58 protein-coding genes, 1 pseudogene and 1 riboswitch (1 of these 60 running past the window's edge) are annotated in these 55,500 nt (G+C 73.5%); of the genes and pseudogenes, 22 read left to right on the plus strand and 37 right to left on the minus strand.

What is annotated here, in order from left to right:
* Positions 1–876: 876 nt before the first annotated feature.
* Positions 877–2,163: a tyrosine--tRNA ligase gene (gene tyrS / locus ACN267_RS13160; protein ID WP_204961471.1), complete on the minus strand. Its 1,287-nt coding sequence runs from the start codon at positions 2,161–2,163 to the stop codon at positions 877–879.
* 116 nt (positions 2,164–2,279) lie between these two features.
* Here tyrS and ACN267_RS13165 point away from each other — a divergent pair, with 116 nt between their 5' ends.
* The 4 genes from ACN267_RS13165 (at position 2,280) to ACN267_RS13180 (ending at position 4,702) form a co-directional block, all read left to right on the plus strand.
* Positions 2,280–2,654 (plus strand): PaaI family thioesterase, encoded by a 375-nt coding sequence (locus ACN267_RS13165; RefSeq protein WP_204961470.1) that lies wholly within the window; start codon positions 2,280–2,282, stop codon positions 2,652–2,654.
* Positions 2,655–2,797: 143 nt separating this feature from the next.
* A complete protein-coding gene (locus ACN267_RS13170; RefSeq protein ID WP_204961437.1) occupies positions 2,798–4,024 on the plus strand; it encodes an NRAMP family divalent metal transporter in 1,227 nt (408 codons plus the stop codon).
* A complete protein-coding gene (locus ACN267_RS13175; protein ID WP_204961436.1) occupies positions 4,021–4,398 on the plus strand; it encodes a hypothetical protein in 378 nt (125 codons plus the stop codon). The genes ACN267_RS13170 and ACN267_RS13175 overlap by 4 nt, the downstream gene beginning before the upstream one ends.
* Positions 4,385–4,702: a PRC-barrel domain containing protein gene (locus ACN267_RS13180; protein ID WP_204961435.1), complete on the plus strand. Its 318-nt coding sequence runs from the start codon at positions 4,385–4,387 to the stop codon at positions 4,700–4,702. The genes ACN267_RS13175 and ACN267_RS13180 overlap by 14 nt, the downstream gene beginning before the upstream one ends.
* A 12-nt stretch (positions 4,703–4,714) precedes the next feature.
* Here the strand turns inward: ACN267_RS13180 and ACN267_RS13185 are convergent, their stop codons facing one another.
* The 3 genes from ACN267_RS13185 to ACN267_RS13195 all read right to left on the minus strand — a co-directional run bounded on the left by ACN267_RS13185 (position 4,715) and on the right by ACN267_RS13195 (position 7,398).
* Positions 4,715–6,037, minus strand: coding sequence for a hemolysin family protein (locus ACN267_RS13185; RefSeq protein WP_204961434.1), 1,323 nt, complete (start codon positions 6,035–6,037; stop codon positions 4,715–4,717).
* Between the two features lie 209 nt (positions 6,038–6,246).
* A complete protein-coding gene (locus ACN267_RS13190; protein WP_204961433.1) occupies positions 6,247–6,885 on the minus strand; it encodes a hypothetical protein in 639 nt (212 codons plus the stop codon).
* Positions 6,886–6,894: 9 nt separating this feature from the next.
* On the minus strand, positions 6,895–7,398 hold the full coding sequence (locus ACN267_RS13195) for a GNAT family N-acetyltransferase (protein WP_421488801.1): 504 nt from the start codon (positions 7,396–7,398) through the stop codon (positions 6,895–6,897).
* A 135-nt stretch (positions 7,399–7,533) separates the two neighbouring features.
* Between ACN267_RS13195 and ACN267_RS13200 the strand changes: the two genes are divergently transcribed.
* The 3 genes from ACN267_RS13200 (at position 7,534) to pflA (ending at position 11,155) form a co-directional block, all read left to right on the plus strand.
* On the plus strand, positions 7,534–7,986 hold the full coding sequence (locus ACN267_RS13200) for a hypothetical protein (RefSeq protein ID WP_421488802.1): 453 nt from the start codon (positions 7,534–7,536) through the stop codon (positions 7,984–7,986).
* Positions 7,987–8,129: 143 nt separating this feature from the next.
* Positions 8,130–10,373: a formate C-acetyltransferase gene (pflB, locus tag ACN267_RS13205; RefSeq protein WP_421488803.1), complete on the plus strand. Its 2,244-nt coding sequence runs from the start codon at positions 8,130–8,132 to the stop codon at positions 10,371–10,373.
* Complete coding sequence (pflA, locus tag ACN267_RS13210; protein WP_421488804.1) at positions 10,370–11,155, plus strand: pyruvate formate-lyase-activating protein; 786 nt, start codon at positions 10,370–10,372, stop codon at positions 11,153–11,155. The genes pflB and pflA overlap by 4 nt, the downstream gene beginning before the upstream one ends.
* Positions 11,156–11,183: 28 nt before the next feature.
* Here the strand turns inward: pflA and ACN267_RS13215 are convergent, their stop codons facing one another.
* Positions 11,184–11,405, minus strand: a complete 222-nt coding sequence (locus ACN267_RS13215) for a helix-turn-helix transcriptional regulator (protein WP_204927708.1) — start codon at positions 11,403–11,405, stop codon at positions 11,184–11,186.
* A 228-nt stretch (positions 11,406–11,633) separates the two neighbouring features.
* On the opposite strand from ACN267_RS13215, the gene ACN267_RS13220 reads away from it, so the two are divergent.
* Together ACN267_RS13220 and ACN267_RS13225 are read left to right on the plus strand one after the other, a co-directional pair.
* Positions 11,634–11,810, plus strand: coding sequence for a hypothetical protein (locus tag ACN267_RS13220; protein ID WP_204927549.1), 177 nt, complete (start codon positions 11,634–11,636; stop codon positions 11,808–11,810).
* Between the two features lie 8 nt (positions 11,811–11,818).
* Positions 11,819–12,112 (plus strand): annotated as a pseudogene (locus ACN267_RS13225) (hypothetical protein); the annotation flags it as partial.
* Here ACN267_RS13225 and ACN267_RS13230 read toward each other — a convergent pair.
* The gene (locus tag ACN267_RS13230) at positions 12,111–12,581 is read right to left on the minus strand and encodes a cyclic nucleotide-binding domain-containing protein (RefSeq protein ID WP_281898801.1); all 471 of its coding nucleotides are present in this window, start codon (positions 12,579–12,581) and stop codon (positions 12,111–12,113) included. The pseudogene ACN267_RS13225 and the gene ACN267_RS13230 sit on opposite strands and share 2 nt — an antisense overlap.
* 202 nt (positions 12,582–12,783) lie before the next feature.
* On the opposite strand from ACN267_RS13230, the gene ACN267_RS13235 reads away from it, so the two are divergent.
* From ACN267_RS13235 to ACN267_RS13245, 3 genes are all read left to right on the plus strand, one after another.
* Complete coding sequence (locus tag ACN267_RS13235; RefSeq protein ID WP_421488805.1) at positions 12,784–15,501, plus strand: cation-translocating P-type ATPase; 2,718 nt, start codon at positions 12,784–12,786, stop codon at positions 15,499–15,501.
* Between the two features lie 49 nt (positions 15,502–15,550).
* Entirely contained in the window at positions 15,551–16,435 is an 885-nt protein-coding gene (locus ACN267_RS13240) for a universal stress protein (protein ID WP_421488806.1), read from the plus strand.
* Positions 16,436–16,543: 108 nt separating this feature from the next.
* Entirely contained in the window at positions 16,544–17,413 is an 870-nt protein-coding gene (locus ACN267_RS13245) for a universal stress protein (RefSeq protein WP_421488807.1), read from the plus strand.
* A gap of 38 nt (positions 17,414–17,451) precedes the next feature.
* On the opposite strand, the gene ACN267_RS13250 is transcribed toward ACN267_RS13245, so the two are convergent.
* The 3 genes from ACN267_RS13250 to ACN267_RS13260 form a co-directional block, all read right to left on the minus strand.
* Positions 17,452–18,078 (minus strand): FMN reductase, encoded by a 627-nt coding sequence (locus ACN267_RS13250; RefSeq protein ID WP_204961425.1) that lies wholly within the window; start codon positions 18,076–18,078, stop codon positions 17,452–17,454.
* A complete protein-coding gene (locus tag ACN267_RS13255; RefSeq protein ID WP_421488808.1) occupies positions 18,075–19,220 on the minus strand; it encodes an LLM class flavin-dependent oxidoreductase in 1,146 nt (381 codons plus the stop codon). The genes ACN267_RS13250 and ACN267_RS13255 overlap by 4 nt, the downstream gene beginning before the upstream one ends.
* 113 nt (positions 19,221–19,333) lie before the next feature.
* Positions 19,334–19,666, minus strand: coding sequence for a hypothetical protein (locus ACN267_RS13260; protein ID WP_421488809.1), 333 nt, complete (start codon positions 19,664–19,666; stop codon positions 19,334–19,336).
* Positions 19,667–19,846: 180 nt separating this feature from the next.
* On the opposite strand from ACN267_RS13260, the gene ACN267_RS13265 reads away from it, so the two are divergent.
* Positions 19,847–20,059 (plus strand): type II toxin-antitoxin system HicB family antitoxin, encoded by a 213-nt coding sequence (locus ACN267_RS13265; RefSeq protein ID WP_421488810.1) that lies wholly within the window; start codon positions 19,847–19,849, stop codon positions 20,057–20,059.
* Entirely contained in the window at positions 20,056–20,280 is a 225-nt protein-coding gene (locus ACN267_RS13270; RefSeq protein WP_204961421.1) for a type II toxin-antitoxin system HicA family toxin, read from the plus strand. Before ACN267_RS13265 ends, ACN267_RS13270 begins: the two co-directional genes overlap by 4 nt.
* A 91-nt stretch (positions 20,281–20,371) precedes the next feature.
* Here the strand turns inward: ACN267_RS13270 and ACN267_RS13275 are convergent, their stop codons facing one another.
* Positions 20,372–20,977 carry a DNA-3-methyladenine glycosylase gene (locus tag ACN267_RS13275; protein ID WP_421488811.1) on the minus strand — a complete coding sequence of 202 codons (606 nt, stop codon included), beginning with the start codon at positions 20,975–20,977 and terminating at the stop codon, positions 20,372–20,374.
* Between the two features lie 96 nt (positions 20,978–21,073).
* Here ACN267_RS13275 and ACN267_RS13280 point away from each other — a divergent pair, with 96 nt between their 5' ends.
* The gene (locus ACN267_RS13280; protein WP_281898816.1) at positions 21,074–21,481 is read left to right on the plus strand and encodes a DNA-binding protein; all 408 of its coding nucleotides are present in this window, start codon (positions 21,074–21,076) and stop codon (positions 21,479–21,481) included.
* A gap of 396 nt (positions 21,482–21,877) precedes the next feature.
* Positions 21,878–22,228: an MmcQ/YjbR family DNA-binding protein gene (locus tag ACN267_RS13285; protein ID WP_204961419.1), complete on the plus strand. Its 351-nt coding sequence runs from the start codon at positions 21,878–21,880 to the stop codon at positions 22,226–22,228.
* Between the two features lie 59 nt (positions 22,229–22,287).
* On the opposite strand, the gene argH is transcribed toward ACN267_RS13285, so the two are convergent.
* The 7 genes from argH to argC form a co-directional block, all read right to left on the minus strand.
* Complete coding sequence (argH, locus tag ACN267_RS13290; protein ID WP_204961467.1) at positions 22,288–23,751, minus strand: argininosuccinate lyase; 1,464 nt, start codon at positions 23,749–23,751, stop codon at positions 22,288–22,290.
* A 91-nt stretch (positions 23,752–23,842) separates the two neighbouring features.
* A complete protein-coding gene (locus ACN267_RS13295) occupies positions 23,843–24,352 on the minus strand; it encodes an arginine repressor (protein ID WP_421488812.1) in 510 nt (169 codons plus the stop codon).
* Positions 24,349–25,278, minus strand: a complete 930-nt coding sequence (gene argF, locus ACN267_RS13300) for an ornithine carbamoyltransferase (protein WP_204961418.1) — start codon at positions 25,276–25,278, stop codon at positions 24,349–24,351. Before argF ends, ACN267_RS13295 begins: the two co-directional genes overlap by 4 nt.
* On the minus strand, positions 25,275–26,477 hold the full coding sequence (locus ACN267_RS13305; RefSeq protein WP_204961417.1) for an acetylornithine transaminase: 1,203 nt from the start codon (positions 26,475–26,477) through the stop codon (positions 25,275–25,277). The genes argF and ACN267_RS13305 overlap by 4 nt, the downstream gene beginning before the upstream one ends.
* A complete protein-coding gene (argB, locus tag ACN267_RS13310; protein WP_281898822.1) occupies positions 26,474–27,403 on the minus strand; it encodes an acetylglutamate kinase in 930 nt (309 codons plus the stop codon). Before argB ends, ACN267_RS13305 begins: the two co-directional genes overlap by 4 nt.
* The gene (gene argJ, locus ACN267_RS13315) at positions 27,400–28,572 is read right to left on the minus strand and encodes a bifunctional glutamate N-acetyltransferase/amino-acid acetyltransferase ArgJ (protein ID WP_281898823.1); all 1,173 of its coding nucleotides are present in this window, start codon (positions 28,570–28,572) and stop codon (positions 27,400–27,402) included. Before argJ ends, argB begins: the two co-directional genes overlap by 4 nt.
* Positions 28,573–28,627: 55 nt before the next feature.
* Entirely contained in the window at positions 28,628–29,629 is a 1,002-nt protein-coding gene (gene argC / locus ACN267_RS13320) for an N-acetyl-gamma-glutamyl-phosphate reductase (RefSeq protein WP_421488813.1), read from the minus strand.
* A gap of 217 nt (positions 29,630–29,846) precedes the next feature.
* Here argC and ACN267_RS13325 point away from each other — a divergent pair, with 217 nt between their 5' ends.
* Positions 29,847–31,580 (plus strand): beta-1,3-glucanase family protein, encoded by a 1,734-nt coding sequence (locus ACN267_RS13325; RefSeq protein ID WP_421488814.1) that lies wholly within the window; start codon positions 29,847–29,849, stop codon positions 31,578–31,580.
* Between the two features lie 49 nt (positions 31,581–31,629).
* On the opposite strand, the gene ACN267_RS13330 is transcribed toward ACN267_RS13325, so the two are convergent.
* Genes ACN267_RS13330 through ACN267_RS13340 form a run of 3 tightly spaced genes read right to left on the minus strand, consistent with a single transcriptional unit; the run spans position 31,630 to position 35,533 of the window.
* Positions 31,630–32,451: a hypothetical protein gene (locus ACN267_RS13330; RefSeq protein WP_421488815.1), complete on the minus strand. Its 822-nt coding sequence runs from the start codon at positions 32,449–32,451 to the stop codon at positions 31,630–31,632.
* Complete coding sequence (locus ACN267_RS13335) at positions 32,448–34,655, minus strand: hypothetical protein (protein ID WP_421488816.1); 2,208 nt, start codon at positions 34,653–34,655, stop codon at positions 32,448–32,450. The genes ACN267_RS13330 and ACN267_RS13335 overlap by 4 nt, the downstream gene beginning before the upstream one ends.
* A 59-nt stretch (positions 34,656–34,714) precedes the next feature.
* Positions 34,715–35,533, minus strand: a complete 819-nt coding sequence (locus ACN267_RS13340) for a hypothetical protein (RefSeq protein WP_281898833.1) — start codon at positions 35,531–35,533, stop codon at positions 34,715–34,717.
* Positions 35,534–35,704: 171 nt separating this feature from the next.
* On the opposite strand from ACN267_RS13340, the gene ACN267_RS13345 reads away from it, so the two are divergent.
* On the plus strand, positions 35,705–36,583 hold the full coding sequence (locus ACN267_RS13345) for a Crp/Fnr family transcriptional regulator (RefSeq protein ID WP_281898835.1): 879 nt from the start codon (positions 35,705–35,707) through the stop codon (positions 36,581–36,583).
* A 55-nt stretch (positions 36,584–36,638) separates the two neighbouring features.
* Here ACN267_RS13345 and pheT read toward each other — a convergent pair whose 3' ends face one another.
* The 9 genes from pheT to ACN267_RS13390 all read right to left on the minus strand — a co-directional run bounded on the left by pheT (position 36,639) and on the right by ACN267_RS13390 (position 44,825).
* Positions 36,639–39,185: a phenylalanine--tRNA ligase subunit beta gene (gene pheT, locus ACN267_RS13350; RefSeq protein WP_421488817.1), complete on the minus strand. Its 2,547-nt coding sequence runs from the start codon at positions 39,183–39,185 to the stop codon at positions 36,639–36,641.
* 40 nt (positions 39,186–39,225) lie between these two features.
* Positions 39,226–40,305, minus strand: a complete 1,080-nt coding sequence (gene pheS, locus ACN267_RS13355) for a phenylalanine--tRNA ligase subunit alpha (RefSeq protein WP_421488818.1) — start codon at positions 40,303–40,305, stop codon at positions 39,226–39,228.
* 171 nt (positions 40,306–40,476) lie between these two features.
* The gene (locus ACN267_RS13360) at positions 40,477–41,358 is read right to left on the minus strand and encodes a TrmH family RNA methyltransferase (protein WP_421488819.1); all 882 of its coding nucleotides are present in this window, start codon (positions 41,356–41,358) and stop codon (positions 40,477–40,479) included.
* 31 nt (positions 41,359–41,389) lie between these two features.
* On the minus strand, positions 41,390–41,782 hold the full coding sequence (gene rplT, locus ACN267_RS13365; RefSeq protein WP_088645192.1) for a 50S ribosomal protein L20: 393 nt from the start codon (positions 41,780–41,782) through the stop codon (positions 41,390–41,392).
* Positions 41,783–41,814: 32 nt separating this feature from the next.
* Positions 41,815–42,009: a 50S ribosomal protein L35 gene (gene rpmI, locus ACN267_RS13370; protein WP_088645193.1), complete on the minus strand. Its 195-nt coding sequence runs from the start codon at positions 42,007–42,009 to the stop codon at positions 41,815–41,817.
* Positions 42,010–42,027: 18 nt separating this feature from the next.
* Positions 42,028–42,678, minus strand: a complete 651-nt coding sequence (gene infC / locus ACN267_RS13375) for a translation initiation factor IF-3 (protein ID WP_421488820.1) — start codon at positions 42,676–42,678, stop codon at positions 42,028–42,030.
* A gap of 409 nt (positions 42,679–43,087) precedes the next feature.
* Complete coding sequence (locus tag ACN267_RS13380) at positions 43,088–43,558, minus strand: PH domain-containing protein (protein WP_204961408.1); 471 nt, start codon at positions 43,556–43,558, stop codon at positions 43,088–43,090.
* Between the two features lie 93 nt (positions 43,559–43,651).
* Positions 43,652–44,497 (minus strand): ATP phosphoribosyltransferase, encoded by an 846-nt coding sequence (hisG, locus tag ACN267_RS13385; RefSeq protein WP_204961407.1) that lies wholly within the window; start codon positions 44,495–44,497, stop codon positions 43,652–43,654.
* A 46-nt stretch (positions 44,498–44,543) separates the two neighbouring features.
* Positions 44,544–44,825 (minus strand): phosphoribosyl-ATP diphosphatase, encoded by a 282-nt coding sequence (locus tag ACN267_RS13390; RefSeq protein ID WP_204927713.1) that lies wholly within the window; start codon positions 44,823–44,825, stop codon positions 44,544–44,546.
* 209 nt (positions 44,826–45,034) lie between these two features.
* Here ACN267_RS13390 and ACN267_RS13395 point away from each other — a divergent pair, with 209 nt between their 5' ends.
* Genes ACN267_RS13395 through ACN267_RS13405 form a run of 3 tightly spaced genes read left to right on the plus strand, consistent with a single transcriptional unit; the run spans position 45,035 to position 47,528 of the window.
* Positions 45,035–45,907: an ABC transporter substrate-binding protein gene (locus ACN267_RS13395; RefSeq protein ID WP_421488821.1), complete on the plus strand. Its 873-nt coding sequence runs from the start codon at positions 45,035–45,037 to the stop codon at positions 45,905–45,907.
* The gene (locus tag ACN267_RS13400; protein WP_421488822.1) at positions 45,904–46,782 is read left to right on the plus strand and encodes an amino acid ABC transporter permease; all 879 of its coding nucleotides are present in this window, start codon (positions 45,904–45,906) and stop codon (positions 46,780–46,782) included. Before ACN267_RS13395 ends, ACN267_RS13400 begins: the two co-directional genes overlap by 4 nt.
* 2 nt (positions 46,783–46,784) lie before the next feature.
* Positions 46,785–47,528, plus strand: coding sequence for an amino acid ABC transporter ATP-binding protein (locus ACN267_RS13405; protein WP_281898848.1), 744 nt, complete (start codon positions 46,785–46,787; stop codon positions 47,526–47,528).
* 120 nt (positions 47,529–47,648) lie between these two features.
* On the opposite strand, the gene ribH is transcribed toward ACN267_RS13405, so the two are convergent.
* From ribH to rpe, 7 genes are all read right to left on the minus strand, one after another.
* On the minus strand, positions 47,649–48,149 hold the full coding sequence (gene ribH / locus ACN267_RS13410; RefSeq protein WP_088645198.1) for a 6,7-dimethyl-8-ribityllumazine synthase: 501 nt from the start codon (positions 48,147–48,149) through the stop codon (positions 47,649–47,651).
* 2 nt (positions 48,150–48,151) lie between these two features.
* Positions 48,152–49,429, minus strand: coding sequence for a bifunctional 3,4-dihydroxy-2-butanone-4-phosphate synthase/GTP cyclohydrolase II (locus tag ACN267_RS13415; RefSeq protein ID WP_421488823.1), 1,278 nt, complete (start codon positions 49,427–49,429; stop codon positions 48,152–48,154).
* Positions 49,426–50,121, minus strand: a complete 696-nt coding sequence (pnuC, locus tag ACN267_RS13420) for a nicotinamide riboside transporter PnuC (protein WP_204961403.1) — start codon at positions 50,119–50,121, stop codon at positions 49,426–49,428. Before pnuC ends, ACN267_RS13415 begins: the two co-directional genes overlap by 4 nt.
* Positions 50,118–50,783: a riboflavin synthase gene (locus ACN267_RS13425; RefSeq protein ID WP_204961402.1), complete on the minus strand. Its 666-nt coding sequence runs from the start codon at positions 50,781–50,783 to the stop codon at positions 50,118–50,120. Before ACN267_RS13425 ends, pnuC begins: the two co-directional genes overlap by 4 nt.
* 1 nt (position 50,784) lies before the next feature.
* Positions 50,785–51,846, minus strand: coding sequence for a bifunctional diaminohydroxyphosphoribosylaminopyrimidine deaminase/5-amino-6-(5-phosphoribosylamino)uracil reductase RibD (gene ribD / locus ACN267_RS13430; RefSeq protein WP_088645202.1), 1,062 nt, complete (start codon positions 51,844–51,846; stop codon positions 50,785–50,787).
* A 127-nt stretch (positions 51,847–51,973) separates the two neighbouring features.
* Positions 51,974–52,144: riboswitch (FMN riboswitch) on the minus strand.
* Positions 52,145–52,206: 62 nt separating this feature from the next.
* The gene (locus tag ACN267_RS13435; protein WP_204961401.1) at positions 52,207–53,166 is read right to left on the minus strand and encodes a response regulator; all 960 of its coding nucleotides are present in this window, start codon (positions 53,164–53,166) and stop codon (positions 52,207–52,209) included.
* A gap of 1 nt (position 53,167) precedes the next feature.
* Complete coding sequence (gene rpe / locus ACN267_RS13440) at positions 53,168–53,848, minus strand: ribulose-phosphate 3-epimerase (RefSeq protein WP_204961400.1); 681 nt, start codon at positions 53,846–53,848, stop codon at positions 53,168–53,170.
* Positions 53,849–54,106: 258 nt separating this feature from the next.
* Between rpe and ACN267_RS13445 the strand changes: the two genes are divergently transcribed.
* A complete protein-coding gene (locus ACN267_RS13445) occupies positions 54,107–54,997 on the plus strand; it encodes a septum formation family protein (protein WP_204961399.1) in 891 nt (296 codons plus the stop codon).
* Between the two features lie 138 nt (positions 54,998–55,135).
* Here the strand turns inward: ACN267_RS13445 and ACN267_RS13450 are convergent, their stop codons facing one another.
* Positions 55,136–55,500, minus strand: partial view of an RsmB/NOP family class I SAM-dependent RNA methyltransferase gene (locus tag ACN267_RS13450; protein ID WP_421488824.1) — the 3' end only. It continues 1,147 nt past the right edge of the window; 365 of the gene's 1,512 nt are visible here — the last part of the coding sequence; its start codon lies off the right edge, out of view; the stop codon is at positions 55,136–55,138.

A 55,500-nucleotide genomic window follows, 5' to 3' on the forward strand; every position in this document is an offset into this window, starting at 1 on the left:
ATCCCAGCCAACCAAACCCGAAGATTCAGCCGACCCGGGGTATAAAACAATTGGCACTGGCTTTACAAGCACCCTGTTGAGTTCTCAAAGAACAACCACACACCAACCCAAACCACCGCACTAACGGTGACCCGACCGGGGTATCTCGTTCGACGCACCCCGCACTCCCGCGCTGGGCACTTTTACTACGTTACCCGATGGTATCCGCCGTGTCAAACCGCTCTGTAGCGATCCGCACCACTTCCACCACATTTCCCACACACCACGAACACACCCGGCTCACACCGGAAGCCCTCATGATTTGCGCCAGGCCGGCCGGTGCGGTCTCCCACACGCTCGCCCGGTTCCCTGCCGACGTCACACACTACCCGGTCGGTTTCGCCTCACCAAATCGACCCCCAGGCCGATCCGGGCACCGCCCGGTCCGTACTCCGCGAAGGACAACCCCGCGAAGCCGGTTCCACACGCCGCGCTCCGGCCTTCGAGGCATTCGCCCCGGTTCGTCCGTTCCGCGCTGGCAGAGAGAAAGTTACGCGTCCGCCGAGATGATCGTCAAATCCGACGGACGCGTCGCACGTCACACTGCCGCACACCGGCCCGCCCGACGTGCGGGACCACCCTTCGAGCGGGGCCATCCGTCGGAGGCCGCCCTCGCCGGGCCATCCACCGGGAGACGGACGGGACCGGCCGAGAACAGCGGGGACGGGGTCGCGCCGCCGGCCGACGCCGGTCGGCACAGCGGTCCGACGCCGACCGTCTCCCCGGGCGAGGGTCATCCGCCCAGAGATGGTCCTCGGTGGACGGCCCCGCCCGGGATGGTCGGCAACAGCGCCCGGACCGACGTGAAAAGCCCTCCACACGCCGGGGCCGACCGGGTCAGGGGCGCAGCTCGACCCCCGCGAAGGAGCGCTTCCCCCGGCGTAGCACCAGGTAGCGGCCGTGCAACAGGTCCGCCTGGTCGACGGTGGCGTCGACGTCGGTGACCCGCTGGTTGTTGACGTACGCGCCGCCCTCGGTGATCACCCGGCGGGCCTCCTTGAGCCCGCCGACCAGCCCCGAGTCGCGCAGCAGCCCGGCCACGTCGGGGAGTTCGCCGGCGAGCTGGACCAGGCCGGCCTCGGTCAGCGCGGCCCGCAGCGTCTCCGGGGCCAACTCGTCGAGCGAACCCCGGCCGAAGAGCGCCTGGCTGGCGGCGACGGCCTGCCGGGTCTCCTCCGCGCCGTGGACCAGGGTGGTGAGTTCCTCGGCGAGGGCACGTTGGGCGCTGCGGGCCGCCGGCCGTTCCACCGTCTCCTTCTCCAGGGCCTCCAGTTCCTCGCGGGAGCGGAAGCTGAAGTAGCGCAGGTAGCGGGTGACGTCCCGGTCGTCGGCGTTGACCCAGAACTGGTAGAAGGCGTACGGACTGGTCATCTCGGGGTCGAGCCAGACCGCGCCGCCCTCGGTCTTGCCGAACTTGGTGCCGTCGGACCGGGTGACCAGCGGGGTGGTGAAGGCCTGGACCGGGCCGGCCCCCCGACGACGCACGTAGTCGACGCCGGCGGTGATGTTGCCCCACTGGTCGGAGCCGCCGTACTGGAGCTGGCAGCCGTGCCGGCGGTGCAGCTCGAAGAAGTCGTTGGCCTGGAGCAGCTGGTAGCTGAACTCGGTGAAGCTGATGCCGGTCTCCAGCCGGGCCCGGACCACTTCGCGGGCCAGCATCTTGTTGACCGGGAAGTGCTTGCCGACGTCGCGGAGGAACTCGACCACCGACATCTCGCCGGTCCACTCCAGGTTGTTGACCAGTTGCGCCGCGTTCTGCCCGGTGTACGACACGAACGGTGCGAGCTGGTCGCGGATGCGCTGCACCCAGCCGGCCACCACCTCGGGCGGGTTGAGGGTGCGCTCGGCGCTCTCCTTCGGGTCGCCGATCTGGCCGGTGGCGCCGCCCACCAGCAGCAGCGGGCGGTGCCCGGCGAGTTGGAGCCGGCGGGCGGTGGTGACCTGCATCAGGTGGCCGACGTGCAGGCTGGGCGCGGTCGGGTCGAAGCCCACGTAGAAGGTGGCCGCCCCGCCGTCGAGCAGGTCGCGCAGCTCGTCGGGGCCGGTGGAGTCCTGGATCAGGCCGCGCCACCGCAGGTCGTCGGTCAGGGAGTCCCGCCCGTGCGGGAGGTTGCTGTCGGTCACGGTCACCGATTCTCCCCCATTGCCGACCCGGGGCCGTACCGGGTTTGCCGCCGGGCGGCGCGGCTAGGCTGGTCGGGCCGGTGCGACGAGGAGGAACAGCCGTGGAGATCCCGGAGATGACGGACGGCCTGGTCGGTCTGCTGGGGCTGAGTTTCGACGAGGCCAGCGGGGACCGGGTGGTCATCCGCTGGAAGGTGCGGCCCGAGCTGCACCAGCCGGCCGGCATCCTGCATGGCGGGGTCTACTGCGCGGTGGTGGAGACGGTGGGCAGTGTGGGCGGCACACTCTGGCTGGGCGAGCGGGGCAGCGTGGTCGGGGTCTCCAACCAGACGGACTTCCTGCGCGCTGTCCGCGAGGGCGAGCTGGTGGCCGTCGGCACTCCGGTGCACCGGGGGCGCAGCCAGCAACTCTGGCAGGTGGAGATCACCGACGCCGAGGGGCGGTTGGTGTCCCGCGGTCAGGTGCGGTTGCAGAACCTCAGCCGGGACTGACGGCCGCCCGACCCGGGACTGACGGCCGCCCGACCCGGGACTGACGGCGCGCGGCGGCACGTCCCGCCTGACCGGTTTGCCCGGTGCGGAGGTTGTTGCGCCGATATCGTCGCCTCGATGACCGCCGCCGATCCCGTCCCCCCGTGAGGAAGCTCCTCGCCGCCACGCTCGGGGTGCTCTCGGCCATCGGCGGCTTCGTCGACATCGGCGACCTGGTGGCGGCGAGCCAGGCGGGGGCCCGCTTCGGCATGGCCCACGCCTGGGTGCTGCTGCTCGGCGTGGTCGGCATCTGCGCGTACGCGGAAATGGCCGGCCGGATCGCGGCGGTCAGCGGACGGGCGGTGTTCGACCTGGTCCGGGAGCGGTTGGGTCCCCGGGTGGCGCTGCTCAACCTGGCGGCGTCCTACCTGGTCACGGTGTTGACCCTGGCCGCCGAGCTGGGCGGGGTGGCGCTGGCCCTGCAACTGGCCTCCCGGGTGAGTTACCTGCTGTGGGTGCCGGTCGCGGCGTTCGCGGTCTGGCTGGTGCTGTGGCGGATGCGGTTCCAGCTCATGGAGCGGGTGTTCGGGCTGGCCGGGCTGACCCTGCTGGTCTTCGCCGTGGCGCTGTTCTGGCTGCCGACCGACTGGGCGGCGCTCGGCCACGACGCCCTGCACCCGAACCCGGCCGGGCAGGGCGCGGGGGCGTACTGGTTCGTGGCGGTGGCGCTGTTCGCCTCCACGGTCAGCCCGTACGAGGTGTTCTTCTTCTCCTCCGGCGGGGTGGAGGAGAACTGGGGCGCCGCCGACCTGGCCGACGCGCGGTCGAGCGTGCTGATCGGTTTCCCGGTCGGCGGCCTGCTGGCGTTGTCGCTGGTCGCCACGGCCGCCGTGGTGTTCCACCCGGCCGGGGTGTCGCTGTCGACGCTCGACCAGGTCGCCGAGCCGGTGGTGCTGGCGTTCGGCGGGGTCGGGCTGGCGGTCGCCGCGCTGGCGTTCTTCGCGGTGACGTTCGGGGCCGCGTTGGAGACCGGGCTGTCGGCGGCGTACGCGGCGGCACAGTACTTCGGCTGGCAGTGGGGCAAGCGGGTCAGCCCCCGGGAGGCCGCCCGGTTCCACAGCGTGCTGCTGGCCAGTGTGCTGGCCGCGACGCTACTGCTGTGCACCACCGTCGACCCGATCCGGTTGACCGAGTACATGCTGGTCGCCAGCGCGGTGGTGCTGCCGTTGACGTACCTGCCGATCCTGGTCGTCGCCAACGACCGGACGTACCTGGGTGACGACGTGAACGGGCCGTGGCTGAACCTGCTCGGTGCGGTGTTCCTGCTGGTGATCGTGGCGGCGTCGGTGGCGGCGGTTCCGCTGGCGGTCGGGACGGGGATGGGGCGGTGAGGGTCCAGCTCGGCCGGCAGGTGCTCGACCGGCAGATCGTCGACGCCGACGGGCTGCTGCTGGGCAAGGTCGACGACGTCGAGTTCGCCGTCGACGAGCGGGGCGTGCCGTACGTGGCGTACCTGCTGACCGGGCAGGGCGCGCTGGGGCGGCGGATCGGTGGCCGGGTCGGGCGGCTGCTGGTGGCGCTCGCCGACCGGTTCACCGAGGAGGCGGCTGCCCCGCTGCGCATCCCGTTCGGTCAGGTGACCCGGATCGACAGCGCGGTCCGGCTGCGGGCCCGCGCCGACGAGTTGCCCCGCCCGCCGGTGGAGACATGGCTGCGGCGGCACCTGATCGACCGGATTCCGGGGGCCGGCCGTGCGAGCGGGTGAGTTGCTCGGGCGCACCGCGTACGACCTGCACGGCCGGCGGCTGGGGCGGGTGGTGGACGTGGTGGTGCGGGGGGACTTCCCGGACGGCCGGCTGCGGCTGACCGACGTGCTGGTGACCGGTCACTGGTGGAGCCGGGTGTGGGGCCGGTTGATCGGGGCGCAGCGGCATCCGTCGGGGCCGTGGATGATCCGGGTGACCGCGCGGGCGTTGAGCCGGGACACCCGGCAGGTCCCCGCCGACCAGGTGCAGTTGCGTCCGCCGGTGCCGGGTTTCCCGTTCGGTGACCCGATGCCCCCGGACTGACCCCGGGGCGGGTCAGGCGTGGGCCTCGTCGGGCACGGGTTCCGGTTCCTCGGCGGGGGTCGCGGTCGGGGCGTGGTGCAGCCGGATCTGGGTGATGGCGCGCTGGTCGACGTCGGTGACGGTGATCTCCCAGTCGTCGATGGTGACCTGCTCCCCGGCGACGGTGGGGATGTGCCCGAGGCAGGACAGCACCATCCCGGCGACGGTGGTGTAGTCACCGGCGGGCCGGTTGGGCACCTCGACGCCGATGTCGGTCAGGTCGTGCACGGGGAAGGTGCCGGGCAGCACCAGCGAACCGTCGTCCTCGGTGCGTACCGCGCGGACGTCCCGGTCCGTCTCGTCGTAGATCTCCCCGACGATCTCCTCCAGGATGTCCTCCAGGGTGACGATGCCGTCGACCGCGCCCCGTTCGTCGACGACCAGGGCGATGTGCTGCCGTTCGGCCTTGAACTGGCGCAGCGCGTCGACCACCGGCAGCGAGTCGGGCAGCAGCATCGGCGGGCGGGCGCAGTCGTCGACCGGCCGGTCGTCCGGCACCCCCACCAGGTCCCGCAGGTGGATCACGCCGACCGCGTCGTCGAGGCCGCCGTGGCGGACCACCGGGGCCCGGGAGTGGCCGGTGGCGGCCAGCAGCAGCCGGGCGGCCTCCGCGGTGGTGCCGCTGTCGAGCGTGAACACCTGCAACCGGGGTACGAGCACCGCGCGCAGCTGCCGGTCGGCGATCTCCACCGCACCGGCGATGATCGTCCGTTGTTCCTTGGTGAAGCCGTGGTTGCCGGCGACGATGTCGCGCAGCTCGTCGGGGCCAATCTCGTCGGGCTGGTGTTTCGGGTCGACCCCGGCGAGGCGGACCACCAGGTCGCTGGTCGCGCCGAGCAGCCACACCGCCGGGCGGGTGAAGCTGGACAGGATGTCCAGCGGGCGGGCCACCAGCAGCGCCCACCGTTCGGCGCGCTGCATCGCGATCCGCTTCGGGGCCAGCTCGCCGAAGACCAGGGTGACGAACGTCAGCACCAGGGTGACCAGCACGATGGCCACCGTCTCGGCGGCCCCGCCGAGGAACCCGAGCAGCGGCACCAGCGGCCTGGCCAGGGAGACCGCGGCGGCGGCCGAGGCGAGGAACCCGGCCAGGGTGATGCCGATCTGGATGGTGGCGAGGAAGCGGTTCGGGTCCTTGGCGAGCCGGGCGAGCACCCGACCGGCCCGGCTGGTGCGTTCCAGCCGCTGCACCTGGCTGTCCCGCAGCGACACCAGCGCCATCTCGCTGCCCGCGAAGATCGCGTTGAGCACGACCAGGACTCCGACCAGGGCCAACTGGCTCCAGTAGCTCTGCACGCCCGGCACTCTCCCTCAGGCGGTGGGCGACGGCGACACCGCCGACGCCGCCGGACGGAGGACCCGCCCGGCGTAGCCCAGTCTGTGCCCAACCGCGCGGTCCGCGAATCCTCCCGGTGGCCCCGACCGGTGACCGGCGGCGGGTCCGGCCGGCTCGCCGGCCCGTACGGGCGGCGGGCGGTCAGCCGTGCCCTGACGGCACCGGGCGGTCAGCCGCGTCCGGCGGCGGCGGGCGTCAGGTCGAGGACGTACGCGTCGCCCTCGGGGCGGAAGCCGAGCCGGTGGTAGTAGGGGGCGACCATGCCCGGTGGGCTGACCACCCGGCGGAACCCCCGGTCGGTGAACAGGCTGCTGCGGCGGTAGACGAACTCGCCGGGGGTGAAGTCGCGGAAGCGGCGGGTGACGTAGTCCAGGTCGATCTGGGCGATGCCGTCCGCTTCGGCGTGCGACAGCACCACCCCGACCACCTCGTCGTCGCGTACCACGAGGAAGGCCGACCGGTCGGCGTCGGCCGGGGGTGGGCGGAAGTCGGGGTTGAACCGGGCGATGTCGGCGGCGTGCACCCGCAGCGTGTGGGCCAGGAACTGGTCGCCGACGCCCACCTCGACCACCTGGTAGGCGCGGTCGTCGTGCCGGGTGGCCAGCATCGTGCGCAGGTACCACACGTTGATCACGGCGAGCACCACGTTGAGGCCGACCATCGGCCAGACCTGCACGGCGGCGTTGTAGCCGATCAGGATCAGGCAGCCGACCAGGTTGAGGGCGCGCAGCCGCAGGATGCGCGTCTGCAACAGCGACCAGACCAGCAGCGCGGAGCCGGCCCAGCCGACGAGTTCGAGCCAGTTCACTCCGCGAGACTAGTGCCCGCCCTGGTCAGCGGGGACGGCGGGCAGCTCCAGCAGCCACTCCTCGACCTCGACGCCCCGGCCGGGCGCGAACCCCGAGTCCTCGCCGACGACGACGAAGCCGCACTTGCGCAGCACCGCCAGGGAGGCCCGGTTGTCCTTCGCGGCGCGGGCCCGCACCGGCCGGTGCGGCAGCTCCCGCAGCAGGGCGGTCAGCGCGGCGGTGGCGTGTCCGCGCCCCCACCGGCGCGGGTCGATCCAGTAACTGACCTCGGTGTGTTCGCCCACCGGAAAGGCCGCCACGTGCCCGACCACCGCGCCGTCGACGACCACGGTGCGGTTGACCACGGTCGGGTCGGCGCGGATGCGGGCCCAGTGCGCGTCGAAGGCCGCCCGGTCGGTCGGGTCGGCCGGGCCGAACGCCGCCATCCACGCCGCCTCCGGGTCCTGCTCGTGGGCGAAGAAATGCGGCAGGTCGTCGTCGCACACGGGCCGCAGGGACAGCTCGTCGGTCATCGCCGGAGGATACGCACCGGCACCGACAACCTCGGGACCTGTGGCCCGCTCGGCGTACCGTCCGGCCCTGCCGGCGGGCCCGCTCCCGTTGCTACCAAGGAGGGGACAACTCCGGCCGGCGACAGGAGGCACCCCATGACCGCGATCCTCAACCCGACCGGACCCGCCCCGCTGGGGCCGCCGCCGGGACCCCGTACCCCGGTGCAGGCGACCGGGACGACGGCCGCCGGGCCGGTGGGGCCGGTGCTGACCCTGCCCGGCACGCCGGCCGCCGCCCTGGTGCCGGTCACCCGCGACGGGCGGGCCGTCGGGGCGTTCGTGCTCACCGACGGACGGGTCCGCTACCGGGCGCTGCCCGACCCGGACCGGGTGCTCGCCGCCGCGGCCGGTGCCGCCGCCGTCGCCCTGCTCACCGCCGGGGTGGCGGTGGTGGCGCGACGTCGGCCACCGGCGATCGGCACGGTGACCATGGGGCCCGGCGGCTGGGTCAGCCTGCGCGGCGCGCGGGTGCCCGCACTGCGCCCGGCGACGCCCCGGCCGTGGTGGGCGCGGCTGCTGCACGCCCAGCGGCTCGTCGTGCAGCGCTGACCTGCCGGTGGGGGTCTTTGGTCCCGGGCGGCTGTGGTCCTGCGCCTCTGCCCGCCACGGGCCGGCCCGGCGAGGCTGATGGTGCAGGCGCAACACCCCGGCGACCCAGGCCGCCGGACCCGACCAGCGCGGAAGGACCGATCATGACCGGCACCGCACATCTCGACCCGTGGCGCGGCTTCACCGGCGACGCCTGGCGCGACACCGTCGACGTGGCCGCCTTCGTCCGGGACAACCACGAGCCCTACACCGGGGACGCGTCGTTCCTCACCGGGCCCACCTGCCGCACCCTGGAGGTCTGGGGCACGCTGAAGTCGATGTTCGTCGAGGAACGCCGCCGTGGCGTGTACGACATCGACGCCGCCACCCCGTCCACCATCACCGCGCACGCCCCCGGGTACATCGACCGGGAGCGGGAGCTGATCGTCGGGTTGCAGACCGACGCGCCGCTGCGCCGGGCCATCATGCCCAACGGTGGGCTGCGGATGGTGGAGACCGCGCTGAAGGCGTACGGCTACCCCGCCGACCCGCAGGTGCTCCGGATCTTCACCACGTACCGCAGGACGCACAACGACGCGGTGTTCGACGCGTACCCGGCCGACGTGCTCGCCGCGCGCCGCTCGCACATCATCACCGGACTGCCCGACGCGTACGGGCGGGGGCGGATCATCGGCGACTACCGGCGGGTGGCGCTGTACGGGGTGGACCGGCTGGTCGCCGAGCGCAAGGCGCTGAAGGCGGCGCTTGACGACCGGTCGTCGACCGACGAGGTGATCCGGGACCGGGAAGAGCTGGCCGAGCAGATCCGGGCCCTCGGCGAGCTGGCGCAGATGGCCGCAAGCTACGGCTACGACATCGCCGGCCCGGCCACCACCGGCCGGGAGGCGATCCAGTGGCTCTACTTCGCCTACCTGGCCGCCACCAAGGAGCAGAACGGCGCGGCGATGTCGCTGGGACGTACCGCCGGGTTCGTCGACGTCTACCTGCGGCGGGACCTCGCCGAGGGGCGGCTGACCGAGATGGACGCGCAGGAGCTGGTCGACGACTTCGTGATCAAGCTGCGGATCGTCAGGTTCCTGCGTACCCCCGAGTACGACCAGCTCTTCTCGGGCGACCCGACCTGGGTCACCGAGGCCCTCGGCGGGATGGGTGCCGACGGCCGGCCGCTGGTCACCCGGACCAGCTTCCGCTATCTCCAGACCCTCTACAACCTCGGTCCCGCGCCGGAGCCGAACCTGACCGTGCTCTGGTCGCCCCGGCTGCCGGTCGGCTTCAAGCGGTTCTGCGCCCAGGTGTCGCTGGACACCAGCGCCATCCAGTACGAGAACGACGACCTGATCCGGCCCGCGTACGACGACGACACCGCGATCGCCTGCTGCGTGTCGGCGATGCGGGTGGGCCGGGACATGCAGTTCTTCGGCGCCCGCGCCAACCTCGCCAAGGCCCTGCTGTACGCGATCAACGGCGGGCGCGACGAGATCACCGGTGAGCAGGTCGCCCCGGCCACCGCCCCGGTCGGCGGGGAGACCCTCGACTACGCCGAGGTGCTGGCCGCCTACGAGCGCACCCTGGACTGGCTGGCCGAGACGTACGTGGACGCGCTGAACGTGATCCACCACCAGCACGACCGGTACGCCTACGAGCGGCTGGAGATGGCCCTGCACGACCACCCGGTACGCCGGTTCATGGCCACCGGCATCGCCGGGCTGTCGGTGGCGGTGGACAGCCTCGCGGCGATCCGCTACGGCCGGGTGAAGGTGCTGCGCGACGACACCGGGCTGGCGATCGACTACGTGGTCGAGGGGGAACCGCCGACGTACGGCAACAACGACGAGCGGGCCGACGCGATCGCGGTGTGGCTGACCGAGACGTTCGCGGCGAAGCTGCGCCGGCAGCGCACCTACCGCGACGCGGAGCTGACCATGTCGGTGCTGACCATCACCTCCAACGTGGTGTACGGCAGGCACACCGGCAACACCCCGGACGGCCGGCGGGCCGGTGAGCCGTTCGCCCCGGGCGCGAACCCGATGAACGGCCGGGACACCCACGGGCTGGTGGCCGCCGCGCTGTCGGTGGCGAAGCTGCCGTACGACGCCGCCCGCGACGGCATCTCGCTGACCTCGACGGTGACCCCGGACGGGTTGGGTCACACCCGCGACGAGCGGATCGACAACCTGGCCGGGGTGCTGGACGGCTACACCGATGCCGGCGGGTTCCACCTCAACGTCAACGTGCTGGACCGGGCCACCCTGGTCGACGCGATGGCGCACCCGGAGCGCTACCCGCAGTTGACCGTCCGGGTGTCCGGGTACGCGGTGAACTTCGTCCGGCTCACCCGGGAACAGCAGGAGGACGTGGTGTCGCGGACCTTCCACGGGTCGCTGTGAACGTCCGGCCGCGCGACGCCGTCGCCACCGCCACCCGGCGGGGCGACGGCGTGCCGACCGGGGCGGTGCACTCGTGGGACGTCTCGGTCGGGGTGGACGGGCCGGGCACCCGGTTCGTGGCCTTCCTCGCCGGCTGCCCGCTGCGCTGCCGGTACTGCCACAGCCCCGACACCTGGTACCGGCGCAGCGGCCGGCATCAGACGGTGGACGAGCTGATGGCGGAGATCGAGCCGTACCGGCGGTTCATCGCGGTGGCCGGCGGCGGGGTGACGATCAGCGGCGGCGAGCCGCTGATGCAGCCCCGGTTCACCGGCGAGGTGCTGCGCCGCTGCCACGACCTGGGCCTGCACACCGCGCTGGACACCTCCGGCTTCCTCGGCGTCCGCGCCGACGACGCCCTGCTCGACGCCACCGACCTGGTGCTGCTGGACATCAAGTCGTGGGACCCGGCGACCTACCGCCGGGTCACCCGCACCGGGTCGGTCACCCCGACGTTGCGTTTCGGCCGCCGGCTCGCCGACCGGGGCACCCCGATCTGGGTACGGTTCGTGCTGGTCCCCGGCCTCACCGACGCCGAGGAGAACGTGGCGGGCGTCGCCGACTTCGCCGCCGGGCTTTCCACCGTGCAGCGGGTCGAGGTGCTGCCGTTCCACCGCCTCGGCGCGCACAAGTACGCCGAGCTGGGGCTCACCTTCCCCCTCGCGCAGACGGAACCTCCCACCCCGGAACTGGTGGCCCGGGTCCGGGCCCAGTTTGCCGAACGCGGCCTGACCGTCACCTGACGCCCGGCCACCGGACGGGCAGGGCTGATCAGCCCTGCTCGTCGTCGTCTGCCGACGGCCTGGGGCGGCGGTGGTCCCGGATGTACGCCTCGACGTCGGACCGCAGCCACACCGAGCCGACCGACAGCGTCTGGAACGGGCGCGGGAAGTTCGGATGCAGCGCGATGGCGCGGAAGCGCGACCGGCTGACATTCAGCATCTTCAGGATTTCGCCTGCGGCGACGAGTGGCCCCGGCACCTCATCAGTCATGCCCGCAAGGTAGACCGGTGCGCGCGTGCCGAGGTTGACACGATCATGTTGGCACGCTAGCGCAATCGTGTCTCAGATGGCACGTTAACTGCATCGCGCTCAGGTAGGCGTGTCAACGTTGACACGGGGTGACCGAGGGTGTGGAATCGGTGACGCGGTGCCTCCGCCCTGGTGGAGCTGGGCTCGGCGGGGCGGGGTGCCGCGACGACCCCACCCCCGGGAGGCGCAATGTGTCGACACCGCGCGGTGCCGTACCTGATCGAGTTGGCCTGGCGCTGCCTGGACCAGCACCGCGACCGGCGGTGCGAACGCTGCACCGGCACCGGCTTCTGCCCGGCGGCGGAGGCCGCCCGCACCCGGATCAGGGCGTGGCGCAGGTACCGCAGCGTGTTCGGTCGGCGGTGAACGCACCCCTGCCGAGGGCGGGTGACCTGCTCCTGCTGACCCGGGCGGCCAGCGTCCAGTTCCTCAGGCCGGTCCGGTTCCGGGTGATCCGGGTGCTCGACTGGCCGACGTACGACGGCTGGGTCTGGCTCGACGGCTACCGGCTCGACGACCGGGGCGACGCGGTGGCCCGCCGGACGGTCTTCGTGCAGCCGGCCGGACTCGTCGTCACCGCGCACACCGCCCCGACCCCGACGCAGCGGTCCGGGCCGACGCCGACGGGCGTGTCGACCCGGGCGCGGGTGTCGCCGCCCGTCCGGGTCAGCTCGCCGCCGAGGTCGGGTAGCCGTACAGGTCGAGCAGCCGGACCCGGGACGCCTGGAGCCGGTCCACCACCACGCTCATGAACCGGGTGGTGAGCTGCCGGCCCAGAGCGTCGTCGGACTCCATCAACCGGCGTACCCCCTCGGCGGTGAACTCCACGGTCGGCGTCCGCCGGACGGCCACCGCACCGAACTGCCAGCGGTACGGCGGGAACAGCCACGACCAACCCAGCACCCCACCGGCCCCGATCGACTCGATGCCCACGTCCCCGCGTGCGGGGACCGGGAAGTCCAGCGCCACCTCACCGCCCCGGACCAGCCAGAACCGTTCCGCCGGCTGACCGGCGCGGAACAGGCGGTGACCGGGGTGCCAGACCACCGGCCGGGCGTACCCGGTCAGCCGGGGCAGCCACTGCGCCGGCAGCCCGGCGAGGAACGGGTGCTCGGTGAGCATCTCCAGAGGGGTCATCGGGGTGCCCTTCGCCGGTGGTCGTCGCCTCCATGGCACACCCGTCGGCGGCCGAGCGGCAGGGCCGTTGGTCCCGTGACCTGCGGCGGATCGCCTCTGCCCGCCCGGCCGGCAGGGCGCGACCCTGGACCGGGACGGCGTGCCCGGGACGCGCCGCGACGAGACGGGGAGGCCACCGGTGGCGACATCCGGTGCAGGGTCGGTGCTGACGGACGACACCCGCGACGCGGAGCCGGTGACCACCGGCCTGTCCACCGCCGAGGCGGCGGCGCGGCTGCGCGCGGACGGCCCGAACACCGTCGCCGCGCCGGCCCGACGGTGGCTCGTCGGCCGGGTGCTGCGCCAGCTCACCGATCCGCTCGTCGCACTGCTGCTGGCCGCCGCGGTGATCACCACCCTGCTCGGCGACTGGCCGGACACAGCGGTGATCGTGCTGGTGGTGGCGGTGAACACCGTCATCGGGGTGGTGCAGGAGGTGCGCGCCGACCGGGCCATCGCCGCCCTCGACCAGCTCTCCGCCCCCACCGCCCGGGTGGTACGCGACGGCCGGGACGTGGTGCTGCCGGCCGCCGACCTGGTCCGCGACGACCTGGTCCGGGTGGAGGCCGGTGACGTCGTCCCGGCGGACCTGCGGCTGGTCGAGGCCAACCGGTTCCAGGTCGACGAGTCGGCGCTGACCGGCGAGTCGGTGCCGGTGCAACACCACGACGGCGAGGAGGCGCAGGCCGGCACGGTGGTGACCACCGGCCGGGCCGCCGGCACCGTGATCCGCACCGGCGCAGCCTCCGCGCTGGGCAGGATCAGCGCGCTGGTCGCCGGCACCCGGCCGGCCCCGACCCCGTTGCAGCGCCGGCTGGCGGTGCTCGGCCGGGTCCTCGCGGTGGTCGTGGTGGCCCTGTCCGGGCTGGTCTTCGCCATCGGCGTCGCCGGCGGCCGACCGGTGGTGGAGATGGCGGTGACGGCGGTGAGCCTGGTGGTGGCCGCCGTACCGGAATCGCTGCCGGCGGTGGTGACCCTGGCGTTGGCGCTGGGCGCACGCCGGATGGCCGGGGCCCGGGCCATCCCACGCCGGCTGCACGCGGTGGAAACCCTCGGCTCGGTCACGGTGATCGCCTCCGACAAGACCGGCACCCTCACCGAGGGCCGGATGGCGGTACGGACCGCGGTCACCCCCGACGGCACCCGGTACGACGTCGACGGCGTCGGCTACGCCCCGCACGGGCGGGTGGGCCGCGACGGCGTACCGGTGGCCGTGCCGGAGGACCTGCGCCGGCTGGCCCGCGCCGGGCTGCTCTGCAACGACGCGACGCTGTCGCCGCCGCAGGACGACCGGCCCGACTGGGGCGCGGTCGGTGACCCGCTGGAGGCCGCCCTGGTCGCCTTCGCCGGCCGGTGCGGGCTGGAACCGACGGCCACCCGCAGCGCCTGGCCCCGGGTGGCCGAGCACCCGTTCGCGCAGGCCACCCGCCGGATGCTCACCGTGCACCGGGCCTGCGACGGCCAGCGCCTCGTGGTCTGCAAGGGGGCACCGGAGAACGTGCTGACCACGCCCCTGCTGGACGCCACCGCCGAGGAGATCGACACGCTGGCCACCGCCGCCCGCGAGCTGGCCGCCGAGGGGCTGCGGGTGCTCGCGGTGGCGTCCGCGCTGGTCGACACGACGCCCGACCTGGCCGCACCGGTCGGGTTGCGCCCGGTGGGGCTGGTCGCCGTCGGTGACCCGCTGCGGGCCGGTGCCGCCGGGATCGCCGCCGGTCTCGACACCGCCGGGGTACGGCTGCTGCTGGTCACCGGCGACCATCCGGCGACCGCCGCCGCGATCGGTGGCCGGCTCGGCCTCTGGCAGCCCGGCGACCCGGTGGTGCGGGGCGACACCGACGACGCCACGCAGGCCGGGCCGCACGCGCGGGTGTTCGCCCGCACCCAGCCGGAACAGAAGCTGGACATCATCGCCGGCCTCCAGGCCCGGGGGCACGTGGTGGCGATGACCGGGGACGGGGTCAACGACGCTCCGGCGCTGCGTCGCGCCGACATCGGGGTGGCGATGGGCGGCGGCACCGAGGTCGCCCGGCAGGCCGCCGACCTGGTGCTGGTCGACGACGACCTGGCCACCGTCACCGTCGCGATCGGCGAGGGCCGGCGGATCTACGACAACATCCGCCGGTTCCTGCGCTACGCCCTCTCCGGCGGGGTGGCCGAGATCGTGGTGATGCTGCTGGGTCCGCTGTTCGGGCTGCCCGTACCGCTGCTGCCGGCGCAGATCCTCTGGATCAACCTGCTCACCCACGGGCTGCCGGGGGTGGCGCTCGGCGCGGAACCCGCCGAGCCGGGCACCCTGCGCCGGGCACCCCGCTCGCCCCGCGAGTCGGTGCTCGGGGCCAGGCTGGGCCGCGACGTGCTGGTCACCGGGGCGCTGATCGCGTCGGTGGTGCTGGCCGCCGGGACGACCGCCGCCCACGCCGGGCTGCCCTGGCAGTCGGTGGTGTTCGTGGTGCTGGGCCTGGCCCAACTCGGGGTGGCGCTCGCCGTCCGGGCACCCCGGGCGGCCGGGGCGGGGCGGGCCAACCCGGGGCTGCTCGTCGCCGTGGCCGGATCGGCGCTGCTCCAGGTCGGCGGGGTGCTACTGCCACCGCTGCGGATGCTGCTCGGCACCGAACCCCTCGGCCCCACCGTCCTGCTGGCCTGCCTGGCGGTCAGCGCCCTGCCCGGTCTGGTGCTGCGGTTGGCCCGCCGCCACCCCGCCGCCGGCACCCCGGCCGGGGCTGTCACCGACGCCGGCACCGACGCGGTGACCGACGTCCCGACGGTCGCCGTCACCGATCCTACCCGGGTCGCGGTCACCGACCCCGCGGTCGACGGGCCGGGCCGGGAACGTCCGGTGCGGGACCAAGGACCCACCGACGGGGCCGGACGCCCCTGACCCGACGGGCCGGACCCGACCAGGCTGGAGACGGACGAAGGAGGACGTGATGACCAACAGAGCCGGTGCCCCCGTCGTGGTGGGTGTGGACGGTTCCCGATCGGCGTTGGACGCGGTCGGGGTGGCCGCCCGGGAGGCCGTCGCCCGCAACCGCCCACTGCGGGTGGTGCACGCGTTCATCTGGCCGCTCTTCGGCGTCCCGCTCGGCCCCGCGCCCGTCGGACCGCCCGACGGCGGGCTGCGTAACGAGGCGGAACGGATCGTCACCGAGGCGGTCGCCGAAGCCGGCAAGATCGCCCCGGAGCTGACCGTCACCGGGTACCTGTGCGACGGGGCGCCGACCCCGGTACTGCTGCGCGAGGCCCGCGACGCGGCGCTGGTGGTGCTCGGCACCCGGGGGCTGGGCGGCTTCGCCGGGCTGCTGATCGGTTCCGTGGCGGTGCAGGTCTCGGCCCGTGCCGACTGCCCGGTGCTGGTGGTCCGGGGTGAACCACGGGCCGACGGCCCGGTGCTGGTCGGGGTGGACGGGTCGGCGCTGTCCACCGAGGCGCTCGGGTTCGCCTTCGCCGCGGCGGCGCAGCGCGACACCGGGCTGCTGGCCGTACACGCCTGGCTGACCCCGGCACCGATCGGCCCGGGTGACGTGCTGCCACTGGTCTACGACGTGGAGGCGCTCGCCGCCGAGGAGGAACGGGTGCTCGCCGAGGCGCTGGCCGGCTGGTCGCAACGCTATCCGGACGTGCCGGTGACCCGGCGGCTGGTGCCCGGCGCGGCGGCCCGGGTGCTGGTCGAGGCGTCGGCGTCGGCCCAGCTCACCGTCGTCGGCGCGCACGGCCGCGGTGCCCTGGGCGGGGTGCTGCTCGGTTCGGTCAGCCACGCGGTGCTGCACCACGGGCACGGCCCACTGGTGATCGTCCGACGCCCGGCGGCCTGACCGCAGGTGGCGGCACGCCCGGTCGGGTCACCTGCCGGCGCGGACGGGCCGGCACGTCGACAATGGGTCGGACCGGCAACGAGGGCTGAACCGATCCTGGGAGGGCCGATGAACCGACCGGTAGTGGTGGGGGTGGACGGATCGCCGGCCAGCCTGGCCGCCGCGGAGCAGGCCGCCCACGCGGCGGTGCTGCGCGGCGCACCCCTGCACCTGGTGCACGGCTACCTGCACCCGCTCGGGTACGGCGTCCCGCTGAACCCGTACGACCTGGGGGTGCCCGCGCCGTCGGAGGAGGCGCAGCGGATGTTGGAGCGGACCGCCGCCGAGCTGGCCGACAGGTGGTCGGGGCTGACCGTGCAGGCGCGGCAGATCGCCGGTGGGGCGGGCGCGACGCTGGTCGAGGAGTCCCGCCGGGCCGGCCTGGTGGTGGTGGGCAGCCGGGGCCTGGGCGGGTTCACCGGGTTGCTGCTCGGCTCGGTCGGCGCGCAGGTCGCCGCGCACGCGTACTGCCCGGTGCTGGTGGTCCGGCCGGAGGCTCAGCCGATCGCGATGGACGGGCCGGTGCTGGTGGGCGTGGACGGCTCGCCGGCCGCCGGGGTGGCCGCCGACCAGGCCGCCGCCGAGGCCGTCCGGCGGGGGGTCCCGCTGGTGCTGGTGCACGTCGGCCCCACCCCGCCGGAGCGGGACGGAGCCGACGCGGAGCAGGCCGAGGCCGGCTACCGGGCGCACGCGGTGCGGCTGCTCGCCGAGGCGTCCGCCGCCGTACGCGCCGACCACCCGGACGTGGTGCTGCGGGAACATCCGGTCCGGGCGGTCGGGGTGGCGCAGGGCCTGGTCGAGGCGAGCGCGACGGCGTCGGTGCTGGCCGTCGGCACCCGGGGGCGGGGTGGTTTCACCGGCCTGCTGCTGGGTTCGGTCAGCCAGGCGGTGGTGCAGCACGCCCACTGCCCGGTGCTGGTGGCCCACCCGTACCGGTGAGTGGTCGCCCGGCCCGCCGGCCGGGGACGCGGGGCGGGTCAGTCCTCCCGACCGCCGCCGAGGAGTTCGGCGAAGTCGGTGGTGAGGGCGAACGGGTCGGCCGGGCCGGTAGCCGGTGGCCGCCTGTCGACCTGGTCGGCCAACTCCCGGCCGGCCCGCTGGATGCGGGACCGCAGCGCCCCCTCGGCGGTGCCGCCGGACCAGTCCTCCGGCGCGGCGAAGACCGACGTCGGCAGCACCACCGCCCGCAGGTAGCCGAACATCGGCCGGACGGCATGTTCCAGGGCCAGGGAGTGCCGGGCGGTGCCGCCGGTCGCGCCGATCAGCACCGGCCGGTCGACCAGCGCCTGGGCGTCCACCACGTCGAAGAAGGACTTGAACAGCCCGTTGTACGACGCGTTGAAGATCGGCGTGACCGCGACGATGCCGTCGGCGCCGGTGACCGCGTCCAGGGCGGCCCGCAGCTCGGTCGACGGGAAGCCGGTGAGCAGGTTGTTCACCACGTCGTGGGCGTGGTCGCGCAGCTCCACCACCCGCAGCTCCACCTCGTCGCCGCGCCGGACCAGCTCGTCGCGGGCCGCCGCGGCGAGCTGGTCGGCGAGCAGCCGGGTGGACGACGGCTGACTCAGTCCCGCCGACACCACGGCCAGGGTGCGGCGGGTCATCGCCGGCCCTCCGCCCCGGCCCCGGCCAGGTCACCGGCGTCGGCCGCTCCGGTGGCCGCCTTGCCGGCGGCGTCGCGGGCGGCGACCAGCGAGGCGTGGGTGGGCGCGACCGGCACGTGCGCCGGGCGCAGCGCGTCGAACTCCTTGCGCAGCACGGGTACGACCTCCTCGCCGAGCAGGTCGAGCTGCTCCAGCACCGTCTTCAGGGGCAGCCCCGCGTGGTCGAGCAGGAACAGCTGCCGCTGGTAGTCGCCGACGTACTCGCGGAAACCGAGGGTACGGTCGATGACCTGCTGCGGGCTGCCCACGGTCAGCGGGGTCTCCCGGGTGAACTCCTCCAGCGACGGCCCGTGCCCGTAGACCGGCGCGTTGTCGAAGTACGGCCGGAACTCGCGTACCGCGTCCTGCGAGTTGCGCCGCATGAACACCTGGCCGCCGAGCCCGACGATGGCCTGCTCGGGCGAGCCGTGGCCGTAGTGGGCGAAGCGCTGCCGGTAGAGGCCGACCATCCGCTGGGTGTGCTCCTTGGGCCAGAAGATGTGGTTGGCGAAGAAGCCGTCACCGTAGTACGCAGCCTGCTCGGCGATCTCGGGGCTGCGGATCGAGCCGTGCCAGACGAACGGCGGCACGTCGTCGAGCGGGCGCGGGGTCGAGGTGAACGACTGCAACGGGGTGCGGAACTTGCCCTGCCAGTCGACGACGTCCTCGCGCCACAGCCGGTGCAGCAGCTCGTAGTTCTCGATGGCGAGCCGGATGCCGTTGCGGATGTCCTGCCCGAACCACGGGTAGACCGGCCCGGTGTTGCCGCGCCCCATCATCAGGTCCACCCGGCCGTCGGCCAGGTGCTGGAGCATGGCGTAGTCCTCGGCGATCTTCACCGGGTCGTTGGTGGTGATCAACGTGGTCGAGGTGGACAGCAGCAGCCGCTCGGTACGGGCGGCGATGTGCCCCAGCATGGTGGTCGGCGAGGAGGGGACGAACGGGCGGTTGTGGTGCTCACCGGTGGCGAAGACGTCGAGACCGACCTCTTCGGCCTTGAGGGCGATCGCCACCATCGCCTTGATCCGCTCGTGCTCGGTCGGCTCCCGTCCGGTGGTCGGGTCGACCGTGACATCGCCGACGGTGAAGACTCCGAACTGCATGACCAGCTCCTCGCGTCTGAGATACCGGGACCGTTCGTGGTACCCGGACGTCGCGCACAACATAGTTGCAGCGTCAACTATTCCGGCGGCGACCACGCCCGGGGTGGCCCCGGTCACCCCGCCGGCGGTCGCTCCCCCTCCGGGGGCGTACCCGGGCCGGGCTGGTCCGATGCGCCCGACGGCGGACCGGCGGGGGCCGGCGGAGTGTCCCCGGCGGAACCGGTGGCCGGCGGCGTGGGGTGCGACGGCGCGGCGGGCGGGCCGTACCCGGCCGGGCCGGGCGGGGGCCAGGACGGGGCCGCCGGGGGTGGCCCGGGCGGGGTCGGCCGGCGGCGGGCCAGCTGCACCGCCACCACAACCACCGCGGCCAGCACCAGCATCGCCAGCAGCGGAATGACCACGCAGGCCAGCCGACCGACCAGCACTCCAGCCTCGTGTGAGTCCATCCAGACCACCTCCAGGGTCATGGTTGCGCGCGAATGCTAACCAACTTCGCCATGACCGGGCGCCCCCGCCTTGTTGCGACGACGGAAGAACTGCGGCACGCCGTCAGCGGGTCGGCGACGCACGGAAATGTCCGCCGGGCTCGTAGGATGAGCACGGACCGGTGTTCTGGGAGGGTGGAAATGGTGAGAACGTTCACGGCCGCTGTCCATCAGGAAGACGACTGGTACGTCGCCCGCTGCCTGGAACTGGACGTGGCGAGCCAGGGCGGGTCGGTCGACGAGGCACTGGTCAACCTGCGGGAGGCCGTCGAGGCGTACCTTGAGGAGGTCGCGCAGCCCGCCATCGAGGCAACCCCTCTGGTCACCTCCTTCCAGGTCGGCAAAGCCGCGTGAGTCCGGCGCTGGCCGATCTGCCGCTCCGCAAGGTCATCGCCGGACTCGCCAAGGCCGGGTTCGATCACGTCCGAACTCGGGGCAGCCATGCCGTGTACCGCGACTCCGCAGGAAACGTGGTGGTGGTTCCGAACCACAGCACGATCAAACGGGGCACCCTCGCATCCATCCTCCGTCAGGCGGGATTGACGGCAGCGGAGTTCGAGCAGTTGATCAGCTAGCCCTTCGCCCCTCCACCCGGAACCGGGCGAGGTTCGCCCAGCACCGGCAGTCCTCTCACCGCGCTGGGCTTTCCCGACCCGGATCTGCCGGTCAGGTGCGACGTCGGGGTACGTGCCGGCGGTAGGGGCTGACCGTCGGATCGCCGGTGATCCAGAACCGCCAGGGCACGTCGTGGGCGGCGGCCACCCCGACCCGGGGGCCGGCGGAGACCTCGGCCCGGGCGACCGGGCGGGTGGGTGGGCTCAGCAGCAGGGGGCCGCTCCCGTCGAGCACGCAGGTGCCGTTCGCCGACGCGGTGACGCCGAGCGCGACGGCCAGCCGGGCGGGCCCCCGGGCCAGGTCCCGGTCGGCGACGTCGCCCCGACGGGCACGGGCGGTCGGCAACCCGTCGACCACCTCACCGGCCCGCACCAGGACGGCCGCCGCCTCACCGTCCCGGCCGCAGACGATGTTGAGACACCAGTGCATGCCGAACACGAAGTACGTGTAGGCGTGCCCGGCCGGGCCGAACATCACAGTGGTCCGGGGGGTGGGGCCCCGGTGGGCGTGCGACGCCGGGTCCTCACCGGTGCCCGCGTACGCCTCGACCTCGGTCAGCCTGACCCGGACGCCGCCGGCGGCGAGCTCCCAGCCGAGCAGGGTGCGCGCCGTCTCGGCGACCTCGGCGGCGGGGGCGTGCAGCCACGGGTAGTCCACCGGTCCAGGTAACGCCACCGGGCGAAGATCGGCAAACCGACGAGGACCTTTGAACGTTTCGTTGACAACGCTTCGTTGATGGTTTGGGATGGGGTGATGAGCGACGCCTTCACCGCACCCGACGCGAGCCGCGCCCGGGCCGAACGGACCTACGCCGCACTGCACCGGCTCAGCGAGCGGCACGCCGACACCGATGCCCGACGCCGCCGGCACACCAACCCGCACCTCGCCGACCCGTGGGAGGCGGTCTGCGTGGTCACCGCGCTCGCCGCCGGCGGGATCGTGCCGGACACCGACGAGGAGCCCGTCGACGGCGCCGACCTGATGGCTGCGCTGACCCTGCTGCCACACCTGCGGGCCGAACTCGACACGCTGGAGGCGGGCCTGCTGACGACGGCACGGGCCCGGGGACTGACCTGGCAGACGATCGGCCACGGCCTCGGCCTGGGCAGCGCACAGGCCGCCCGGCAGCGCTACGAACGCCTGGTCAGCCGGACCACCTGACCGTCGACGCGACGATGTCAACCCCGGCCACCACTCCACTACTGGGAGTAGTTCGCTGGCCGCCGCCGCCGTCCCCGCTGCGACGCTTTGCTCTGCTGACCTCGACGCGACAGACACCCTGAGTAACGACTGCTGTTCCGGACTGCCGCCTCAGCTCCAGCGACATCCGCAGGTCAAGCGGGTGTCGCGGAAAGGGCAGCAGAGCAAAGGACACGAAGGGATGTGGGTGTCCGAGGAGCAGAGGTCACTCACCGTGGTCACGGAGCCCTGGTCACCTACCGTGATGACCTTCCCTCCGCCACCGGCGACGCGGCGACAACGGCCAGGTCGGTCGACCGGCCGGAGGGGGCCGGTTCGGGGAGACTGGGCCGACCACCACCGCACCGGGAGGACACCGTGACCCGCGAGGAGATGCTGGCGTACTGCCTCGGCAAGCCGGGGGCCTGGCTGGACCGGCCCTGGGAGGGCGACGAGGTGGTGAAGGTGGGCAGCCGGATCTTCGCGTTCCTCGGCGCACCCGACGGCACCGCCCGGGTCGGGGTGAAGTGCGGCCCGAGCCGCGAGGTCGCCGACGAGTGGCTGCACCGGTTCCCCGCCGACGCCCGACCGATGCCGTACGTCGGCCGCTCCGGCTGGAACGCGCTCGACCTGGGCGGCGCCATCCCCGACGACGAACTGGTCGAGGCGGTCGACGGCTCGTACGAGGCGGTGGTGGCGAAGCTGCCCCGCCGCGAACGCCCCGCCTGACCACGCCCGGTCGTCCGTGCCCCGCAGCAGGGGACGACGGACGACCGGCGCGGGTCAGCTCAGCGGGGGACGACCCGCTCGGCGGCCCACTCCCGCCAGCCGGTGAGCTGGTCGGACGCGGCGGCGAGCTGGTCGGCGACCGGACCGGGGCCGGTGGAGCCGGGGGTGATCCGGGCGGCCAACGCCGACCGGACCGACAGCACGTCACGGACCGACGGGTCGAGGTGCTCGCTGACCGCCGCCAGATCAGCGTCGGAGACCTCGTCGAGGGCGCAGTCCCGGGCCGCGCAGAGCGCCACCAGCTTGCCGGTGATCTCGTGCGCGTCGCGGAACGGCACGTTGCGCCGGACCAGCCAGTCGGCGATCTCGGTGGCGAGCGAGAAGCCCACCGGCGCGGCGGCGACCAGGCGGTCCACCCGGACGGTCATCGTGGAGATCATCCCGGCCAGCGCCGGCAGCAGCAGCTCCAGGGTGTCGACCGCGTCGAACGCGGGCTCCTTGTCCTCCTGCATGTCCCGGTCGTAGGCCAGCGGCAGGCCCTTGAGCATCGTCAACACGCTCATCAGCCCGCCGACCAGCCGGCCGGACTTGCCCCGGGCCAGCTCGGCGATGTCCGCGTTCTTCTTCTGCGGCATGATCGACGACCCGGTGGCGAACGCGTCGTCCAGCTCCACCCAGCCGAACTCGTGCGACGTCCAGAGCACCACCTCCTCGCCGAGGCGGGACAGGTGCACCCCGACCAGCGCGGTGACGAAGAGGAACTCGGCGACGAAGTCCCGGTCGGCGACCGCGTCCATCGAGTTGGCGAACGACGTCCGGAAGCCCAGTTCCTTGGACACCACCACCGGGTCCAGCGGCAGGCCCGACCCGGCCAGCGCACCCGCGCCGAGCGGGCTGACCGCCGTACGGTGGTCCCAGTCGCGCAGCCGCTCCAGGTCCCGCAGCAACGGCTGGACGTGGGCCAGCAGCCAGTGCCCGAAGGTGACCGGCTGGGCGTGCTGGAGGTGGGTCATCCCCGGCGCGGCCGTGTCGACGTGCCGTTCCGCCTGCTCCACCAGGGCCTCGGCCAGCTCGACCAGCCGTGCCGCCACCCCCCGGGCGTGATCCCGCAGATACAGCCGCAGGTCGGTGGCGACCTGGTCGTTGCGGGAGCGGCCCGCGCGCAGCTTGCCGCCGAGGCTGCCCAGCCGCTCCAGCAGACCCCGCTCCAACGCGGTGTGCACGTCCTCGTCGTCGATCGTCGGGCGGAACTGCCCGGACGCGCAGGCCGCCTCCAGGTCGTCCAACGCGGCCAGGATGCGCCCCAGCTCGTCGGGGTCGAGCAGCCCCGCGCCGGCCAGCACCCGGGCGTGCGCCCGGGAACCCGCGATGTCGTACGGGGCGAGACGCCAGTCGAACTGGACGCTCACCGACAGCCGCGCCAGGGCCTCGGCGGGGCCACCGGCGAACCGGCCACCCCACAGACTCGTCCGGTTCGTCGCGGCGCTGTTCTCGGTCAGGCTCTTGTCGTCCACGCCGCTCATTCTGGCAGTGCTCACCTTTCGCTCCCCGACGGTGGGGTACACGCCCCCGCCGCCGGCCCGTCCGTCAGCTGTGAACCCGTGACCCGACAGGTCACGGGGTGTTCGTCTCGCCGCCGTCGTCGCGGCGGGCCCACCCGGCGAGCTTCTCACCCAGCGCGGCCCCGCCGTCGGCCTCCCGGGCCACCACCAGGATGGTGTCGTCACCGGCGATGGTGCCGACCACCTCGGACAGGCCCGCCCGGTCCACCGCGCTGGCCAGGTAGTGCGCCGCGCCCGGCGGGGTACGCAGCACCGCGATGTTGCCGCTGGAGTCGACCCCGTTGAGCAGTTCCCGCAGCAGCCGGATCAGCCGGGCGGGGGCCGCCTCGGCGTCACGCAGCGGCCGGTGGCCGTCCTCGGGGATCAGGTAGCCGGCCCGCCCGTCACCGCCCCGGGCCTTCACCGCACCCAACTCCTCCAGATCCCGGGAGAGGGTGGCCTGGGTGACCTGCACCCCGTCGGCGGCCAGCAGGTCGGCCAGCTCGGTCTGGGAACGGATCGCCCTGGCCCTGATCAACTCGACGATGCGGGCGTGCCGGGCGGCGCGGGTCGGCGCGGTCATGATGAGGAGGCCTCCAGGAGAAAGGTCAGCAGCGCCTTCTGGGCGTGCAGCCGATTCTCCGCCTGGTCGAAGACCACGCTGTGCGGGCCGTCGAGCACCTCGCTGGTGATCTCCTCGTCCCGGTGCGCGGGCAGGCAGTGCAGCACCTTCACGTCCGGCCGGGCGTGGCCGAGCAGCGCGGCGTTCACCTGGTACGGCAGGAACGGGGTGATCCGGTCCAGCCCGTCGTCCTCCTGCCCCATCGAGGTCCAGGTGTCGGTGGCGACCACGTCGGCGTCCCGGACCGCCTCCACCGGGTCGACCAGCGCCCGCACCGACCCGCCGGTGCCGGCGGCGATCTTCCCGGCCCGGTCCAGCACCCCCGGATCGGGCTGGAACCCGGCCGGCCCGGCGACCCGCACGTGCATCCCGGCGGTCGCCCCGGCCAGCAGGTACGAGTGCGACAGGTTGTTCGCCGCGTCCCCCACGTACGCCAGGGTCCGCCCGGCGGTGCCGCCGCAGTGCTCGCGGACGGTGAGCAGGTCGGCCAGGAGCTGGCACGGGTGGTAGCCGTCGGTCAGCGCGTTGACCACCGGCACCGTGGCGTGCTCCGCCACCTCGGCGATCCGGTCGTCGCCATGGGTGCGCAGCACGATGGCCGCGACGTAGCGGGACAGCACCCGGCCGGCGTCGCCGAGCGTCTCGCCCCGCCCGAAGTGGGTGACCTGGGTGTCCACCACCAGCGGATGGCCGCCGAGTTCGGCGATGCCGGCGTCGAAGGAGATCCTGGTCCGCAGGCTCTGCTTGTCGAACAGGACCGCTACCGAACGCGGCCCGGCCAGCGGGGTGAACCCGAACCGGTCGGCCTTCATCCGGGCCGCCAGGTCGAGCACGGCCGACTGTTCGGCCGGGGTGAGGTCGTCGTCGGCCAGCAGGTGCCGGATCATGTGCGGGTCTCCGTCGGGGTCGGGGTGGGGTTGGGGGTGGCGGCGTCGAGGGCGGCGGGGAGGGCGGCCAGGAACGCGTCGACCTGCCCGGCGGTGAGCACCAGCGGCGGGGCGAGCCGGATCACCCCCGGCTGGACCGGGTTGACCAGGAACCCCGCCGACCGCAGCGCTTCGGCCACCGGGCCGGCGACCGGCGCGGCGAGCACGATGCCGAGCAGCAGCCCGGCCCCGCGTACCTCGGTGACCAGTGGGTGGCCCAGCGCCTCGACGCCCCGGCGCAGCCGTTCGCCGATGCGCTTGACGTGGTCGAGCAGCCCCTCGCTGGCGATCGTGGAAACCACTGCCAGGGCGGCGGCGCAGCTCACCGGGTTGCCGCCGAAGGTGGTGCCGTGCGACCCGGCGCGCAGCAGCTCGGCGGCCCGGCCGAAGGCCAGGCAGGCGCCGATCGGCAACCCGCCGCCGAGCCCCTTGGCCAGGGTGACGACGTCCGGTTCGACCCCCTCGGCCTGGTGGGCGAACCAGTACCCGGTGCGCCCGATGCCGGTCTGCACCTCGTCGAGGACCAGCAGGGCCCCGTGCCGGGTGGTGATCCGCCGCGCCTCGGCCAGGTAGCCGGGCGGCGGGACGACCACCCCGTTCTCGCCCTGCACCGGCTCCAGGATCACCATCGCCGTCGCGTCGGTGACGGCCGCCGCCAGCGCCGCCACGTCGCCGTACGGGACGTGGTCGACGTCGCCGGGCAGCGGGCGGAACGGGTCGGCCTTCGCCGGCTGGCCGGTCAACGCCAGGGCCCCCATGGTCCGGCCGTGGAAACCGCCGACGGTGGCGACGACGTGCGACCGGCCGGTGAGCCGGGACAGCTTGAACGCGGCCTCGTTGACCTCCGCGCCGGAGTTGGCGAAGAACACCCGGCCCGGCCGGCCGGCCAGCGCCAGCAGCAGTTCCGCCAGCGCCACCGGGGGTTCGGCGACGAACAGGTTGGAGACGTGACCGAGGGTGGCGACCTGCTTGGACACGGCGGCCACCACGGCGGGGTGGGCGTGCCCGAGGGAGTTGACCGCGATGCCACCGAGCAGGTCGACGTACTCCCGGCCGGCCTCGTCGACGACGACCGCGCCCGAACCGGAGGCCAGCGCCAGCGGCGGGGTGCCGTAGTTGTCCATCATGGACTGCCGCCAGCGTTCCACCAGCGTGCTCATGAACCGACCGTGCCTTCCTGGTTGGTGGTGGACCCGGTCGGGGTGTCGACGACCATCGTGCCGAACCCCTCCGAGGTGAAGACCTCCAGCAGCGTGGAGTGGGCGACCCGGCCGTCGACGACGTGCGCGGCGGGCACTCCCCCGCGCACCGCCCGCAGGCAGGCCTCCATCTTGGGCACCATCCCCGCCTCCAGGGACGGCAACAGCTTCGCCAACGCGTCGGTGCCGATCTCGCTGACCAGGCTGGCGGTGTCCGGCCAGTCGGCGTACAGGCCGGCCACGTCGGTGAGGACGACCAGCTTGCGGGCTTCCAGGGCGATCGCCAGCGCGGCGGCGGCGGTGTCGGCGTTGAGGTTGTGCAGCACCCCGTCGGCGTCCGGCGCGACGGTCGAGATGACCGGGATCCGGCCGGCGGCGATCAGGTCGGTCACCGCCGAGACGTCCACCGACTCCACGTCACCCACCTGGCCCACGTCGACCGCCTCGCCGTCGACCCAGGCGGGCCGGCGCACGGCGGTGAACAGGCCGGCGTCCTCGCCGGACAGGCCCACGGCGAACGGCCCGTGCGCGTTGATCAGGCCGACCAGTTCCCGGCCGACCTGGCCCACCAGCACCATCCGGACGACGTCCATCGCCTCCGGCGTGGTGACCCGCAGGCCACCCTTGAACTCGCTGGCGATGCCGAGCCGGCCGAGCATCGCCGAGATCTGCGGGCCGCCGCCGTGCACCACGACCGGCTTGAGCCCGGCGTACCGCAGGAAGACCATGTCGGCGGCGAAGGCCCGTTGCAGGGTCGGGTCGACCATCGCGTTGCCGCCGTACTTGACCACGACGGTGGCCCCGGAGAACCGGGCCAGCCAGGGCAGCGCCTCGATCAGCGTCTCGGCCTTCGCCTGGGCCCGGGTGAGATCCGCGGACAGGCTCATGTCGAGTACGCCGAGTTCTCGTGCACGTACGCGTGCGACAGGTCGTTGGTCCAGATCGTGGCCGCCGCCGCGCCGGCGTGCAGGTCGATCCGGATGGTGACGTCCCGGCCGGTCAGATCGACCTTGGACCGGTCCTCGGCGGCGGCACCGGAACGGCACACCCAGATCCCGTTGACCGCCACGTCCACCGCGTCCGGGTCGAACGCGGCGGCCGTGGTGCCGACCGCGGCCAGGATCCGCCCCCAGTTCGGGTCATTGCCGAACAACGCCGTCTTGACCAGGTTGTTGCGGGCCACCGAACGGCCCACCTCGACCGCGTCGTCCTCGTCGGCGGCACCGACCACCTCGATGGCGACCTCCTTGGTCGCCCCCTCGGCGTCGGCCACCAACTGCTGGGCCAGGTCGTGACAGGCCGCGGTGACGGCGGCGGTCAACTCCGCCTCGTCGGGTTCCACCCCGGACGCCCCGCTGGACAGCAGCAGCACCGTGTCGTTGGTGGACATGCAGCCGTCGGAGTCGACCCGGTCGAAGGTGACCCGGGTGGCCGCCCGCAACGCCGCGTCCAGCAGCTCCGGCCCGGCCACCGCGTCGGTGGTCAGCACGCACAGCATGGTGGCCATGCCGGGGGCGAGCATGCCCGCGCCCTTCGCCATCCCGCCCACGCTCCACCCGGCGCCCCGGGCGACGGTGGTCTTCGGCCGGGTGTCCGTGGTCATGATCGCCTCGGCGGCGGCCGGACCGCCGTCGCGGGCCAACGCCCGGATCGCGGTACGCACCCCCGGCAGCAGCTTGTCCATCGGCAACCGCTCGCCGATCAGCCCGGTCGAGCAGACCGCCACGTCACCGGCACCGAGCCGCAGCCGGGGGCTGGACGCGGTGAGCGCGGCGGCGGTGTGCTCGGCGGTGGCGTGGGTGTCCTGGAAACCGGCCGGGCCGGTGCAGGCGTTCGCGCCACCGGAGTTCAGCACCACCGCGCGGACCACGCCGCCCCGGACGACCTGCTGCGTCCAGCGCACCGGCGCGGCCTTGACCCGGTTGGTGGTGAACACGCCGGCCACCCCGGCGTCCGGACCGTCGTTGACGACCAGGGCGACGTCGGTGGCCCCGCCGCTTTTCAACCCGGCCGCGACACCGGCCGCACGGAAGCCCCGAGGGGCGGTGACAGTCACTGGACTAACCTTTCGTTCGCGACTGCGGGGCTCCGCTGCGCTGCGCTCCTCGCGCTCACGGGGCAACTCCGAAAGTAGACAGGCCGGTGGTTTCGGGCAGGCCGAGCATCAGGTTGGCGTTCTGCACCGCCTGGCCGGCGGCGCCCTTGCCGAGGTTGTCGATGGCGCTGACCACGATCACCCGGCCGGAGTCGACGTCGACGGTGGCCTGGAGGTGGCAGGAGTTCGCCCCGGCGGTCGCGGCGGTGTGCGGCCACGCCCCCTCGGGCAGCAGGTGCACGAACGGCGCGTCGGCGTACGCGTCGGCGAGCACCGCACGCGGGTCGGCGTCGCCGGTGGGCACGGCGGTGACGGTGGCGAGGATGCCACGCGGCATCGGGGCCAGCACCGGGGTCAGCGACAGCCCGGTCGCGCCGGTAGCCTGCTTGATCTCCGGAACGTGCTGGTGGGCACCGACCTTGTAAGGCGACAGGTCCCCCATCACCTCGCTGCCGAGCAGGTGCGCCTTGGCGGCCCGACCGGCGCCGGAGGTGCCGGAGGCGGCCACCACGACCACGTCGGCCGGCGCGACCGCACCGGCGGCGATCAGCGGCGCGAGGGCCAGCGTGATGGCGACGGCGTAACAGCCGGTGTTGGCGACCCGGGTCGCCCCGGCGATCGCCGCGCGCTGGCCGGGCAGCTCCGGCAGACCGTACGTCCACGCCCCGGCGTGCGGGCCGCCGTAGTACCGGGACCAGGCGTCGGCGTCGCGCAGCCGGTGGTCGGCACCGAGGTCGACCACCCGCACCGACTCCGGCAGCCCGGCGGCGAGCGCCGCCGACTCGCCGTGCGGCAGGGCCAGGAAGACCAGGTCCGCGTCGGCCAGCGTCGCCGGGTCGGTCGCCGCGAACGTCAGGTCCAACCCCGCGAGCTGCGGGTGTACGGCGGTGACCGGCGCACCGGCCTGGCGGTGCGCGGTGGCCGCGACCAGGTCGAACTCGGGATGACCGGCGATCAGGCGCAGCAGCTCGCCCCCGGCGTAACCACTCGCCCCGGCGACCGCAACTCGGATACCCATTCCAACCTCCGCATGACTATGCAGAGAAGGTTAGCGACCCACCGACCTTCTGTGCAAGTTAATACAGCCTACTGCATGGACATGAAGAAGTGACCTGGACCACTCACGTGCATTGACAGCCATGAGGGTCTTGGCCATGCTGAGAGAGCGCTCTCTAGTCGCCCATCAGCCACAAACCACCCGCCTGCCGCTTGCGGCCCGGCCGAAGGAGCCGTCCTTGCGTACCCCGAGAAGCTGGGCCACCGCCCTCGCCGCGATCGTGATCGCCGGCGTCACCACCCTCGGCCTCACCACCGCGCCCACCCGCGCCGTCGGACCGTCCCCGCTCCCGCTGACGGTCACCAACAGCACCGGCCGGGCGGAGGCCGTCCACCTCTACCTCCTCGGCGTCGACCTCGCCTCCGGCCGGCTCGGCTACGTGACCGCCGGGGGCGTCTTCACCCCCTGGCCGGCCGGCGGCCAACCGCCCACCCCCGCCCCCGACGTCGCGATCGCCGGACCCGCCAACGGCGGCTCCGTCACGCTACGGGTCCCCCGTGGCCTCTCCGGCCGGGTCTACTTCTCCTTCGGCCAGAAGCTGCGCTTCTCACTGACCCCGGACGGCCTGGTCCAGCCAGCCCCCTGGGCCGCCGGCGACCCCAACCGCGACATCCTGTTCGACTGGTCCGAGTTCACCTACAACGATGCCGGACTCTGGCTCAACAGCACCCAGGTCGACATGTTCGCCGTCCCGCACGCGGTCAGCGTCACCGGCGCGAGCGGCACCACCCGGCGGGCCGGCCAACTCGTCAACGGCGGCCGGCAGGCCGTCATCGACGCCGTCCGCGCCCAGCCCGGCTGGGCGGACACCGTGCAGACCCGGTCCGACGGCACGGTGCTGCGGGTGCTCTCCCCCGGCAAGGCCGTCGACGCCGGCCGGTTCGCCTCCGGCTACCTCGACCCGTACATCGACGCGGCCTGGCGCTCCTACACCACCCGGACGCTGACCGTCACCCCGTTCACCGACCGGCCCGACGTGCGCTACCTCGGGCGTACCGCCGGCACCACGATGACGTTCACCGACCCGGCCGGCCGACAGGTCGCCACCTTCACCAGGCCCACCAGCTCCGACGTGTGGGACTGCGACGGGACCCTCGCCGCCCCCAACGACCAGGTGGTCGGGCCGATCGCCCGGACGCTCTGCGCCGCCCTGCACCGCACCACCCTCGACACCATCACCACGCAGCCCGGCGGCGGCCCGGCCGACTTCTACCGGGGCACGCTGACCAACCACTACTCGCGGATCATCCACCAGCACATGGTCGACGGCCGGGCGTACGGCTTCGCCTTCGACGACGTGCTCGCCCAGGAGTCCCTGGTGCACGACGGCGACCCGCGCGCCGCCGGCCTCACCCTCACCCCGTTCACCGGCACGACCGCCCCGACGCCCACCGCCAGCCCGACCCCGACCGCCAGCCAGACCCCGTCCCCCGGCCAGCCGTGGAACGCGACCCGCCATCTCCAGGCCGACGGCACCCTGGCCGGCACCACCGGACCCGCCGGCACGGTCACCCTGGCGGCGGCGAACGGCAACCACGACGGCACCCCCACCAACGCCCGGGTCTTCACCGCCCGTGGGCTCACCGGCACCTGGACCGGCGCAGCCACCACCTTCGACCTGGCCGTCGACGCCGGCACCGCCGTCGGCGACGGCGTCCAGGCCCGGGTGTCGTACGACCTCACCGGCGACGGCACCGCCGACCGGGTCGAGACGTACGCCTACTTCGCCACCGACCCGGTGCCCGGCGTCGAGCGCTACCGGCAGACCCAGGGGCTGCGCTCAGCCACCGGCAGCCTCGGCAACCTACGGGGCGGGACGGTGACCGTGCAGGTCTGGAACGCCATCGGCGGCACCCCGACCACCCTCGGCGTCGGCGACGCCTCCCGCGTCGTGCTGCCCTTCACCAGCTGACCGTACGGCGTCTTCCGGAGGCCGGGCCGCCTCCGGAAGACGCCCCCGCTCAGCCGGTCCGCTGAACGAGCCCGTGCTCGCGCTCGTACGTCCGCAGCGCGACGTCCCATGCCTCGGTGTACTCCGACGGGCCCAGATTGAGGTCGTGGTGCCCCCGGACCGCCTCCCGGAGCAGGGTCACCAGTTCCGGCACCGTCGCCCGGCGCTCGTCGACGTAACGGCGGAACACCTCGGCGAACTGCTCGCCGGTCAGCCGTGCCGCGTGCATCGTCACCGGATCGGCCTCCAACGCCTGGAGCACCGCGCACCACCGGCGGGTCAGATCGTCGACGTGCCGGGCCCGGATCTTGTGCAACTCGTGCTCACACTCCAGCCTGATCCGTTCCTCCCAGTACGGCCGCAGCCGGTCGCGTACCCGCTCGTCGGGGCTGACCCGGACGTGGGCGGTGAACTGCGGCAACGACTCGTTCGCCGGCCACCGCTGCCCGGCGAGCCGGTCGTTGAGCACCCGCTCCAGTTCGTGTGAGCGGTGCGGCTCGAACTCCCGCGACACGTCGACGACCCGCTCCCGGACGATCCCGCCGGCCCAGTCGAGATACCGCTCGGCGCGGTACTTCAGCTCCTCGAACGTCATCCGCCGGCCGGTCCAGACATACACGGGGTACACCCGGAAGTCGAAGGCGTCCCCCTTCGCCGGCACCAGCAACGGCTGCGGGGCGTCCTGCCGGAACGACACCGTGACCGGTGCCGGTGGCAGTGGTGGCGGCGTCGGCACCGGAGGCACCGGCGTGCCAAACAGACCCTGCCACCAGGAGCGGCGCTGCGGCACCGGCACCTGGGTGCCGGCGGTGGTGCTGGAGTACCCGTTCATGAGTGGTCCTCGTCGGTGAGTCGGCGTACGTCGTCGAGCAGGGTGTTGCGGGGCATCAGGGGTTTCCAGACGTGACGCAGCTGGTGGTCCAGTCGGTGCCGCAGCGGCGCCCGACCCGCCACCACCAGCCCGAGCAGCTCCAGGCAGTAGGCGGCGACCTCGGGATGGCCGTCGGCCCGGTTCAGCCAGAAGCCGAGCGTGCGCCACGAGCGGTAGGCGGTCGTGGGCAGGCTGAGCGCATTGGCCCAGCAGTCGGCCAGGTCGGTCATCGACACGGTCCCGACCCGGGCCAGATCGAGCAGTTCCGGCCAGTGCTCCCGGGGCGCGGGTGCCCACCGGTCGGCGAGCTGGCGCAACGCCCGCCCGGCGTGCAGCCACACCTCCGGATCCTCCGCGCGGGTCCACTGGGCCAGGGCCGGCAGCACGGTCGCCTGGTGACCGGCGGTGTGCACCTCCACCAGGCCGCGCACCACCGAGTGGTGCCACCGTTGCATCCGCGCCCGGGCGATCTGCCGCAGATGCAGCAGGGCGGTGTCCGGCCAGAGCCGGGCCAGCCCCAACGCGTAGGCGCGGGCCACCGTGTCACGCAGGTGGGCCGGTCCGCTCGACGCCCACCGGTCCAACTCCGTACGCACCCGTTGCCGCAGCTCCGGCTGCATGGCCATGGCGACCAGCGCGATGGCGGCGGCCTGCCGAACGCCGGCACGGCGCTCCCGGGCCAGCCGGTCCACCGTCTCCAACGCGACCCGCACCCCGTGCCGGGCCGACCAGCCGACCGCTCCCGCGGCGGCCTCCCGGACACCCGGATTGCCCGTCCGCACCAGGGTCGCGAGCCACCCGAGCAAGTGCTCCGGCAGCCACCAGTCCGACCAGGCGACCTCCAGCAGGCTGGTCCGCAGCTGGTCGTTGCCGGGCGCGAACTCGATCCGCCGCCCGCCGTGGAGCCGGTCGTCGTCGACCAGAACGACGGCCTGCCGCAGTACCGGGCCGAGCAGCAGGTCCACCACCCCGCCCAGGAACCCCACAGGTGCCGGGGCCGTCGTACCGTCGTCGCCCGGCACCGGCGCGGCGAGCAGCCGTCCGGCCGCCGCCTGGACCTCGACCACGGACTGCCCGGCCAGCACCGCGCACGACAACCGGAACGCCCGCCGCTGGTCGACGTCCCACCGGGACGCCCCCTCGACGCCGTCGTCCTCGACGGCGAGCACCCGTCTGGCGCGTTCCCGCAACTGCCGGGGGAGCAGTCGTTCCAGCCGCTCGGTCAGGTCGCCGGCGCGTGGCGGCGCCTGGGCGATCAGCTCCGCCAGCCGGACGACCTCAGCGGCGCGCGGACCGCCGGCCAGGTGGGCCGCGAGCAGCGGATGCGGGACGCACTCCTCCTCGACGTACACGTCGACGCAGTCTCCGGTGCAGCCGTCGACGCACCAGCCGACGCACTGCCCCCGCAACAACCGGCGGAGTTGGGCCCGGAACACCTCCGCCGGGGCCGCCGGGCGGTGGGGCACCAGATGCCCCGCGAACTCCTGTTCCCGGCGCTCGAAGTCACCGACCAGCACCAGGCTGCTTCCGGTGGCTTCCAGCCTCGCCGACAGGCCCACCAGGGTCATGCCGTCCAGGTCCCGGACCGCCTCCTCGCCGAGCGCCAGCGTGTAACCGTGGCCGGACCGTACCGGGGCGTCGGTGCCCAACAGGTCCGACAGGTGCTCCGCGTCGAGCACCCCCACCCGGTCGTAGCCGTACCGACGGGCCGACGCCAGGCAGGCGGCGGTGTGTCGACCCGTACCGTCGGCACCGCTGAGGCAGACCAGGTGACGGAGCTTGAGCTGCCGGTCGAGCCGCTGGTCGCTCGGCGCGGGGGCGTATCCGTCGGCCAACTGCCGGACCCAGGTGCCGCTGAGCGTCTCGGACCAGGTCCGGCCGCCCGCCCCCACGGTCGCCGTGGTGATGTTCACGGTGCCGATCGCCGTCGCCCCCGGGCCGGTCGCGTTCTGACCCCGGACCCGTACGTCACCGACCCCGATGCCCGCCGGGACACCGAGCAGCGCGGTGAGGCGGGCCAGGACTGCCGTCGGGTCCGGTGCCTCCTCCGGCTCGTCCTCGGCGGCGGGCTGCCCCGAGGGCGCGTCCGTCGCCTCGGACCAGCCGGCCGTGGCCTCGTCCGACCAGCGCCCGTCGTCGTGGGGAGCGTCCGACGGGACGTCCACCGGCGGTGGCTGTCCCCCGCCGTCCGGGTCCGCCGGTTCCCACGAATCCGACGTCTCCCTCATCGGCCGCCGCCCTCGCCGCCGAACACGACGTCGCGTCCGACCGATCCGATGGCCGTGGCGTTGGGGCCGATGGCGTTCTGTCCGCGTACCCGGATGTCGCCGGTGCGGATGCCGGGCCCGGCCGGGCCGGCTCCGGTGTCCGGCCGGGCCGCGCCCGCCCCGGTGTCCGACCCGGCCGGAGGCGGTTCCCCGGTGGGCGACGGCGGCTCCTGCGGCGACGGCCACGACGACATGTCCTCGTCGACCACGTAGAGCCAGGCCGGCTCCCGGAACTCCTTCTCCGGGTGCTCGACCTCGATCCGGCGGAACCGCTCCGGCCGCATCTCCTCCGGGTACTCGCAGACCACCTCGCGGTACATCTGCGTCGAGACGACCAGCGCCACGCCCGCGTCGGGGAACGCGGCCAGCGCCTGGCGCACCGGCTTGGCGTCGCAGAGCCGGCAGACGTGCACGACGGCGTGGCCGGGGAAGCCGTTCGCGCCGTCCAGGTGCACCAGGCCCTGGTGCACGGCCACCCGCAGCCGGATCTGCGCGGGTGGCGTCCGGTCGCTGTTGAACGCGCGCAGCCGCCGGTTCAGCTCCGGCACGAACCGGCCGATCACCCGGGACTCCGGCACGTCGCGGGGCAGGATCGCCAGCTCACCGTCACCGGCCTGCTGGGTGATCCAGGTGACCCGGTCCAGGCCCACGTCGGTCGCCGCCGCGTGCAGGAGCGTACGGAAGTTCTGTTGTGCCTCGTACTGCTGAAGATTGCTGCGCCGGCTGTACCGTTCCATGTCCACAGAGATCAGCAGACGCCGTTCGGGATGTCGCATCGGTACACCCTTCGTCGTCAGCCCGCTCGGCGAGCGGGCACCACCGTGCCCATGGAATCGGTCCCGCCGGGCGCAAACCCCCTAGAAGTACGGCATCGCCGGGACTGTCGGCATCCGGTCATCCCATCGTGGACAGATGTCGTGCTAGGCCGGCTCGGATCTGCTGGGAGCATGTGGACGAACCTGACCGAACTGCTCCTGGCGCTCGGGCTCTCCCCGCCCGTGATCCTGGCCCTGGTGGTCGTCGAGACCCTCGCGGCCCGCAGCGGGGCGGTGCGAACCGTGTCGGCCCGGATACGCTTCGGCACCTCTCGTCTGCTGAGGAGGATGCCGGTGCTGATGCGGCAACCCCACGTCCGACCCGACGGCGACTGGCCGTACGGGACCTTCCTGCAACGGCTCGACCGCCCGGTACGGGACGCGTTGCTGGCCACCGGTGTGCGCCGGCAGGTGCCCGCCGGGCAGATCGTCATTCACGAGGGCCACCACGAGGCGCACCTGGTGCTGCTGGAGGACGGCCTGACGAAGGTCACCGCGTCCCTGCCCGACGGGCGGACCGCCCTGCTGGCGCTACGGGTCGGCGGTGACCTGGTGGGTGAGATGTCGGCGCTCAACGACCGTCCCCGGTCGGCGACGGTGACCACCTGCGGCCCCACCCGGTACAGCGTCATCCAGCCGGCGCAGTTCAAGACCTTCCTGCGCGACCATCCGGACGCCGCCCTCGAACTGGCCGCCATGGTCTCCGACCGGTTGCGCTGGTCCAACCGTCGGCGGATCGACTTCTCGTCGTACCCGGTGAAGATCCGGGTGGCCCGGGTGGTGGCCGAGCTGTGCCGCTCGCACGGCCGGCAGGACCGCGACGCGGTGGTCATCGACGTCCGCCTGACCCAGCCGGAACTCGCCACCATCTGCGGCGCGGCCGAGACCTCCATCCAGAAGGCGCTGCGGGAACTGCGCGCCGACGGGTTGGTGGAGACCGACTACCGGCGGATCACGGTTCGCGACCTGGCGGGGCTCCGGGAGTGCGGGGAGGTCACCGACGACGTGTGACCGCGACGGCCCCGACCCGGTGACCGGATCGGGGCCGTCGTCAGGCCGGTGCGGGTCAGGCGCCCCGCAGGATCGCCCCGAACCGCTGGGCGGCCACGGCCACGGCGGCGTCCCGCGCGGCCACCGCCTCCTCCACGGTCAGCGTCCGGTCCGGTGCCCGGAAGGTGAGCTTGTACGCCAGCGACCGGCGACCCGCGCCGAGCGACTCCGAGGCGTACACGTCGAAGAGCCGGACCTGCTCCAGCAGCTCGCCCGCCCCCTCGACCAGCGCGGCCCGGACGTCGGCGGCCGGCACCGTGTCGTCCAGCACCAACGCCACGTCGATCAGCGCCGGGGGGAACCCGGACACGGCCGGCGCGGACACCACCGGGGCCGCCGGCAGGGCGTCCAGGTCGAGTTCCATGGCGCTGGTCCGGCGGGGCAGTTCCAACGCGGCCAGCACCGCCGGGTGCAGCTCACCGGCGTGACCGACCACCTCCCCGTCGACCAGCAGCGCGGCGCAGCGGCCGGGATGCCAGGGTGCCCGCTCGGCGGCCCGCACCTCGATCCGCTCGGCCGGCAGGTCGGCGGCGGCCAGCACGGCCCGGCCGGCCTCCACCGCGTCGGCCCAACCGGCGGCACGGCCCGGCCCCCACCAGCCGGCCGGCTCCACGTCCCCGGTGAGCACCACCGCGACGTGCCGGGGTTGGGCGGGCACCACCGCGTCGGCGGCGGCGAACTCGGCGTCGGTGGGCCGGCGGTCCACCCCCATGGTCGGCGGCGCACCCACCCCGGGACGCGGGTGGAACACCGCCCCGATCTCGTAGAGCGCCAGGTCACGGTGACCCCGGCCCAGGTTGCGCTTGAGGATGCCCAGCAGCGGGCCGAGCAGGGTCGTGCGCAGCAGCGGCTCCTCCTCGGACAGCGGGTTGGCCAGCCGTACCGCCGGCCGGCGCGGGTCGTCGGCGGGCAGCCCGAGCTGGTCGGCCAGCTCCGGGGCGACGAACGGCAGCGCCAGCACCTCGACGTAGCCGCGCTCGGCGAGCGAGCGGGCCACCGCCCGGCGGCGACGCTGCTGCCAGGTCAGCCCCCGGCCGGGGGGCGCGGTGGGCAGCACCGACGGCACCCGGTCGTACCCGTCGAGGCGGACCACCTCCTCCACCAGGTCGGCCGGGTCGGTGAGGTCGGGCCGCCAGGTCGGCGGGGTGACGGTGAGCACGTCGCCGCCGCCGGCCGTCGTCGCGACCGAGCCCGCGTCCTCGGCCAGCCGGTCGGCACCCCGGATCACCGTGCAACCCACCTGCTCCAGCAGGTCGACCACCCGCTGCGGGGAGTAGTCCACCCCGACCCGGCGCGACGGCAGGTCGACCGGGAGGACGACCTGACGCATCGGCCGGACGTGGTCGAGGTCGAGGATCTCCGCGCCGGCCTCGCCCCCACCGTGGGTGGTGAGCAGCTCGACGGCGCGCTGCAGGGCCACCAGCGGCAGCGCCGGGTCGACGCCCCGCTCCCACCGCTTGGCCGCCTCGCTGAACAGCTTGTGCCGGCGGGCCGTGCGGCCGACCATCACCGGGTCCCAGTGGGCGGCCTCCAGCAGCACGTTCGTGGTGCCGCCGACCACCTCGCTGGTCTCGCCGCCCATCACCGCGGCCAGCGAGACCGGGCCGGTGTCGTCGCAGATAACCATGTCCTCGGCGGTGAGCGAGCGGACCACACCGTCCAGGGTGGTCACCTTCTCGCCCGCCTCGGCCCGGCGCACCACCAGCGGGCCGGTGATCCGGTCGGCGTCGAAGGCGTGCATCGGCTGGCCCAGTTCCAGCATCACGTAGTTGGTGACGTCCACCGCCAGCGAGATGCTGCGCACCCCGGCCACGGTGAGCCGCTGCCGCATCCAGCCGGGCGTGGCCGCCGTCGGGTCGACCCCCCGGACCATCCGGGCGGTGAACCGGTCGCAGCCGACGGTGTCGCGCACCTGCACCGGGTACGCCGGCTGCGCCGTACCGGCCGGCGCGGGCACCCGGCCCGGGTCGCGGAAGGCCACCCCGAGGGCGTACGCCAGCTCCCGGGCGATGCCGCGCACGCTCAGCGCGTACCCCCGGTCGGGGGTGATCTCCAGCTCGACCACGACGTCGTCGAGACCCACCACCGGGCGGGCGTCGTCGCCGGGGCGGGCCGGGGTGTCCGGCGGCAGCACGATGATGCCGGAGTGGTCGTCGCCGAGGCCCAGTTCCATCGCCGAGCAGATCATGCCGGCCGACATCCGGCCGTACGTCTTGCGGGCACCGATGGTGAAGTCGCCGGGCAGCACCCCGCCGGGCAGGATCACCACGACCCGGTCGCCGGGGGCGAAGTTCCGCGCCCCGCAGACGATCTGCTGCAACTCGCCGGTGCCGTTGGCGGTGCCCACGTCGACCAGGCAGTGCCGGATCGGCTTCTTGAACCCGGTCAGCTCCTCGATCTCGCGGACCTCACCGACGACCAGCGGACCGGTGACCGTACGGCGCAGGTCCACCACGGACTCGACCTCGATGCCGAGGTCCACCAGGGCCTGTTCCAGGTCCTCGGTGGGCAGGTCGACGGGGAGGTCGACGTACTCCCGCAGCCAACTGACAGAAACTCGCATGACTCAGACCACCGTCTCCGTGACTCGTACCCGCATCGCCCTACGCCCCGGCCCCGAACGCGCGGGTGAACCGCACGTCGCCCTCGGCCATGTCCCGCATGTCGCTGACCCCGTGCCGGAACATCACCGTCCGGTCGATGCCCATGCCGAACGCGAACCCGGAGTAGACCTCGGGGTCGATGCCGCAGGCCCGCAGCACCCTCGGGTTGACCATGCCGCAGCCGCCCCACTCGACCCAGCGCGGACCGTCGCGGTGCTCGGGGAACCAGACGTCGAACTCCCCGGACGGCTCGGTGAACGGGAAGTAGTGCGGACGCCAGCGGGTCTTCGCCCCCTCGCCGAACATGGCGCGGGCGAAGTGGTCGAGGGTGCCGCGCAGGTGCGCCATCGTGATGCCCCGGTCCACCACCAGGCCCTCGACCTGGTGGAAGACCGGCGCGTGGGTGGCGTCCAGCTCGTCGGTGCGGTAGACCCGGCCGGGCACCACCACGTAGATGGGGGGCTTGCGGGTGAGCATGGTGCGCGCCTGCACCGGCGAGGTGTGGGTGCGCAGCACCAGGCCGGAGGTGTCCGCGCCGGGCGGCGGTGCGATGTGGAAGGTGTCCATCAGCCCGCGCGCCGGGTGGTCGGCGGGGATGTTCAACGCGTCGAAGTTGGTCCACTCCAGCTCGACCTCGGGGCCCTCGGCCACCTCGTAGCCCATCCCGACGAACAGGTCGCTGATCTGCTCCATCAGGGTCGACAGCGGGTGCCGCGCCCCCCGGGGCCGCCGGTCGTACGGCAGGGTCACGTCGACCCGCTCCTCGACCAGCACCCGGGCCGCCTGCTCCCGGTCGAGCACCTCGGCGCGGGCGGCGTACGCGGACTCGATGGCCCGGCGGGCCTCGTTGACCCGCTTGCCGGCGTCGGCCTTGGCGGCCGGCGGCAGCGCGCCGATCTCCCGGCGGGCCAGCGACACCGGGGACCGGTCGCCGAGGTGCGCGGGGCGCAGCGCGGTCAGCGCGTCCGGGTCGGCGGCGGCGGCGAACGCATTTTCGGCGTCGGCCACGGCCCCGGCCAGGGCGGCCGGGTCGAGCAGGGCGACCTGCTTCGGGTCGTACGGATCGTTGCGGTAACTCATGGCGTACGGGCACTCCCTCACGGCGGCGCCGGCCCTTCTCAGGCGGCTAGGCGAGTCTACGGACGCGCGGCGGTGCCGCAGCCCGCCGGTGGGAGTTACGCGCGGAGGAAGGTCAGGCCCGCCGCCCGCCGACACCGGCGGGCTGGCTAAACGAACGCCGTGGCGCGTTCCTCACGTGACCTGCTCCCCTGCTGGGTGTGCGCCCGACCGTGGTCGGCGCAGTGCTCGGGCTGAAGCGTACAGGCAGACGGCGGCGGCCGCAGCCAGGTTCAGGCTCTCGGCCCGCCCGTGCAGCGGCACCCGGACCCGGGCGTCGGCGGCGGCGGTCAACTCCCCGGGCAGGCCGTGCGCCTCGGCCCCGAACAGCCAGCCGGTGGGGCCGGCGAGCCGGCCCTGGTCGGCGAGGTCGTCGAGGTCGCTGTCGCCGTAGCCGGTGGTGGCGAGGACGGTGAGCCCGGCGGCGCGCAGCGCGTCGACCACGTCCTGCGGGTCGGCGGCGCGGACCACGTCGACGTGGAACAGGCTGCCGGCGGAGGCGCGTACGCACTTGCCGTTGTACGGGTCGACGGTGTCGCCGGCGAAGACCACCGCCCCCGCGCCGGCCGCATCGGCGGTGCGCAGCACGGTGCCGGCGTTGCCCGGGTCGCGGATGCCGGCGAGGACCGCGACCAGGCGGGGGCCGCGCGCCAGGGCGTCGTCCAGCGGCACGTCGAGGTGCCGGCAGACGGCGACCACACCCTGCGGGGTGACGGTCTCGGTGAGCGCGGCCAGGGCCTCGTCGGTGACCTCGGAGACGGGCAGGTCGGCGCGGGCGGCACCGGCCGCGAGGTCGGCGTACCGGTCGAGCGCGGCCGGGGTGCCGAACAGCTCCACCACTGTGCCGGTGCGGTCGAGGGCCTCCCGGACGGCCTGCGGCCCCTCGGCCAGGAACCGGCCGGTGGCGTCGCGGTCGCGCCGGCGGTGCAGCCGGCGGGCGGCGACCACCCGGGGCGTACGCGGGGTGAATGGGCCGGTGACGGCGTCGAGGCGTCTCCCGCGCGGTGGTGACTGCATGGGAGACGCCTCGATCTGCTGCCGGGGTGGGTCAGGCGGCCTGGGCCGCGGCGCCACCGGTGCCCTCGGCCGCCACGGCGGCGCGGGCCAGCTCGACGATCGCGGCGAACGCCGCGGCGTCGTGGACGGCCAGGTCGGCCAGGATCTTGCGGTCGACCTCGATGCCGGCCAGGCGCAGGCCCTGGATCAGCCGGTTGTAGGTCATGCCGTTGGCCCGGGCGCCAGCGTTGATGCGCTGGATCCAGAGCTGCCGGAAGTCGCCCTTGCGGTCGCGACGGTCCCGGTAGGCGTACTGCATCGAGTGCAGCACCTGCTCCTTGGCCTTGCGGTACAGCCGGGAGCGCTGACCGCGGTAACCGCTCGCGGTCTCCAGCAGGGTACGACGCTTCTTCTGGGCGTTCACAGCCCGCTTGACGCGTGCCATCTCAACTCCTTGTTAGGTAAAGGTGGCGCGCGTCAGCGGCCGAGCAGCTTCTTGATGCGCTTGACGTCGGACTTGGCCAGCTCGACCGTGCCGGTCAGCCGCCGGGTCTGGGTGGACGGCTTCTTCTCCAGGTTGTGGCGAAGGCCGGCCTGCTGGGCGACGATCTTGCCCTTGCCGGTCACCTTGACCCGCTTGCCCATACCCGTGTGGCTCTTCATCTTCGGCATGTGGAACGTCTCTCCCTGTTACTGGCCGCTGGGGGCAGCGGTCGGGCCGGCCTCGCCGGCTGCTGCGGTCTCGCCGGCCGCCGGGGCCGCGCCATCTACCGGGGCGGCCGATTCCTCCGCGGCCCGGTCCCGGGGGCCCCCACGGGACGCCGTGGCGGCGACCGCGGATGCCTTGACGGCCCGGTGCGGAGCGAGAACCATGATCATGTTACGGCCGTCCTGCTTCGGAGCGGCCTCGACGTATCCCAGGTCCGTGATCTCGGATTCGAGCCTGCGCAGGAGCCGGTAACCCAGCTCCGGGCGGCTCTGCTCGCGACCGCGGAACATGATCGTCACCTTGACCTTGTCGCCGGCCTTGAGGAACCGCACCACGTGACCCTTCTTGGTCTCGTAGTCGTGCGGGTCGATCTTCGGCCGGAGCTTCATCTCCTTGATGACGGTCTGCTGCTGGTTACGCCGCGCTTCGCGCGCCTTGAGTGCGCTCTCGTACTTGAACTTGCCGAAGTCCATGAGCTTGCACACCGGCGGGCGCGCCATCGGCGCAACCTCGACCAGGTCCAGGTCGACGTCCGCGGCCAGCTGCAGGGCGCGCTCCAGCGGGACGATGCCCACCTGCTCACCCTCAGGGCCGACCAGTCGGACCTCACGTGCCCGGATCTGCTCGTTCACGCGTGGTTCGACGCTGATGGGGCCTCCTCGAGTCGAGTCTGCTGCGTGGCCGACCCCGCGCGGCCCCCGGGTGGGGGCGACCCGGAAAGCAGAAGGCCCCGGCGCATGCCAGGGCCCGCTCGACCGGTCGGCACGATCACAGGATCGCGCATCCGGCACCGGGACGAACCCGGAACCGGTGACCGGACCCGGCCACCTCGGGGGCGACTCGGGTGGGAGCAGGCGCTCCGCTTCGGGACCACCCACACGCCACAGGCGGGGGCAGTCTGGTCGACGTGGCAACACTACACCCCGGCGCAGCCATCCCCCAAACCGGGCCCGCAGGTCAACCCGGTACGACAGCCCGGCGGAGGGCGACGAACCGGGGTGTCATCGGTGCTCGCCGTCCCGGTCGGGCCGGGTCGGGCGGTCAACGGGCCGGAGTGCCGCCCAGGCCGGCCAGGTGGGCCTGGTGCAGCCGACGCAGCGCACGGACCCCGTCGACCGCGCGCTGCTTGTCGGCGGCCTGCAGCGCCACCATCGGCAGCAGGTCGTCGTCGTGCAGCTCCAGGCTGGCCCACGGCGCACCCCGGTCGAAGCGCACCCCCCGGACCACCTCCCACGGCAGCTCGTACGAGCCGAGGATGTTGCGCACCCGGACCCCCCGGGCGTCCGCCTCGACCCGGGGCCGGGTGAACAGCAGGATGCCCAGCGCGCCGAACACGCCGAGGCCGATCATGGCGAACTGGTCGCCGCGCTGGAAGGTGCCGTAGCCCTCGCCGGTCGCCCCGGTCAACGAGGTGGCGACCAGGCTGAAGACCACCAGCAGGGCGATCGCCGAGGCCCAGCAGACGACCCGGACACGACGCGGCCTGAGACGGATCAACTCGGTGTCGCTCACCGCTCCAGTCTGCCACCCGGCCCCGGCGGCGTCGCGCCGCCACCCGCCGCGCCGGGACGGGTCGGGTCAGGCCGGGCGCGGGCGGGGCGGCGGTCAGAGCCGGCAGGCGTGGATGTTGGTGACCAGGATCGCGCGGGCGCCCAACTCGTACAGCTCATCCATGATCCGGTGCACGTCGTCGCGGAGCACCATCGCCTGCACCGCGACCCAGCCCTCCCGGTGCAGCGGGGAGACCGTCGGCGACTCGATGCCCGGGGTCAGGCCGCTGGCCCGGTCGAGCAGGCCGGCCGGCACGTCGTAGGCGAGCATCACGTACCGGCGGGCCACCAGCACCCCGTGCAGGCGACGCAGCAACTGCTCCGCCTGCGGGTGGACCGGCGCGCCGGCCCGGCGGACCAGCACCGCCGAGGAGTGCAGCAGCGGGTCACCGAAGACGACCAGCCCGGCCTGACGCAGGGTCGCGCCGGTCTCCACCACGTCGGCGACCACGTCGGCGACCCCGAGCCGGATGGCGTTCTCCACCGCACCGTCGAGCCGGATCACGTCGGCCTTGACGCCCAGGTCGGCCAGGTAGCGCTCGACCAGCCCCGGGTACGCGGTGGCGATCCGGTGCCCGCCCAGCTCCTGCACGTCGCCGACGTCCCCGGGGCGGGCGGCGAAGCGGAAGGTCGCCCGGGCGAACGCCAGGTCGACCACCTCCTCGGCGGGCGCGCCGGAGTCGATCAGCAGGTCCCGGCCGGTGATCCCGACGTCGAGGTCACCCGAGCCGACGTAGGTGGCGATGTCCTTCGGACGCAGGTAGAAGAACTCGATGTCGTTGGCCTCGTCCGGGCAGACCAGGTCCTTGGGGTCGGTGCGCTGGCGGTAGCCCGCCTCGCGCAGCATCTGGGCGGCCTTCTCGGCCAGGGCGCCCTTGTTGGGTACGGCGACACGCAGCATGACGGAGTGCTCCTTCGATCGGATCAGATCAACGACGCGGGCGCACTCACAGATGTCGGTAGACGTCCTTCAGCTCCAGACCGCTGGCCAGCATCAGCACCTGCACCTGGTACAGCAGCTGGGAGATCTCCTCGGCGGTGCGCTCCGGGCCCTCGTGCTCGGCGGCCATCCACGACTCGGCCGCCTCCTCGACGACCTTCTTGCCGACGAAGTGCACCCCCTTGGCCAGGGCGTCGACCGTGCCGGAACCCGGCGTGCCGGCGGCTGCCTTGGCCTGGAGCTCGGCGAACAACTCCTCGAACGTCTTCACGGAACCGGATTCTTCCAGCCACCCACCGACGCCTCACGCGCCGGGTCGCCCGGCCCGCACCCCGTTCCCGCAGGCTGGGACGCATCCGGGGAGGCCGGGCGCTCCGGCCGGCCCGGGCGCGGGTCAGCGGGCAGCGGCAACGGGCCGGACACGTTTGCACATCGATCTCTCATCTACCTGATGGGACACCCTTCGAGGGATCGGTGGTCTTCTCTATCCTGGCGGCCATGGTCAGCAGCAGCTCACGTACCCGCGCCGCCGCCACCGCCGCCGTGCTCCTCGTCGCCGTGGCCGGATGCGCCCCGCAGGACCCCACGCCCACCACCCCCGACACCGTCCCCACGGCGGCGTCCTGCGCCAAGGACAGCCTGAAGACCCGGACGGCCGGCAAGCTCACCATCGCCACCGACGAACCCGCGTACGAGCCGTGGTTCACGGGCAACAAGCCGGACAGCGGCGAGGGTTTCGAGTCCGCCGTCGCGTACGCGGTGGCCGAGAAGCTCGGGTACACCCCGGCCGACGTCACCTGGACCCGGGTGAAGTTCGACACCGCCATCGCCCCCGGCCCGAAGACCTTCGACTTCGACATCAACCAGTTCTCCATCACCGAGGAACGCAAGCAGGCGGTCGACTTCTCCGCCCCGTACTACCTGGTGCGGCAGACGGTCATCGCGCTCAAGTCGTCCAAGATCGCCGGGAAGAAGTCGGTGGCGGACCTGAAGAACGCCAAGCTCGGCGCGCAGGTCGGCACGACCAGCTACCAGGCGATCACCGCGCTGATCAAGCCCTCGGTCAAGCCGCAGGTCTACAACAGCAACGACGACGCCAAGAAGGCCCTGCAGAACGGCCAGCTCGACGGGCTGGTGGTCGACCTGCCGACCGCGTTCTACATCACCGGTTCGGAGCTCACCGACGCCACCATCGTCGGCCAGCTGCCGCAGGTGGGTGCGCCTGAGGCGTTCGGGCTGCTGTTGGACAAGGACTCCCCGCTCACCCTGTGCGTCAGCAAGACCGTCGGGGAACTCGCCGAGGCCGGCACGCTCAAGCAACTGGAGCAGAAGTGGCTCGCCCAGGTGGCGGGGGCGACCGAACTCCAGTGAGCCGGCTGTCAGCAGGCGACGGCGGTCCGGCGGTGGACCGGCCGCACCTCCCGTCGGCGGCGCAGCGGCGGCGGGCGGCGTACCGGCGTCGGCAGACGACCCGCAGCGTGCTGGTCGCCGCCGCCTCCACGGCGGTGCTCGGCACGCTGCTGGTCGTCGCGGTCACCGGCGCACCCGGCTGGGACCGGGTGCGCGGTTCGTTCCTGGACCCGAGGATCGCCCGCGACGCCCTGCCGGAGGTGCTCGTCGGGCTGTGGCTCAACGTCCGGCTGCTGGTCTGCTGTGCCGTCGGGGCGCTGCTGCTCGGCCTGCTGATCGCGCTGCTGCGGACCCTGCGCGGGCCGGTCTTCTTCCCGGTCCGCGCGCTCGCCGCCGGGTACACGTACACCTTCCGCGGCCTGCCGCTGATCATCGTGCTGTACGTGCTCACCCTCGGCGTGCCCGGCCTGCGGTTGCAGGGGATGCCCCCGGTGCTGGTGCTCGGTGGGCTGGCGCTGGTGCTCACCTACGGCGGCTACCTGGCGGAGGTGTTCCGGGCGGGCATCGAGTCGGTGCACCCCAGCCAGCTCGCGGCGGCCCGCTCGCTGGGGCTGACCTACCGGCAGACCATGCGGCACGTGGTGCTGCCGCAGGCCGTCCGGCGGGTCGCGCCGCCGCTGCTCAACGACGTGGTGGCGTTGCAGAAGGACGTCGGCCTGGTCTCCCTGGCCGGCCCGATCGACGCCGTCCGGGCGGCCCAGATCGCCACCGCGGAGACCTTCAACTACACCCCGTACATCGTGGCCGGGGTGCTGTTCGTGCTGCTCGCCATCCCGCTGATCGCGGTCACCGACGGGGTGACGCTGCGGGCCGCCCGACGCCAGTCCGGAGGCTGAGAATGGCCGTGCTGACCTGCCGGGGGCTACGCAAGGAGTTCGGCGGCCGGGTGGTGCTCGACGGGCTCGACCTGACCGTCGACGAACACCAGGTGGTCGCCCTGATCGGGGCGTCGGGATCGGGCAAGTCGACGCTGCTGCGCTGCGTCAACCTGCTGGAGGAACTCGACGACGGCACCATCACGCTCGACGGCGAGGAGATCTCCGACCCCCGGGTCGACCCCGACCGGGTGCGTCGGCGCATCGGCATGGTCTTCCAGTCGTACAACCTGTTTCCGCACCTGAGCGTGCTGGAGAACGTCACCCTCGCGCCGCGCCGGGTGCACCGGCGGGCGCGGGCCGAGGCCGAGGCGCAGGCCCGGGAGCTGCTCGCCCGGGTCGGGTTGGCCGACCGGGCGGACGCCTACCCGGACCGGCTCTCCGGCGGCCAGCAGCAGCGGGTGGCGATCGTCCGGGCGCTGGCCAACTCGCCCCGGCTGATGCTGCTGGACGAGGTCACCTCGGCGCTCGACCCCGAACTGGTCGGGGAGGTGCTGGCGATGATCCGGGACCTCAAGGCCGACGGGATGACGATGGTGCTGGCCACCCACGAGATGGGGTTCGCCCGGGAGGTCGCCGACCAGGTCTGCTTCCTCGACGCCGGTCGGGTGGTCGAGACCGGCCCGCCCGCCCAGGTGTTCGGCGAACCGACCCAACCGCGTACCCGGCAGTTCCTGAAACGGATCATCGAGGCCGGCCGGCTGTAGCGGGACCGCGCCCTCCGGAACGACACGCGTGGGCCGATGTTGCGGGGTCTACGTCCGCCGGACCCCACAACATCGGCTCACGAGGCCACAGCCGCCGGCCCGGCGGGCCCTGGCGGGTGGTCAGCCGGCGAAGCCGACGCGGTGGCCGTTGGCCGTGGACACGGCCCGGACCGCCAGCGCGGCGTCCAGGGCGGCGACGGTGGCCGACCAGCCCTTGTCCTCGGCGGAGCCGGGCAGCCCGGCCCGGTCCCGGGCCTGGTCGAGGTTCTCCACGGTCAGCACCCCGTGCGCCACCGGCTTGCCCTCGTCCAGGGCGACCCGGGTCAGGCCGTCGGTCACCGACCGGCAGACGTAGTCGAAGTGGGCGGTCGCGCCCCGCACCACCACGCCCAGCGCCACCACCACGTCGCAACGCCGGGCCAGGGCCTGCGCCACCACCGGCAACTCCACCGAGCCGGCCACCCGGGCCGTCACCACCCGCGCCCCGCACGCCTGCGCGGCGGCCACCGCCCGGTCGAGCATGTGGTCGGTCAGCTCGCCGTGCCAGCGTGCCGCCACCACCCCGACGGTCAGCCCGGCGGCGTCCACCGGGGTCACTCCGGGTTCACCGAAACCCGCCATCGTCATGCTCCGATCTCGTCGCCGGGGACCGGACGACCCATCGGGGCCTCGGTCATCTCGTCCAGCTCGTCCAACAGGTGGCCCATCCGGTCCCGCTTGGTCCGCAGGTAGCGCACGTTCTCCGGGTGCGGCCGGACCGGCAGCCCCTCCCGGCCGGTGATGGTCAGCCCGTACCCCTCCAGCCCGGCCCGCTTGGCCGGGTTGTTGGTGAGCAGCCGCATCGACCGGACCCCCAGGTCGTAGAGGATCTGCGCGCCGGTGCCGTAGTCCCGGGCGTCGGCCGGCAGCCCCAGGTCGAGGTTCGCGTCCACGGTGTCGCGGCCCTGGTCCTGGAGCTGGTACGCCTGGAGCTTGTGCAGCAGGCCGATGCCGCGCCCCTCGTGCCCGCGCACGTAGAGCACCACGCCCCGCCCCTCCCGGGCGACCCGGGCCAGCGACGCCTGCAACTGTGGCCCACAGTCGCAGCGCAACGAGCCGAAGACGTCCCCGGTGAGACACTCGGAGTGCACCCGGACCAGCACGTCGTCGCCCTCGCCCAGCTCGCCGAAGACCAGCGCGACGTGCTCGGCCGGGTCGTGTTCGGCCCGGTAGCCCAGCGCCCGGAACACCCCGTACGGGGTGGGCATCCGCGCCTGCGCGACCTGCTCCACCTGCTTCTCGTGCCGCCGCCGGTACGCCACCAGGTCGGCGATGGTGACCAGGGTGAGCGAGTGCTCGGCGCAGAACTTCTCCAGATCCGGCAGGCGCATCATGGTGCCGTCGTCGTTGACCAGCTCGCACAGCACCCCGGCGGGACGCAGCCCGGCCAGCCGGGTCAGGTCGACCGCCGCCTCGGTGTGCCCGGGACGGCGCAGCACCCCGCCGGCACGGGCCCGCAGCGGCACCACGTGGCCGGGGCGGGCCAGGTCCGTCGGGTCGGTGCCGGGGTCGGCGAGCAGCCGGATGGTGTGCGCCCGGTCGGCGGCCGAGATGCCGGTGCTGACCCCCTCCCGGGCGTCCACGGTCACCGTGTAGGCGGTGCCGCGCCGGTCCTGGTTGGTGTGGTGCATCGGCGGCAGGTCCAGCCGGTCGCACTCCGCCTCGGTCAACGGGACGCAGACGTACCCGGAGGTCCAGCGGACCATGAAGGCGAGCAGCTCCGGGGTGGCCAGCTCGGCGGCGAAGATCAGGTCGCCCTCGTTCTCCCGGTCCTCGTCGTCGACCACCACGACGGGCCGGCCGGCGGCGATGTCCGCCACCGCCTCCTCGATGCGGGCGAAGGTGACCGCCTGGGTGCTCATGCCACGACCTCCGAGTAGGTGGACGGGATCGGTGTCGACGCCGTACGGCTGACCCGCGAGCTGCGCCACCAGGCGGCGAAGCCCCAGACGCAGAGGGCGCCGTAGACCAGGTACATGGCCGCCGAGGGGTAGAAGCCGCCGCGCAGCAGCAGCGGTACGCCGACCGCGTCCACCGCGATCCAGACCAACCAGAACTCCACCCAGCCCCGGGCCATGCCGTAGGTGGCCAGCAGGCTGCCGGTGAGGATCCAGGCGTCCGGCAGCGGCCCCCACGAGCCGAGCGCGGCGAGCAGCGGGTAGCCCAGCGCGGTGCCGAGCACGGCGGCCAGCAGCAGACCGAGCCGTTCCCGGCCGGTGGCCCAGCGGGGGGTGACCGCCGGGGCGTCCCCGCCCTGGCGGCGGTTGCGCGACCAGCGCCACCAGCCGTAGACGCTGACTGCGAAGAAGAAGACCTGCCGGCCGGCCTGGCCGTAGAGGTCGTGCGCCTGCGGGGTGGCGAACACCCCGCCGAGGAAGACGGTGAACAGCAGCCCGTTGCCGATCATGCCGACCGGCCAGGCCCAGACCAGCCGGCGCAGCCCGAGCAGCGCCGAGACCAGCCCGAAGGCGTTGCCGACGATCTCCCGGACCAGCACCGGGGAACCGACGACGTGCACCTGCGCGTCGAGCAGCCAGCCGACCGGCCCGCTCACCGCGCCCCTCCGGCGGCGTCGCCGGGCAGCGCCGGGGCGGTGCCGTCGGTCCCGGCGGGGCCGGCGGGCAGGCGGGCGTCGAGGAGACGTTCGACGTACTTGGCGAGCACGTCCACCTCCAGGTTGACCGGGGCGCCGACCCCCCGCCCGCCGAGCGTGGTGAGCTTGAGGGTGGTCGGGATCAGCCCGACGGCGAACCAGTCGTCGCCGACCGCCGCCACGGTCAGCGACACCCCGTCGACGGTGATCGAGCCCTTCTCCACCACGTACCGGGCCAGCGCGGTGGGCAGCCGGAACCGCAGCGTCTCCCACTGCTCGGCCGGTTCCCGGGAGAGCACCTCGCCGACGCCGTCGACGTGGCCCTGCACCAGGTGCCCGCCGAGCCGGCTGTTCAGCGCGGCGGCCCGCTCCAGGTTGACCGGATCGCCGGGACGCAGCCCGCCCAACGCCGAGCGGCGCAGCGTCTCGCCCATCACGTCGGCGGTGAACACCCCGCCGTCGACGTCGACCACGGTCAGGCAGACCCCGTTGACCGCGATGGAGTCGCCGTGCCGGGCGTCGGAGGTGACCAGCGGGCCGCGGATCGCGACCAGCGCCGAGTCACCCCCGGTGTCGGCGATCCGGACGACCTCGCCCAACTCCTCGACGATGCCGGTGAACATCTCAGGCCTCCCTCTTCCGGGGCAGCGCGGTGATCCTCAGGTCGGACCCGACCCGGGTAACGTCGGTGATTTCCAGATCGATGGCGTCGGCGATGGTCGTCACACCCGCGTCGACCAGCGCGGTCGGGCCGGCCCCGAGCAGCTTCGGCGCGACGTACCCGACGACCCGGTCGACCAGGCCGGCGGCGAGGAACGCCCCGGCCAGCCGGGGGCCGCCCTCCAGCAGCGCGGCGCGTACCCCCCGGTGGTGCAGTTCGGCCAGCAGGGCCGGCAGGTCGACCCGGCCGTCCGGGCCGGCACCGACCTCGGCGACGGTGGCGATCCAGGTGCGGGCGGCACCGTCACGGACCCGGGCGTCGGCCGGGGTACGCCCCGCGCTGTCCACCACCACCCGCAGCGGCTGGCGGATCGCCAGGGTGCCGTCGCGCAGATTGCGGGCGGTCAGCCGGGGATCATCGGCGAGCACGGTGCCGACGCCGGCGATGACCGCGTCGACCGTGCCGCGCAACGCGTGTACGTCCATCCGGGCGGCCTCAGAGGTGATCCACATGCTGCTGCCGTCGGCCGCCGCGGACCGGCCGTCGAGGGTGGCGGCGTACTTCCAGATCAGGTACGGCCAGCCGCGCCGCATCGAGGTCAGCCAGGCGACGTTGCCGGCCTCGGCCTCGTCGGCGCGTACCCCGGACTCGACCCGCACCCCGGCGGCGCGCAGGGTGGCGGCGCCACCCGAGGCGACCGGGTTGGGGTCGGGCACGGCGATGACCACCCGGGCGATGCCGGCGCGGATCAGCGCGTGACTGCACGGGCCGGTGCGACCGGTGTGGTCGCACGGCTCCAGGGTGACCACGGCGGTACCGCCCCGGGCCCGCTCGCCGGCCTGGGCGAGCGCGACGATCTCGGCGTGCGGCCCGCCGGTGTAGGCGTGGAAGCCCTCCCCGACGACGACGCCGTCCGCGTCGAGCAGCACGCAGCCGACGACCGGGTTGGGACTGGTGGTGCCGAGGCCCCGGGCACCCAACTCGATGGCACGACGCATCGCCTCGTCCACGGAGACGCCGCCCATGCCCTGCCCTCTCGCTCGCCGGTCCCCGCGCGGGCGGTACGGGAGCAGCCGGGCAGGCGGCGGCGGAACCGGGAACGGCAGGGCCGCCCCCGGGGAGCCCACGCGCTCGCGCAGGCCCGCCCCGCCCGCGCGCTGTCTCCCATCCGGACTGTCGGGGGTGCGGAAGAACCGCTCCCCCACCGTCGGCCCCGGATTCTCACCAGGTCCACCGGGCGGCACAGCCGTCCGGGTCGCGGGCTTACCACGTCGAGCGTGGATCACCGCCGGTTCGGAATTTCACCGAGCCCCGCCAGCGCGTGGTGGGTACATGCGAAGTCTTACACGTCACCCGGGGGAGTTCGCCACCTCCAGCGTGCTACTTCACACCCCGTCGGCCCGCCGCCTGTCGACTGCGACGTATGACCCCGGTTGGCTCTTGGCGACCGTTTTCATCTCGCTGGCCACGGCGATCGCGGCGAGCGGGTCGGTGAAGCGCTTACGGGCGTCGGAGAGCGAGACGCCGATCGACAGCGTGACCAGGGCGGCCCGGCGGATGTTGCCCCGCCGGTCCTTCAGCTCGACGAAGCCGCGTTCCCGGTCGGTCGGGTCGTAGAGGGTGTCGGCGCTCTTCTCGAAGTCGACCACGGCCCGGGAGGTCAGCGGGCGGATCTGGTCGGGCGCGCAGACGATAACGAAGTCGTCGCCGCCGACGTGGCCGAGGAAGGCCGGCGGCAACCCGATCGCGACCACCGCCCGGTGCAGGCTGCGGGCCAGCGCGGAGATGAACTCGTCGCCCCGCACGAAGCCGTACCGGTCGTTGACGCTCTTGAACCGGTCGATGTCGATGTAGCCGACGGCGTAGTCGACGCCGCTGCGGACCCGGTCACTGATCTCCCGGCGGATCCGGCTGTTGCCGGGCAGGCCGGTCAGCGGGGAGACCTCGCGGAACTCCTTGTTGCGGCGCAGCGTGGAGCTGACCCGGGCCACCAACTCGGCGGTGTCGAACGGCTTGACCAGGTAGTCGTCGGCGCCGGCGCTGAGCCCGTGCACCTTGTCCACGGTCATGCCCTTGGCGGTCAGCATGATCACCGGCAGGGCCGAGGTGATCGGGTTGGCGCGCAGCCGGCGGGTCAGCTCCAGGCCGTCGATGCGCGGCATCATCAGGTCGACCACGGCCAGGTCCGGCTTGTGCTGCTCGATCATGTCGAGCGCCTCCTGGCCGTCCCCGGCGTGCAGCACCTCGAAGCCGTGCAGCCGCAGGTTGAACTCGACGAAACGGGCGATGTCCTCGTCGTCGTCGACGACCAGGATCACGTCGGGGCGGTCGCCGGTGGGCTCCACCTCAGGCCCCGGCGTTGGCGCGCTCCGCCAGCCCGCGCAGGCGACGGACCGCCTCGGCCGGGTCGTCCGCGCCGTATACCGCGGTGCCGGCGACGAAGGCGTCCGCGCCGGCCGCCGCGGCCTGCTCGATGGTGTCGGCGGCGATCCCGCCGTCGACCTCGATGCGCAGTTCCAGGTGGCCGCTGTCGACGTGCCGGCGGGCCGCCCGCACCTTGTCCAGCAGCTGCGGGATGAACCGTTGCCCGCCGAAGCCGGCCTTGATCGTCATGATCAGCAGGGTGTCGAAGCTGGGCAGCAGGTCGAGGTAGGGCTCGATCGGGGTGTCCCGGTCGATGGCCAGCCCGGCCCTGGCCCCGGCCGAGCGGAGGTCCTTGGCCAGGGCGACCGGGTCGTCGCACGCCTCGGCGTGGAAGGTGACGTTGTACGCGCCGGCGTCGGCGTAACCGGGGGCCCACCGCCGTGGGTCGGTGATCATCAGATGCACGTCGAACGGGAGCCGGGTCACCGCCCGCAGGCTCTGCACCACCGGCAGGCCGATGGTCAGGTTCGGCACGAAGTGGTTGTCCATCACGTCGACGTGCAGCCAGTCCGCGGCGTCCTCGACGGCGCGGACTTCATCGGCGAGGCGGGCGAAATCGGCGGCGAGGATGCTGGGCGCGATGATCGACGGCGGTACGGTCACAGGGCAAGTGTACGAACGCGGCCATCCGCCGCGGACAGCACGGCACCATGAGCGACGCCCTGTGACCCAGGCGTGACCCGTGGTGCAACTTCGGCTCCTTTCACCGGGAGTCGGGGACGAAGAGCCGGTGCGGACTGGCCGAACGGCCCGCAAGAGGCAACACTCCATCAGGGACGGTCACGTATGATGCTCGCCCGGCGGCGGGCACGCCGGGCGGGGGCACGGCGACGGGCCGTCAATCCCCGGAAAGGGCGGACGATGCGACGGTGGCTCGTGGCGCTGGCGCTGGCCGGCACGGTGACGGTGGCGCTCAGCGGCTGCGTGCCGCAGCACGGCGCCGACGGCGACCTGCTCGACGACTGGCCGGTGCTGCCGGTCGCCCAGGCGTTCGTGCCCGCCACGGACGCCTGCCTGCCCCGGATCACCCCGGTCGTGCAGGCCGGCACCTACGAGACGGTGGACTGCGCGCGCAGCCACCTGGCCGAGACCATCCACGTCGGCACGTTCACCGGCGCGGTCACCCGGGGTGAACGGCCCGAACCGGGCTCCACCGCGTTGCGTCCCGCCCGTACCGAGTGCGACCAGCGGGCCCGCGACGTCCTCGGTGGCGACTGGCACTCGGCCCGGCTGACGATGAACATCGCGCTGCCGGCCAACTCGGCGTGGAACAGCGGCGCCCGCTGGTTCCGGTGCGATCTCAGCGAGACCGACAGCATCGACAACACCCGACCGGTCAACCGGGTCGGCAGCCTGCGCGGGGCGATGATCGGCGACAATCCGCTCAGCCACCGCTGTTTCGATCCCAAACTGATCGGCAACAATCTCAACTACATGGCCCCGGTGCTCTGCACCGAGCCGCACCGCGCCGAGTTCGTCGGCGTCTACCTGGAACGCAGCGACCTGAGCTGGGCCGACTTCGGTCGCGCCAACCAGCGGGTGCACCGGCGGTGCATGGCGTTGATCGCCGGCTTCGCCGAGGTGCCCAACAACAACGAGCTGCCGTACCGGGCCGGGTCGATCTTCTATCCGCCGTCGCAGCGGGAGTGGGAGGAGGGCGACCGGGGCATCCGCTGCTTCCTGTGGAGCGACGACCGGAAGCTGACCCGCTCGATGCGCGGTGCCGGCCCCAAGGGCCTACCCACGATCTGACCCCCGCCCCGTCCCTCCTCGCCGTCCCACCTCGCCGTCCCGCCTGCTCCCGTTGATCAAGAGGTTTGCGTCAACGATCCGTCGGCGGATGACGCAAACCTCTTGATCACCGAGGGCGGGCGGGACAGGGGGTGAGGGTCAGGTGCGGCGGAGGAGGGCCAGGAACATGGCGTCGGTGCCGTGCCGGTGCGGCCAGAGCTGGACGGTGGGGCCGTCGCCCAGGCCTGGCATGCCCGGCGGCAGGGCCGTGCGGGCGTCGACGAAATCCGCCGGTACCCCGGCGCGCCGGGCCGCCTCGGTGACCGTCACGTGCGTCTCCACCGTGTGCGGGGAACAGGTCACGTAGGCGACCAGACCACCCGGGCGGGTCGCCCGCAGCGCGGCGGTGAGCAGTTCCCGCTGCAACCGGGTCAACGGCGGCAGGTCCGACGGCTGCCGCCGCCAGCGCGACTCCGGGCGGCGGCGCAGCGACCCCAGCCCGGTGCACGGGGCGTCGACCAGCA

It is taken from the genome of Micromonospora sp. WMMD734 (genome assembly GCF_049178975.1).
In the GTDB taxonomy this organism is placed as follows: Bacteria; Actinomycetota; Actinomycetes; order Mycobacteriales; family Micromonosporaceae; genus Micromonospora; species Micromonospora wenchangensis.

Excerpts from the sequence above, each read along its gene's own strand:
- ACN267_RS13230 (WP_281898801.1), bottom strand. The coding sequence starts at position 12,581 with ATGACCCCTCTGGAGATGCTCACCGAGCACCCGTTCCTCGCCGGGCTG.
- ACN267_RS13340 (WP_281898833.1), bottom strand. The coding sequence starts at position 35,533 with ATGCGACATCCCGAACGGCGTCTGCTGATCTCTGTGGACATGGAACGG.
- ACN267_RS13445 (WP_204961399.1), top strand. The coding sequence starts at position 54,107 with ATGCGACGGTGGCTCGTGGCGCTGGCGCTGGCCGGCACGGTGACGGTG.
- ACN267_RS13255 (WP_421488808.1), bottom strand. The coding sequence starts at position 19,220 with ATGCAGTTCGGAGTCTTCACCGTCGGCGATGTCACGGTCGACCCGACC.
- ACN267_RS13220 (WP_204927549.1), top strand. The coding sequence starts at position 11,634 with ATGTGTCGACACCGCGCGGTGCCGTACCTGATCGAGTTGGCCTGGCGC.
- ACN267_RS13280 (WP_281898816.1), top strand. The coding sequence starts at position 21,074 with ATGAGCGACGCCTTCACCGCACCCGACGCGAGCCGCGCCCGGGCCGAA.
- ACN267_RS13395 (WP_421488821.1), top strand. The coding sequence starts at position 45,035 with ATGGTCAGCAGCAGCTCACGTACCCGCGCCGCCGCCACCGCCGCCGTG.
- ACN267_RS13360 (WP_421488819.1), bottom strand. The coding sequence starts at position 41,358 with ATGCAGTCACCACCGCGCGGGAGACGCCTCGACGCCGTCACCGGCCCA.
- pheT (WP_421488817.1), bottom strand. The coding sequence starts at position 39,185 with ATGCGAGTTTCTGTCAGTTGGCTGCGGGAGTACGTCGACCTCCCCGTC.
- pflB (WP_421488803.1), top strand. The coding sequence starts at position 8,130 with ATGACCGGCACCGCACATCTCGACCCGTGGCGCGGCTTCACCGGCGAC.
- ACN267_RS13305 (WP_204961417.1), bottom strand. The coding sequence starts at position 26,477 with ATGAGCACGCTGGTGGAACGCTGGCGGCAGTCCATGATGGACAACTAC.
- ACN267_RS13415 (WP_421488823.1), bottom strand. The coding sequence starts at position 49,429 with ATGAGCACCCAGGCGGTCACCTTCGCCCGCATCGAGGAGGCGGTGGCG.
- ACN267_RS13265 (WP_421488810.1), top strand. The coding sequence starts at position 19,847 with ATGGTGAGAACGTTCACGGCCGCTGTCCATCAGGAAGACGACTGGTAC.
- hisG (WP_204961407.1), bottom strand. The coding sequence starts at position 44,497 with ATGCTGCGTGTCGCCGTACCCAACAAGGGCGCCCTGGCCGAGAAGGCC.
- ACN267_RS13330 (WP_421488815.1), bottom strand. The coding sequence starts at position 32,451 with ATGAACGGGTACTCCAGCACCACCGCCGGCACCCAGGTGCCGGTGCCG.
- ribD (WP_088645202.1), bottom strand. The coding sequence starts at position 51,846 with ATGGGCGGCGTCTCCGTGGACGAGGCGATGCGTCGTGCCATCGAGTTG.
- ribH (WP_088645198.1), bottom strand. The coding sequence starts at position 48,149 with ATGGCGGGTTTCGGTGAACCCGGAGTGACCCCGGTGGACGCCGCCGGG.
- ACN267_RS13195 (WP_421488801.1), bottom strand. The coding sequence starts at position 7,398 with ATGACCGACGAGCTGTCCCTGCGGCCCGTGTGCGACGACGACCTGCCG.
- ACN267_RS13215 (WP_204927708.1), bottom strand. The coding sequence starts at position 11,405 with ATGACTGATGAGGTGCCGGGGCCACTCGTCGCCGCAGGCGAAATCCTG.
- ACN267_RS13250 (WP_204961425.1), bottom strand. The coding sequence starts at position 18,078 with ATGACCCGCCGCACCCTGGCCGTGGTGTCGGCGGGACTGAGTCAGCCG.
- argC (WP_421488813.1), bottom strand. The coding sequence starts at position 29,629 with ATGGGTATCCGAGTTGCGGTCGCCGGGGCGAGTGGTTACGCCGGGGGC.
- ACN267_RS13295 (WP_421488812.1), bottom strand. The coding sequence starts at position 24,352 with ATGACCGCGCCGACCCGCGCCGCCCGGCACGCCCGCATCGTCGAGTTG.
- argH (WP_204961467.1), bottom strand. The coding sequence starts at position 23,751 with ATGAGCGGCGTGGACGACAAGAGCCTGACCGAGAACAGCGCCGCGACG.
- rpmI (WP_088645193.1), bottom strand. The coding sequence starts at position 42,009 with ATGCCGAAGATGAAGAGCCACACGGGTATGGGCAAGCGGGTCAAGGTG.
- ACN267_RS13165 (WP_204961470.1), top strand. The coding sequence starts at position 2,280 with ATGACGGACGGCCTGGTCGGTCTGCTGGGGCTGAGTTTCGACGAGGCC.
- ACN267_RS13405 (WP_281898848.1), top strand. The coding sequence starts at position 46,785 with ATGGCCGTGCTGACCTGCCGGGGGCTACGCAAGGAGTTCGGCGGCCGG.
- pheS (WP_421488818.1), bottom strand. The coding sequence starts at position 40,305 with ATGAGTTACCGCAACGATCCGTACGACCCGAAGCAGGTCGCCCTGCTC.
- rplT (WP_088645192.1), bottom strand. The coding sequence starts at position 41,782 with ATGGCACGCGTCAAGCGGGCTGTGAACGCCCAGAAGAAGCGTCGTACC.
- argB (WP_281898822.1), bottom strand. The coding sequence starts at position 27,403 with ATGAGCCTGTCCGCGGATCTCACCCGGGCCCAGGCGAAGGCCGAGACG.
- ACN267_RS13425 (WP_204961402.1), bottom strand. The coding sequence starts at position 50,783 with ATGTTCACCGGCATCGTCGAGGAGTTGGGCGAGGTCGTCCGGATCGCC.
- argF (WP_204961418.1), bottom strand. The coding sequence starts at position 25,278 with ATGATCCGGCACCTGCTGGCCGACGACGACCTCACCCCGGCCGAACAG.
- ACN267_RS13260 (WP_421488809.1), bottom strand. The coding sequence starts at position 19,666 with ATGGACTCACACGAGGCTGGAGTGCTGGTCGGTCGGCTGGCCTGCGTG.
- ACN267_RS13245 (WP_421488807.1), top strand. The coding sequence starts at position 16,544 with ATGAACCGACCGGTAGTGGTGGGGGTGGACGGATCGCCGGCCAGCCTG.
- ACN267_RS13240 (WP_421488806.1), top strand. The coding sequence starts at position 15,551 with ATGACCAACAGAGCCGGTGCCCCCGTCGTGGTGGGTGTGGACGGTTCC.
- ACN267_RS13345 (WP_281898835.1), top strand. The coding sequence starts at position 35,705 with ATGTGGACGAACCTGACCGAACTGCTCCTGGCGCTCGGGCTCTCCCCG.
- ACN267_RS13200 (WP_421488802.1), top strand. The coding sequence starts at position 7,534 with ATGACCGCGATCCTCAACCCGACCGGACCCGCCCCGCTGGGGCCGCCG.